Origin of the sequence: Hydrogenophaga taeniospiralis, from assembly GCF_020510445.1 — a bacterium.
Taxonomy (GTDB): Bacteria; Pseudomonadota; Gammaproteobacteria; order Burkholderiales; family Burkholderiaceae_C; genus Hydrogenophaga.
On the sequence record NZ_JAHBAG010000001.1, the window covers coordinates 2,679,297 to 2,734,333 of the forward strand.

The 55,037-nt window shown below is 67.3% G+C and carries 53 protein-coding genes, 1 pseudogene and 1 riboswitch (2 of these 55 cut by a window edge); of the genes and pseudogenes, 26 read left to right on the top strand and 28 right to left on the bottom strand.

From position 1 onward, the window contains the following. From KIH07_RS12935 to KIH07_RS12950, 4 genes are all read right to left on the bottom strand, one after another. Positions 1-1,237, bottom strand: the 5' portion of a protein-coding gene (locus KIH07_RS12935) for a hypothetical protein (RefSeq protein WP_226492358.1). Its footprint begins 788 nt before the window's first position; only the first 1,237 of its 2,025 coding nucleotides appear in the window; its start codon is at positions 1,235-1,237; the stop codon falls past the left edge of the window. A gap of 273 nt (positions 1,238-1,510) precedes the next feature. Further along, the gene (locus KIH07_RS12940; RefSeq protein ID WP_226492359.1) at positions 1,511-2,674 is read right to left on the bottom strand and encodes a carotenoid 1,2-hydratase; all 1,164 of its coding nucleotides are present in this window, start codon (positions 2,672-2,674) and stop codon (positions 1,511-1,513) included. Between the two features lie 5 nt (positions 2,675-2,679). Next, the gene (locus KIH07_RS12945) at positions 2,680-5,286 is read right to left on the bottom strand and encodes an ABC transporter permease (protein ID WP_226492360.1); all 2,607 of its coding nucleotides are present in this window, start codon (positions 5,284-5,286) and stop codon (positions 2,680-2,682) included. Between the two features lie 127 nt (positions 5,287-5,413). Further along, the gene (locus KIH07_RS12950) at positions 5,414-5,779 is read right to left on the bottom strand and encodes an SPW repeat protein (protein WP_226492361.1); all 366 of its coding nucleotides are present in this window, start codon (positions 5,777-5,779) and stop codon (positions 5,414-5,416) included. Positions 5,780-6,002: 223 nt separating this feature from the next. Here KIH07_RS12950 and KIH07_RS12955 point away from each other — a divergent pair, with 223 nt between their 5' ends. Further along, positions 6,003-6,899: a transglutaminase-like domain-containing protein gene (locus KIH07_RS12955; RefSeq protein WP_226492362.1), complete on the top strand. Its 897-nt coding sequence runs from the start codon at positions 6,003-6,005 to the stop codon at positions 6,897-6,899. Between the two features lie 109 nt (positions 6,900-7,008). Next, entirely contained in the window at positions 7,009-7,179 is a 171-nt protein-coding gene (locus tag KIH07_RS12960; protein WP_226492363.1) for a hypothetical protein, read from the top strand. 119 nt (positions 7,180-7,298) lie between these two features. Here KIH07_RS12960 and KIH07_RS12965 read toward each other — a convergent pair whose 3' ends face one another. Continuing rightward, positions 7,299-7,961, bottom strand: a complete 663-nt coding sequence (locus tag KIH07_RS12965) for a class I SAM-dependent methyltransferase (protein WP_226492364.1) — start codon at positions 7,959-7,961, stop codon at positions 7,299-7,301. A gap of 191 nt (positions 7,962-8,152) precedes the next feature. Beyond that, positions 8,153-8,261: riboswitch (TPP riboswitch) on the top strand. A gap of 66 nt (positions 8,262-8,327) precedes the next feature. Here KIH07_RS12965 and KIH07_RS12970 point away from each other — a divergent pair. From KIH07_RS12970 to KIH07_RS12995, 6 genes are all read left to right on the top strand, one after another. After that, positions 8,328-9,398 carry a thiamine ABC transporter substrate binding subunit gene (locus tag KIH07_RS12970; protein WP_226492365.1) on the top strand — a complete coding sequence of 357 codons (1,071 nt, stop codon included), beginning with the start codon at positions 8,328-8,330 and terminating at the stop codon, positions 9,396-9,398. Positions 9,399-9,474: 76 nt separating this feature from the next. Further along, on the top strand, positions 9,475-11,118 hold the full coding sequence (locus KIH07_RS12975; RefSeq protein ID WP_226492366.1) for an ABC transporter permease: 1,644 nt from the start codon (positions 9,475-9,477) through the stop codon (positions 11,116-11,118). Then, entirely contained in the window at positions 11,111-11,755 is a 645-nt protein-coding gene (locus KIH07_RS12980) for an ABC transporter ATP-binding protein (RefSeq protein WP_226492367.1), read from the top strand. The genes KIH07_RS12975 and KIH07_RS12980 overlap by 8 nt, the downstream gene beginning before the upstream one ends. 79 nt (positions 11,756-11,834) lie before the next feature. Next, the gene (locus tag KIH07_RS12985) at positions 11,835-12,182 is read left to right on the top strand and encodes a heavy metal-binding domain-containing protein (RefSeq protein ID WP_226492368.1); all 348 of its coding nucleotides are present in this window, start codon (positions 11,835-11,837) and stop codon (positions 12,180-12,182) included. A gap of 16 nt (positions 12,183-12,198) precedes the next feature. Beyond that, positions 12,199-12,645 carry a hypothetical protein gene (locus tag KIH07_RS12990; RefSeq protein WP_226492369.1) on the top strand — a complete coding sequence of 149 codons (447 nt, stop codon included), beginning with the start codon at positions 12,199-12,201 and terminating at the stop codon, positions 12,643-12,645. A gap of 5 nt (positions 12,646-12,650) precedes the next feature. Continuing rightward, positions 12,651-13,085, top strand: coding sequence for a DUF4124 domain-containing protein (locus KIH07_RS12995; protein WP_226492370.1), 435 nt, complete (start codon positions 12,651-12,653; stop codon positions 13,083-13,085). A gap of 6 nt (positions 13,086-13,091) precedes the next feature. Here KIH07_RS12995 and KIH07_RS13000 read toward each other — a convergent pair whose 3' ends face one another. Beyond that, positions 13,092-14,288 carry a lytic murein transglycosylase gene (locus tag KIH07_RS13000; protein WP_226492371.1) on the bottom strand — a complete coding sequence of 399 codons (1,197 nt, stop codon included), beginning with the start codon at positions 14,286-14,288 and terminating at the stop codon, positions 13,092-13,094. Positions 14,289-14,315: 27 nt separating this feature from the next. Next, on the bottom strand, positions 14,316-15,680 hold the full coding sequence (locus KIH07_RS13005) for an MBL fold metallo-hydrolase (RefSeq protein ID WP_226492372.1): 1,365 nt from the start codon (positions 15,678-15,680) through the stop codon (positions 14,316-14,318). A gap of 170 nt (positions 15,681-15,850) precedes the next feature. On the opposite strand from KIH07_RS13005, the gene KIH07_RS13010 reads away from it, so the two are divergent. Then, entirely contained in the window at positions 15,851-16,552 is a 702-nt protein-coding gene (locus KIH07_RS13010; protein ID WP_226492373.1) for a haloacid dehalogenase type II, read from the top strand. Between the two features lie 22 nt (positions 16,553-16,574). Here the strand turns inward: KIH07_RS13010 and KIH07_RS13015 are convergent, their stop codons facing one another. After that, positions 16,575-17,360 carry an IclR family transcriptional regulator C-terminal domain-containing protein gene (locus tag KIH07_RS13015; RefSeq protein WP_226492374.1) on the bottom strand — a complete coding sequence of 262 codons (786 nt, stop codon included), beginning with the start codon at positions 17,358-17,360 and terminating at the stop codon, positions 16,575-16,577. Positions 17,361-17,580: 220 nt separating this feature from the next. On the opposite strand from KIH07_RS13015, the gene KIH07_RS13020 reads away from it, so the two are divergent. The 3 genes from KIH07_RS13020 (at position 17,581) to KIH07_RS13030 (ending at position 20,255) form a co-directional block, all read left to right on the top strand. Then, the gene (locus tag KIH07_RS13020) at positions 17,581-18,504 is read left to right on the top strand and encodes a 4-hydroxyphenylpyruvate dioxygenase (RefSeq protein ID WP_226492375.1); all 924 of its coding nucleotides are present in this window, start codon (positions 17,581-17,583) and stop codon (positions 18,502-18,504) included. Between the two features lie 39 nt (positions 18,505-18,543). Then, the gene (locus tag KIH07_RS13025) at positions 18,544-19,458 is read left to right on the top strand and encodes a sugar phosphate isomerase/epimerase family protein (protein WP_226492376.1); all 915 of its coding nucleotides are present in this window, start codon (positions 18,544-18,546) and stop codon (positions 19,456-19,458) included. An 83-nt stretch (positions 19,459-19,541) separates the two neighbouring features. After that, positions 19,542-20,255, top strand: a complete 714-nt coding sequence (locus KIH07_RS13030) for a YebC/PmpR family DNA-binding transcriptional regulator (RefSeq protein WP_226492377.1) — start codon at positions 19,542-19,544, stop codon at positions 20,253-20,255. A gap of 23 nt (positions 20,256-20,278) precedes the next feature. Here KIH07_RS13030 and KIH07_RS13035 read toward each other — a convergent pair whose 3' ends face one another. From KIH07_RS13035 to KIH07_RS13045, 3 genes are all read right to left on the bottom strand, one after another. After that, positions 20,279-20,533, bottom strand: a complete 255-nt coding sequence (locus KIH07_RS13035) for a hypothetical protein (protein ID WP_226492378.1) — start codon at positions 20,531-20,533, stop codon at positions 20,279-20,281. A 67-nt stretch (positions 20,534-20,600) separates the two neighbouring features. Next, a complete protein-coding gene (locus KIH07_RS13040; protein ID WP_226492379.1) occupies positions 20,601-21,236 on the bottom strand; it encodes a DsbA family protein in 636 nt (211 codons plus the stop codon). Positions 21,237-21,248: 12 nt separating this feature from the next. Beyond that, entirely contained in the window at positions 21,249-22,115 is an 867-nt protein-coding gene (locus KIH07_RS13045; protein WP_226492380.1) for an MBL fold metallo-hydrolase, read from the bottom strand. A 124-nt stretch (positions 22,116-22,239) separates the two neighbouring features. On the opposite strand from KIH07_RS13045, the gene KIH07_RS13050 reads away from it, so the two are divergent. Further along, positions 22,240-23,130, top strand: coding sequence for a LysR family transcriptional regulator (locus KIH07_RS13050; RefSeq protein ID WP_226492381.1), 891 nt, complete (start codon positions 22,240-22,242; stop codon positions 23,128-23,130). A gap of 231 nt (positions 23,131-23,361) precedes the next feature. Here KIH07_RS13050 and KIH07_RS13055 read toward each other — a convergent pair whose 3' ends face one another. Beyond that, positions 23,362-24,414 (bottom strand): DMT family transporter, encoded by a 1,053-nt coding sequence (locus tag KIH07_RS13055; RefSeq protein WP_226492382.1) that lies wholly within the window; start codon positions 24,412-24,414, stop codon positions 23,362-23,364. Between the two features lie 211 nt (positions 24,415-24,625). Here KIH07_RS13055 and KIH07_RS13060 point away from each other — a divergent pair, with 211 nt between their 5' ends. After that, positions 24,626-25,483: a hypothetical protein gene (locus tag KIH07_RS13060; RefSeq protein ID WP_226492383.1), complete on the top strand. Its 858-nt coding sequence runs from the start codon at positions 24,626-24,628 to the stop codon at positions 25,481-25,483. Here KIH07_RS13060 and KIH07_RS13065 read toward each other — a convergent pair. The 6 genes from KIH07_RS13065 to KIH07_RS13090 form a co-directional block, all read right to left on the bottom strand. Beyond that, the gene (locus KIH07_RS13065; RefSeq protein WP_226494701.1) at positions 25,477-26,310 is read right to left on the bottom strand and encodes a shikimate dehydrogenase family protein; all 834 of its coding nucleotides are present in this window, start codon (positions 26,308-26,310) and stop codon (positions 25,477-25,479) included. The genes KIH07_RS13060 and KIH07_RS13065 overlap by 7 nt on opposite strands. Before the next feature lie 57 nt (positions 26,311-26,367). Beyond that, entirely contained in the window at positions 26,368-26,844 is a 477-nt protein-coding gene (gene aroQ / locus KIH07_RS13070; RefSeq protein WP_226492384.1) for a type II 3-dehydroquinate dehydratase, read from the bottom strand. Positions 26,845-26,984: 140 nt separating this feature from the next. Beyond that, positions 26,985-27,983, bottom strand: a complete 999-nt coding sequence (locus KIH07_RS13075) for a TRAP transporter substrate-binding protein (protein WP_226492385.1) — start codon at positions 27,981-27,983, stop codon at positions 26,985-26,987. Positions 27,984-28,079: 96 nt separating this feature from the next. Beyond that, positions 28,080-29,360, bottom strand: a complete 1,281-nt coding sequence (locus tag KIH07_RS13080; RefSeq protein WP_226492386.1) for a TRAP transporter large permease subunit — start codon at positions 29,358-29,360, stop codon at positions 28,080-28,082. Between the two features lie 22 nt (positions 29,361-29,382). Continuing rightward, positions 29,383-29,916, bottom strand: coding sequence for a TRAP transporter small permease (locus tag KIH07_RS13085; protein ID WP_226492387.1), 534 nt, complete (start codon positions 29,914-29,916; stop codon positions 29,383-29,385). 95 nt (positions 29,917-30,011) lie between these two features. Next, positions 30,012-30,695 (bottom strand): TetR/AcrR family transcriptional regulator, encoded by a 684-nt coding sequence (locus tag KIH07_RS13090; RefSeq protein WP_226492388.1) that lies wholly within the window; start codon positions 30,693-30,695, stop codon positions 30,012-30,014. Positions 30,696-30,846: 151 nt separating this feature from the next. On the opposite strand from KIH07_RS13090, the gene KIH07_RS13095 reads away from it, so the two are divergent. Further along, complete coding sequence (locus tag KIH07_RS13095; RefSeq protein WP_226492389.1) at positions 30,847-31,881, top strand: J domain-containing protein; 1,035 nt, start codon at positions 30,847-30,849, stop codon at positions 31,879-31,881. A 113-nt stretch (positions 31,882-31,994) separates the two neighbouring features. Here the strand turns inward: KIH07_RS13095 and KIH07_RS13100 are convergent, their stop codons facing one another. The 4 genes from KIH07_RS13100 to KIH07_RS13115 form a co-directional block, all read right to left on the bottom strand. Continuing rightward, positions 31,995-32,894 (bottom strand): DMT family transporter, encoded by a 900-nt coding sequence (locus KIH07_RS13100; protein ID WP_226492390.1) that lies wholly within the window; start codon positions 32,892-32,894, stop codon positions 31,995-31,997. Positions 32,895-32,981: 87 nt separating this feature from the next. Then, on the bottom strand, positions 32,982-34,934 hold the full coding sequence (locus tag KIH07_RS13105) for a potassium transporter Kup (protein WP_226492391.1): 1,953 nt from the start codon (positions 34,932-34,934) through the stop codon (positions 32,982-32,984). A 76-nt stretch (positions 34,935-35,010) separates the two neighbouring features. Further along, positions 35,011-35,721, bottom strand: coding sequence for a response regulator (locus tag KIH07_RS13110; RefSeq protein WP_226492392.1), 711 nt, complete (start codon positions 35,719-35,721; stop codon positions 35,011-35,013). Further along, complete coding sequence (locus tag KIH07_RS13115; RefSeq protein ID WP_226492393.1) at positions 35,718-37,292, bottom strand: sensor histidine kinase; 1,575 nt, start codon at positions 37,290-37,292, stop codon at positions 35,718-35,720. The genes KIH07_RS13110 and KIH07_RS13115 overlap by 4 nt, the downstream gene beginning before the upstream one ends. A gap of 183 nt (positions 37,293-37,475) precedes the next feature. Here KIH07_RS13115 and KIH07_RS13120 point away from each other — a divergent pair, with 183 nt between their 5' ends. The 3 genes and pseudogenes from KIH07_RS13120 (at position 37,476) to KIH07_RS13130 (ending at position 38,937) form a co-directional block, all read left to right on the top strand. Then, a complete protein-coding gene (locus KIH07_RS13120; protein ID WP_226492394.1) occupies positions 37,476-38,135 on the top strand; it encodes a glutathione S-transferase family protein in 660 nt (219 codons plus the stop codon). 36 nt (positions 38,136-38,171) lie between these two features. After that, a pseudogene (locus KIH07_RS13125) lies at positions 38,172-38,336 on the top strand (integrase core domain-containing protein); the annotation flags it as partial. 238 nt (positions 38,337-38,574) lie between these two features. Then, positions 38,575-38,937, top strand: a complete 363-nt coding sequence (locus tag KIH07_RS13130; RefSeq protein ID WP_226492395.1) for a bleomycin resistance protein — start codon at positions 38,575-38,577, stop codon at positions 38,935-38,937. A 796-nt stretch (positions 38,938-39,733) separates the two neighbouring features. Here KIH07_RS13130 and KIH07_RS13135 read toward each other — a convergent pair. The 3 genes from KIH07_RS13135 to KIH07_RS13145 all read right to left on the bottom strand — a co-directional run bounded on the left by KIH07_RS13135 (position 39,734) and on the right by KIH07_RS13145 (position 43,004). Next, complete coding sequence (locus tag KIH07_RS13135; protein WP_226492396.1) at positions 39,734-40,300, bottom strand: hypothetical protein; 567 nt, start codon at positions 40,298-40,300, stop codon at positions 39,734-39,736. After that, on the bottom strand, positions 40,297-41,058 hold the full coding sequence (locus KIH07_RS13140) for a hypothetical protein (RefSeq protein ID WP_226492397.1): 762 nt from the start codon (positions 41,056-41,058) through the stop codon (positions 40,297-40,299). The genes KIH07_RS13135 and KIH07_RS13140 overlap by 4 nt, the downstream gene beginning before the upstream one ends. Before the next feature lie 434 nt (positions 41,059-41,492). Beyond that, positions 41,493-43,004 (bottom strand): ComEC/Rec2 family competence protein, encoded by a 1,512-nt coding sequence (locus KIH07_RS13145; protein WP_226492398.1) that lies wholly within the window; start codon positions 43,002-43,004, stop codon positions 41,493-41,495. Between the two features lie 145 nt (positions 43,005-43,149). Here KIH07_RS13145 and KIH07_RS13150 point away from each other — a divergent pair, with 145 nt between their 5' ends. Beyond that, on the top strand, positions 43,150-45,132 hold the full coding sequence (locus tag KIH07_RS13150) for an acyltransferase family protein (protein WP_226492399.1): 1,983 nt from the start codon (positions 43,150-43,152) through the stop codon (positions 45,130-45,132). 81 nt (positions 45,133-45,213) lie between these two features. Here KIH07_RS13150 and KIH07_RS13155 read toward each other — a convergent pair whose 3' ends face one another. The 3 genes from KIH07_RS13155 to aroE all read right to left on the bottom strand — a co-directional run bounded on the left by KIH07_RS13155 (position 45,214) and on the right by aroE (position 47,779). Continuing rightward, a complete protein-coding gene (locus tag KIH07_RS13155) occupies positions 45,214-45,837 on the bottom strand; it encodes a DJ-1/PfpI family protein (protein ID WP_226492400.1) in 624 nt (207 codons plus the stop codon). Between the two features lie 141 nt (positions 45,838-45,978). Next, a complete protein-coding gene (locus tag KIH07_RS13160) occupies positions 45,979-46,866 on the bottom strand; it encodes an EamA family transporter (protein ID WP_226492401.1) in 888 nt (295 codons plus the stop codon). 91 nt (positions 46,867-46,957) lie between these two features. Beyond that, complete coding sequence (gene aroE / locus KIH07_RS13165) at positions 46,958-47,779, bottom strand: shikimate dehydrogenase (RefSeq protein ID WP_226492402.1); 822 nt, start codon at positions 47,777-47,779, stop codon at positions 46,958-46,960. A gap of 181 nt (positions 47,780-47,960) precedes the next feature. On the opposite strand from aroE, the gene KIH07_RS13170 reads away from it, so the two are divergent. The 7 genes from KIH07_RS13170 to KIH07_RS13200 all read left to right on the top strand — a co-directional run. Continuing rightward, the gene (locus KIH07_RS13170) at positions 47,961-48,620 is read left to right on the top strand and encodes a DsbA family oxidoreductase (RefSeq protein ID WP_226492403.1); all 660 of its coding nucleotides are present in this window, start codon (positions 47,961-47,963) and stop codon (positions 48,618-48,620) included. A 54-nt stretch (positions 48,621-48,674) separates the two neighbouring features. Beyond that, positions 48,675-50,762, top strand: a complete 2,088-nt coding sequence (locus KIH07_RS13175) for a sensor histidine kinase (protein ID WP_226492404.1) — start codon at positions 48,675-48,677, stop codon at positions 50,760-50,762. Positions 50,763-50,765: 3 nt separating this feature from the next. Next, complete coding sequence (locus KIH07_RS13180; protein ID WP_226492405.1) at positions 50,766-51,473, top strand: response regulator transcription factor; 708 nt, start codon at positions 50,766-50,768, stop codon at positions 51,471-51,473. Positions 51,474-51,697: 224 nt separating this feature from the next. Then, complete coding sequence (locus tag KIH07_RS13185) at positions 51,698-52,510, top strand: type II secretion system protein (RefSeq protein WP_226492406.1); 813 nt, start codon at positions 51,698-51,700, stop codon at positions 52,508-52,510. A gap of 38 nt (positions 52,511-52,548) precedes the next feature. Then, positions 52,549-53,445, top strand: coding sequence for a type II secretion system protein (locus KIH07_RS13190; RefSeq protein ID WP_226492407.1), 897 nt, complete (start codon positions 52,549-52,551; stop codon positions 53,443-53,445). Continuing rightward, positions 53,446-53,925, top strand: coding sequence for a hypothetical protein (locus KIH07_RS13195; RefSeq protein WP_226492408.1), 480 nt, complete (start codon positions 53,446-53,448; stop codon positions 53,923-53,925). It abuts the gene before it with no gap. Continuing rightward, positions 53,922-55,037, top strand: the 5' portion of a protein-coding gene (locus KIH07_RS13200) for a hypothetical protein (protein ID WP_226492409.1). The gene runs 174 nt beyond the window's last position; 1,116 of the gene's 1,290 nt are visible here — the first part of the coding sequence; it begins with the start codon at positions 53,922-53,924; the stop codon falls past the right edge of the window. Before KIH07_RS13195 ends, KIH07_RS13200 begins: the two co-directional genes overlap by 4 nt.

Sequence of the window (55,037 nt, forward strand, 5' to 3'; positions counted from 1 at the left end):
CTGGGTTGGAGGTGGTCTGGCGAAAAGTGTGGTATGCACTTGACGCAAAGACGATTGAAATTAGCGAGACGGATATCGCCCAAACGGGGGGGCGATGCCATGGCAGTTCAGACGTTAATAAAACGATGAAGCATAGCATCACACCGGGAACCATGTATCGCGAACTCTGGATGGGATCATTCATGTCCGGAATCGTTGTCATGATTTGAAGGCATAACGTGAGCAACATGGATGAGGCTGCAAACAAGGCGAAGAATTTCGATATATCGCGGGGATTGTTCATTGCTCTCGATATTGCTATTGGTACTAGCACGATGACCAAGCTTGCAATGCCAAAACGCATGCCAGCATAAAGACCGCTTATTGAAAATAGAGGTGCATCCGCTAGAGGGAGCCCTCCAAGTTGGGCATACACACCTTTCAAGCTTAGTGTGATATTTCTTGCAATGAGTTCGTACGATAGCCAGCGGGCATTGGATACGCCTGATATATTGTTGACTTCCGAGATGGTCATCATGTGCAACATGCTTCCAGCTGCCGCACCGATTAATCCAAGACCGGCAAGCTTGAGAAAACCACGCCGGTTGGAGGCATCGGTTGATAAAATCAACCAGGCCAGTGCGATGATAAGCGGAAGACTGTATGTGACAACTGCGCGTTTCGGATTGGCCCAGTAGACCAGCGAAAATAAGATGACCAACGGCAAGGACCATTTGAACTTTTGCGCATCATCGGAAGACAGATACTTCGAGGCAAAGTAAACCAGATAAGAGCAAAGAAGGAGGACCACGCCGTAGCTGACTTGACCATATAGATTTTCGGCAATGATGCTGGAGATGCCAGATGCAAATACCGCAACTACTGCTATTCTGCGTCGAGCTGATATTGGGGTGAGACCGGTTATCAGCCAGACACCATGCAGAATTAGGCAGGAAAATATCGCACCTGAAATCGCGTGGGCGGTAAATCCCGCGGGCATGAATGCCAGTAAGGGTATTATGAATAGATGTCCGAAGACGACAAACAGATCGCTGTTGACGTGGTTCCATTCTTTTGGAAAATAACTTTTCGTTTCGTATATTTCTCTGGCCAATAGTGCCTTCGCTGCGCTGTCTGAATGAAAGTTGGTCTGGTAACCAACAAAGACATACCAAAATAAAAAGGCTATATTTGCGAGCAACAAGGCAAACATCAATATGTCTGCGATTTTGAGCAGGTCTTGTTTTTTGAGTGCCAAGTGTTCATTCATAAAACGTTATATTTTTGATGCACAGTTAACAAGTTGATTTTTCTACTTTGGCTGCGTTGAAGCATGATGCTCGATTCTAGGGAGCAAAGGAAGGTCTGCACAATACCCTCTGGCACGTGAGTCGATGTGTGCAATTTCAGACGTCGGTGAATTCTGGTCCTCACCGGGCGTTTCAAGGTTGATGTCCCCCCTTATGTCGCGATCCTATTGCCATATCCGGGCGCACTCATGCACGGAGCTCCTGCAAGAGCGTTTGGCCATTCACAGCACCTGCCGCTGGGCGTAGCCCGTCATCTCCAGGTAGCCCCGGCCCACGCGCTGGCCGTCGCTGTCGAACAGGTCCGACAGGCCTTCCCAGTACACCGTTCCGGTGCCCTGGCGGCTGTCGAGTTCCTGTGGGTCGATCACGGCCTTGATGGTGTAGACCTCTGCCGGCGTGCGAAGGCGCCACTCCACCGGGTAGTGCGCGCGGGTGCGCGGGCTGCTCCAGAAGCGCTGCGGCGCCCAGTCGAGATCGTCGGGGTGAAAGCGCTGGATGTCGGTCGGGCTGTGTGCGCTGGCGGCGCTGCGCACCGAGCCGCCCGCCCAGAGCGGGCTGCCGTCCTGGCGGCGCAGCTGGAAGGCGGTGAGGCAGTCGCCGTTGAACAGGTTCATGCCGATCCAGTCCCAGCCCACGGCCTCGGGGTGCAGGATGGCTTCGCTCCACTCGTGGTCCAGCCAGGCGCGGCCCTGCACGATCTCGAACGCTTGCCCGCGCACGGCCAGTCTGCCGCGCACCGTGAGCTGTGGGTGGCTGACGTAGAAGCTGGCCTGTTCGGGCTGCGGGCCTTTGCGCGAAAAGCCCGCATCGCCCTGCAGCAGGATGGCCTGGGTGGGCGTGGCGGTGAGCTCGATGCGGATGTCGTCACCCGCGATCGCCGTGGCGTAGCCGCCGTCGGGCTGGCGCGCGATGAACCAATCGCGCAGCACCACCTGGGTGTCTTGCTCGCGGGCGAACACGCCACGCGCCGGGTCGGCAGGGGCATGGCCGTTCCAGCGCGCGATGCGCTGGTCGTGCCAGAGCCGGCCGCCCTGCACGTCGGTGATGGCGGCGTGGGCAAACAGCAGTTGGCGGGCCGCGAGCCGGCTCTGCAGCGGTTGCGCCGCATCGACCCGGCTGCGGAAGAACGTGACCTGGACGCCGAAGGGGCGCCCGGCGGCGTCCTGCGCGTGGCCGGTGAGGTACCACCACTCGGTGCGGGTGTCGTTGTGCGTGCCGTGGTCGCGTGGGAATCGGAGGGCGCGCGGGCTGAGCATCCGTGGCGCCGCCGGGGCCTGGGCCCACGCCGGGTCGCCCAGCCAGGGCGCGGCCAGCAGGCCGCTGCCGGCCAGGAGCAGGCTGCGGCGCGCCAGGCCATCGGCCGGTGAAAGGGTGGGGCGTTGCATGGGGTTCACCAGTCTTCCTTCACCGCCTGCACCGCGTCGCGGCTGGCGGCGGCGCGCCCGGCCAGCCAGGCCGTGGCCGTGCCGGCCAGCACCACGGCGGCGCACAGCGCGAGCAGCCGCGCCCAGGGCAGGGCGAGGTCCATGGTCCAGTGGAAGCTCTGCGGGTTGACCACGTGCACCAGCACCACGCTCACCGCCAGGCCCAGCGCGAGGCCGGCGAGCGCGCCCAGCACCGTCCAGGCCAGGCCTTCGAGGGCCACCACGCCCAGGATCTGCGCCCGTGTGAGGCCCAGGTGCGCGAGCAGGCCAAACTCGCGCCGCCGCGCCAGCACCTGCGCGCTGAAGCTGGCCGCCACGCCGAACAGGCCGATGGCGATGGCGACCGCCTGCAGCCAGTAGGTGACGGCGAAGCTGCGGTCGAAGATGCGCAGCGACACGGCGCGGATCTGGCCGGCCGAGGCGAATTCGATCAGGCCGCCGGCGCCCAGGGCTTCGGCGCGCTCGCGGATGCGTTCGCGCAGCGCTTCCTCGTCGGCACCGGGTGCCAGATGCACCGCCAGATCGTTCACGCTCGCATCGCCCGAGAGGCGCACGAAATGCACGCGGTCCATCACCACGCTGCCGTGCTGGCGCGCGTAGTCGCGCCAGACGCCGGCCACGAAGAAGCGCGTGTTCCGGGCGCGTTCCGCCGGAAAAGCCAGCGCCAGCGCGGGCAACCAGCCGCCCGGGCGCGCGCCGTGCAGATCGAGCATGGCCTCGCTCACGTACACCGGCACCACCGTCTCGCCCGCGGCCACCGCGGGCAGGGGCAGCGGGTTGCCCACCAGCGGCAGTGTCTGCCCCGCGCCGGGCGCACCGCCCACGGACAGGGGGCGCGCCAGCAGCGTCACCGGGGGCCGCGCGGCGTCCATCTGGAGCAGGGTGGCGCGCAGGGGATCGACCCGCGCCACGCCGGGCAGCGCGCCCACCGCCTGCACGAAATCGGGCGGCAGGGTGTTGCCCTCGCCCACGCTGCTGCTGCCCGCGCGCACGTAGAGCTGCGCGGGCAGCACGCCGTCGAGCCACTGCGTGACCGAATCGCGAAAGCTCGCCACCATCACCGTGAGCGCCACCGACAGCGCCAGGCTCGCGACCACGCCGCTGGTGGCCACGGCCGCGGTTTCGCGCAGGCGCCGCGAGCGCTCCACCGCCAGCAGCGGCAGGGCGTGGCGCGCCACCAGCGGCGCCAGCCGGTGCAGCAGCGCGCCCACGGCCAGCGGCAGCGCGGCGATGCCGCCCACCAGCAGCAGGCCCACCGACACATAGGCCGCCAGCGGCACGCCCCCCACCGGCGGCGCCCAGGCCAGCACCGCGGCCAGCACCATCAGGGCCAGCGCCCCGCCGTGGTGTCTGGCGCCGCTCGTGCCGGCACCGCCCAGCCCCTTGAGCGCGAGCGCCGGGGCCATGCGCGCCATGGCGCGCGCCGGCCACCAGCCGCCCGCCAGCGCGGCCGCCACACCCAGGGCGCCGTAGAGCAGGGCGGCCGGCGCGCTCCATTGCAGGGGCGGCGCCACGCCGGAAAAATAACCACCGCCCAGATCACCGCCGAGCACGCGCAGCGCCAGCGCGGCCAGGGCCGTGCCCAGTGCCACGCCAAGCATGCTGCCCAGCAGACCGAGCAGGGCCGATTCGGTCAGCACCAGGCGCAGCCGCTCGTTGGCCGACAGGCCCAGCACACCGAGCAGGGCGAACTGCTGCTGGCGCCGCGCGACCGACAGCGAGAGCACGGAGAACACCAGGAACGCGCCGGTGAACAGCGCCACCAGCGCCAGCACCGTGAGGTTGACCCGGTAGGCGCGCGAGAGGTTGCTGGCGCGCTCGCCGGTCTGCTCGGGGCGCTGCGCGATCACCGTGGCCGGCAGTGCCAGCGCGTCCAGCAGGGCCTCGGGCCGGGTGCCGGCCTTCAGCCGCAGGTCGATGCGGCTGAGCGCGCCCAGCCGGCCCATCAGCGCCTGCGCGGCGGCCACGTCCATCACCAGCAGGGGCGCGCCGGGCGCGTTCACGCCGCCGGCCACCCGCACGGTGGTCAGGCTCAGCCCGCTCTGGATTCGAAGCTGTGTGGGCGCCGCGCCCGCGGCCACCAGGGCCTGGCGCGCGGCCGGGTTGAGGAACACCGCGTCGGGCGCGAAGATGTCCAGCCGGCGGGGTGGGGCGCTGCCCTCGCCGTCGGCGGACTCGGTGGGGTTCCGGGGCATGGGCAGCAGCGCGGGCGACACCCCGGCCACCGTGAGCGCGTCCACGCCCACCAGCTTCACCGCCACCGGCCCGCCGCCCGGGGCCTGCGCGGTCGTCGGTAACTCCAGCACCGGGCTGGCCAGCGCCACGCCGGGCTGTGCGGCCACACGCTCCAGCAGCTCGTCGGGCAGCATGCCCTGGCGCGCGCGCAGGCTCAGGTCGGGCTGGCCGTTGACCGAACTCACCGCACCGGCGAACTCGGCCAGCGCCGAGGCGTTGATGAGCTGCACCGCGAAGGCCAGCGCCACGCCCAGCGTCACGGCCAGCACCGCCAGCGCATTGCGCCAGGGGTGGTGGCGCAGTTCCTGCCAGGAGTAGGTGGTGAGCAGTTCGCGCATCGGGCCTTGAGCTTACGGCAAGGCGCACTGGCGCATGCGCGAATCCATCCCATCCGCCCTCCCTCGGCGGGTGTTTGCTTTGCACGCTGGGGCGGCTGGCTTGGGACCGGTCGCCCCGTTCAGGTGCTCAGTGCCCGGTGGCCTTGTGCCACCAGTCGTTGTATTCGCTGTCGGTCGTCAGGGTCCAGAGCGCCAGCGCGAAGATCACCACGCCCGTGACCACCGCCGTGAGCATGGCGGCTTCCATGGCGGCGAACCCCAGCAGCCAGGGCGATGCGACCAGCCACACCGCCAGACCACCCTCGGTCCATTCTTCCCAGGCCCGTGGCACGAAGATCGCGCCCAGCGCAGCGGCGACGAGAGCCATCCCGACGATGACCGCGTTCCACATGGCCGCGGAGCTGTCCTGGTAGCCCATCAGCCAGGGCGATACCACCAGCCAGACGCCGAGGACGGCGTTGACCGCGTCGGTCCAGTGTTTCAGGGGTTTCATGGCATGTACCTCCTGCAGCAGGAAAACAACCCGGCTGCACGGGTTTTGAGACTGCGCCGGGGTGGTTTGTTCCGTGCCCGGCGTGTGCTGGCGCACATGGCCCGAAGCTTGCGTGCGCGTAAGATGGTCCTTTGGTTTTTCTGACGACATTCACCGTTTTGCGGCGCGTGCGCGCCAGTGGCCCGTCCCGGGCCCACAGCCTCTTTTTTTCACGGTGATCCCCATGGTCCGCATCCACCTCGCCATCGATCTGCAGTACGCGATCCACCCGCCGTCCGCCGACTTCATCTTCAACGTCCAGGCCGCCCATTCGCCCCAGCAGAAGGTGGTGTGGGAAGAGCTCCAGGTGAGCCAGCCCGTGCCCTTGGTCATGCACACCGACCCGGCCACCCGCAGCCGCACGCTGCGCCTGAGCGCCGGGCCGGGCCCGCTGCAGCTGCGCTACCGCGCCACGCTCGACATCACGCACCACGTGGCACAGCCCGACTCGGTGTTCGAAACCCCGGTGGCCCAGCTGCCCCCCGAGGCGCTGATCTACCTCTACCCCAGCCGCTACTGCCAGTCGGACTGCGTGACCGCCATGGCGAACAACCTGTTTGGCCAGCTGCCGCAGGGCTACCGCCGCGTGGAGGCCATCAAGCAGTGGGTGCAGAGCCAGGTCAGATTCGAGTCGAACAGCAGCAACTCCATGACCTCGGCGCTGGACACGCTCAACGACCACAAGGGCGTGTGCCGCGATTTCGCGCACCTCATGATCACCCTGTGCCGCGCGCTCAACATCCCCGCGCGTTTCACCACCGCGATCGACTTTGGCGCCGACCCGGCGCTGGGCCCGACCGACTTCCACGCCTACGTTGAGGTCTACCTCGGCCACCGCTGGTACCTGTTCGACCCCTCGGGCACCGCCATCCCCATGGGCTTCGTGCGCATCGGCACCGGGCGCGACGCCGCCGACGCCTCGTTCGCCACCATCTTCGGCGGCGTGGTGGCGCAGGCGCCGCGCATCGACATCTCGGCCCAGGTGAACCCGCAAAACGGCTGGCTGATGCCGGTGCACCGCGCCGAGGCCCTGTCCACCGACTCGGCGTTCACCTGGAACATGGTGGACGTGGCGGGCTGAGGGCCGCCAGGGCGTTGGCCCCCTGGCGCGGGCGGGGCGCCGCTGGCCTCGCCCGCGCGGCCTGTGGCCTAATAGAGGGGTTTTCAACCAATTTCTGTCTGGATCCGACATGGGCAACAAAATCGTCACCGAAGCCGACCGCAAAGCCACCCCCCGTCCCAAGCCCATTGCTGGCGTCTCCCTGGCCACCCCTGGCCGTGGCCAACGTGTCAGCCTGGAACGTGGCGTGGCCACGCGCAGCAAGAAAAACCCGGGCAAGCGCTCGAAGAAGGGCGGCTGACCCGTACCGATCGCCCCCGCGGCGGTCCCACAAAAAAGGCCCTTGCAGGGCCTTTTTTGTGGGCGGGCGCCAGTGGGCCGGTGGCTCAGCCTCCCGGCGCTCGGCACCTGTCCGCGGTTTCAGCGCGCGAACGTGAGGAAGCGCCCTTTGTAGGTTTCGCCGGTTTCCAGCGTTCGGTCGGCGGCCTGCATGTTCAGCCCGTAACCCAGCGCCGCCATCTCGCGGCAGAAGGCGCTGCGGTTGCCGCGGTCCGGGTCCACGATGATGACTTCAGCGCCCGCGCTGGCGTGCTGGTCGATGAAGCGCGCGAGCTGGGCCGGTTGCTGGCGTTCGTAGAGCACGTCGCTGCCGATGATGAGGTCGAAGCGGCCCAGGCCGCTGGCGCCGTTGGCATCGTCCAGCGCCCAGTTACCCGGCTGGTAGGGCAGCGGGCCCAGGCCGTTGGCCAGCAGGTTTTCGTGCAGGAAGGCCTCGGTCAGCGGGTGCCAGTCGGTCACGGTCACGTCGCCCGCGCGGCGGTGGATCACCAGGCTGGCCAGGGCCAGGCCGGCACCGATCTCCAGGATACGTTTGCCCTCGATGGCGTGGCTGTGCATGGCCAGCGCCAGCACACGTGCCGAGGGCCAGACCTGGCCAAACAGCGGCCATCCCGAAGCGCCCATGCCCGCGTCTTCGGCACTGCCGTGCGGGTCAGCGTATTGCTGGTTGTCGAGCAGGGAGCGCACGGCGTAGTCCAGGCCGCCGATGGTGACCGTCTGGTGTCGGACTTCGTAGCCGGGCATGCGGTGTTCTTTTCATGGTGGGTGGGCGGTGTGAAACGGTTCTGATCGAACGGGCACAGCGCTTCCATGGGAACCATGGGCAGGGGCATGCGGGGCCGAGGAGGCAATCTCGCGGGTGGGCCGCCGTGGTTGCGGGCCCAGGCCACGGTAACACAGGGCTGCGCGAAGCACAGGGCGGGGTCTACAATTTGCAGCTTCACCGGGGGTGCCGGGCCCACCGCACAGCGGGCCACGGCTGAGAAATACCCCTCTCACCTGATCTGGATCGTGCCAGCGTAGGGAGCGTGAGCAGCCGGCCGCCGATGTGTGCGTTGCCGTCCCTGTCAGACGCTTTCCCTGGCGTTCTTTTTGACAAGGCGGCTTCCCATGCAACGGCGTTTTTTTTCGGCAGCACTGGTTTCGGTTTCCCTCGCGGCGCTGGGCGCTTCGCCCTCGGTCTGGGCACAGGCGGTGCCGCTGCGTGTGCTCACCCACAGCTCGTTCGACCTGCCCAAGGAGCTGCTGGCGCAGTTCGAGAAAGACGCGGGCGTGAAGCTGCAGATCGTCAAGGCCGGTGACGCCGGCGAGATGGTCAACAAGCTGATCCTCACCAAGGCCCGGCCCATCGCCGACGTGGTCTACGGCATCGACAACACCTTGCTGCCGCGCGCCGTGGCCGCGAAGGTGCTCGACGCCTACACCGGCCCCGCCGCCCAGCGCGCCTCGGCCGCGGCCATGGCCGAGGGCGCCGACCAGACCGGCGTGGTCTCGGGTGTGGTGCCGGTGGACTACGGTTTCGTGAACCTCAACATCGACAAGGCCTGGTTCGCTCAAAAGGGCCTGGCGCTGCCGACCTCGCTCGACGATCTGGCCAAGCCCGCCTACGCCAAACTGCTCGTGGTGCAGAACCCGGCCACCTCCAGCCCCGGCCAGGCCTTCGTGTTCGCCACCATCGCCGGCCTGGGCGAAGAGGCGGCGTTCACCTGGTGGGGCCAGATGCGCGCCAACGGCGTGAAGGTGGTCAAGGGCTGGACCGAGGCCTACTACACCGAGTTCACGCGCAACGGCGGCACGCGGCCCATCGTCGTCAGCTACGCCAGCAGCCCGGCGGCCGAGGTGTTCTACGCCAAGGAAAAACTCAGCGTTTCGCCCACCACCAACCTGTTCTTCAAGGGCGGCGTGTTCCGCCAGGTCGAGGGGGTGGCGCTGGTCAAGGGTGGCAACCCGGCCGCGCGCGACGCCGCCGGCAAGTTCATCGAGTTCCTGCGCTCGGCCCCGGCCCAGCAGGCGCTGCAGACCACGATGTGGATGTTCCCGGCCGAAGCTGGGGCCGCGCGCGTGGAGGTGATGAAGCAACACGCGAGCGAACCCACCGCGTTTGACAACCCGGGTGTCACCGACATGAACAGCAAAGGCAAGGCCTGGCTGCAGCGCTGGACCAAGGTGGTGTTGAAGTGACCCCCCTGCGCCGCTGTGCGGCTTCCCCCCTGGTGGGGGCCCGTGCTCCGGCCGAGCGCCTGGGTTCAGTGCATTCATGCATGGATTGAGATCCCGCCACCTGCTGCCCGCGCTGCCGCTGGTCTTTCTGGCGCTGCTGCTGGTGGCGCCGGTGGTGCGGCTGCTGGTCGAAGGGCTGGGCGGGGGCGAATGGTCGGGTGACGAGCCGCTGCGCTGGCTCGACGTCTGGCAGGACGACTTCCTGCGCTGGCGGGTGTTGTGGTCCCTGGCCCAGGCGGCGATCACCTGCGCACTGGCTCTGGCGCTGGGCCTGCCGGTGGCCTGGGTGCTGGCGCGGCTGGCGTTCCGGGGCCGCTCGCTGGTGCTGCGCCTGTTGATGCTGCCCTTCGTGGTGCCCACGCTGGTGGCCGCGCTGGGCGTGCTGGCGCTCTGGGGGCCGCGTGGCCTGCTTGGCGCGCCGCTGGCCGGGGCCGGCATCGAACTGGTGGACACGCCCTGGCTGCTGCTCTACGGCAACCTGTTTTTCAACCTCTGCGTGGTGGTGCGTGCCGGCGTGGACGCGCTGGAGCAGGTGAGCGCGCCGCGCGTGGCTGCCGCGCGCACGCTGGGCGCCACGCCCTGGCGCGCCTTCTGGCGCGTGGAGTGGCCGGCGATCGCGCCCTGGCTGGCCTCGGCGCTGTGTCTGGTGTTCCTCTATTGCTTCGCCGGCTTCGGCCTCGCGCTGATCCTGGGCGGGCAGCGCTACGCCACGGTCGAGGTCGAGATCTACACCCTGGTGGCGCACGAGCTGGCGCTGGGCCAGGCCAGCGTGCTCGCGGTCTGGATGCTGCTGCTGACCGGCGCCGTGGCGCTGGCCTACGCCTGGATCGAAAAGCGGCTCGCGGCGCCCGGCCGCGTATCGCCCATCGCACGCCAGCGTCCGCGTGGTCTGGGCCAATGGGCGGCGGTGGGCGCCGCGCTGCTGGTGTTGTTCGTCGTGTGCGCGGCGCCGTTGCTGGCCATCGTGTGGCGCGCGGCGCAGGCGTTGCTGGGTGGGCAGGGCATGGTCGTGCTGCTCGAAGCCGACACGCGGGCGGCCCTGTGGAACACGCTGCGTTTCACCGCCATGGCGCTGACCCTGGCCACGGCGCTCGGCCTCACCCACGCGCTCGCGGTGCGTGCGCTGGACGTGGCGAGCCTGCAGCGCCACGCCAGAGAAGCGCGCGGTGCGCTGGCGCTGGCCTGGCGCGCCGCCGCCTTCCTGCCGTTCGTGGTGTCGCCGGTCACGGTCGCCTTCGGCCTGCTGCTGCTCTACCCGGACTGGACCGCCAGCCTGGCCCTGCTGGTTTCGGCCTACGCCTTGCTGGCCTATCCCTTCGTGGCCAAGTCGCTCACCGCCGCGCTCGACAGCCTGCCCGCGAGCTACGCGCAGGCCGCGGCCACGCTGGGCGCGCGGCCGTGGCGCGTGTTCCTGCGGGTCACGCTGCCGCTGGTGGCGCCCGCACTGCGCCGTGGCATGGCCTTCGCCGCCGCCACCGCGCTGGGCGAGTTCGCCGTCACGCTGTTTCTCTCGCGGCCCGAATGGACCACGCTCACGACGCTGATCTACCAGCACCTGGGCCGCCCCGGCGCCGCCAACCTGGACGCCGCGCTGGTGCTCGCCTGCGTGCTGATGGGGCTGGCGCTGGCCGCGTTCACGCTGCTCGAAGGTCGACCCAGAGACAATGCCCCCCATGCTTGAACTGCGCGACATCCACAAACAATGGGACCACCGTCCGCTGCTGGACGGCGTGGGCCTGCGCGTGGCTGCGGGTGAAACCGTGGCCCTGCTGGGCGCCTCGGGCAGCGGCAAGAGCACGCTGCTGAAGATCGTCGCCGGGCTGGAGGCGCCGGAGGCGGGCAGCGTGTGGTTCGACGGCGTGGAGATCACGGCCCTGCCGCCCGAGCGGCGCGGCTTCGCGCTCATGTTCCAGGACTTCGCGCTGTTCCCGCACCTCAACGTGCAGGACAACGTGGCCTTCGGGCTGGTGGAGCAGGGCGTGCGCCGCGGCGAGGCGCGGGAGCGGGCCCGCGCCATGCTCGCGCGCTTCGGCCTCGCAGAACACGCGACGGGCAAGGTCTGGACGCTCTCGGGCGGCGAACAGCAGCGCGTGGCGCTGGCGCGTGCGCTCATCACGCAACCGCGCGCTCTGTTGCTCGACGAGCCCTTCAGCGCGCTCGACGCCACGCTGCGCGAGCAACTGCGCACCGAGTTCCGCGAGCGCATCACCGAGGCCGGCATGACCGCCATCCTCGTCACCCACGACGAGCAGGAAGCGCGCGCCATGGCGCAACACGCCTGGGGGCTGCGGGGCGGGAAGCTGGTTGCCCTCTGGTGAGGGCGCCCGTGGCCACTGGCACAATGAATCCGCAGGCACCTGCGGGTGCGTCCCACTCACACATCCACCGGGAGTTCACATGGGCTGGTTTTCGAAATCCACCGACGGCTTTTTCCTCAGCACCACCACGCCACCGGGCATCGAACTGAAGCAGTACCTCGGCGTGGTCAATGGCGAAGCCATCATCGGCGCCAACATCTTCCGCGACATGTTCTCTTCGGTCCGCGACGTGGTGGGTGGACGCGCGGGTGGCTACGAGCGCGCGTTGGCCGGCGCGCGCGATGCCGCGGTGGAAGAACTGATCGAGGCCGCGAAAGAGCTGGGCGCCAACGGCGTGATCGGCATCGATTTCGACTACGAAGTCATGGGCGAGACCAACGGCATGATGATGGTCGCTGTCAGCGGCACGGCGGTGAAGCTGGGCTGAGGCCCGGTGCATTCCCATGGACGCCTATATCGTCATCGGCAACCCCAACACCCGCAAAGCCTCCCTGGTGCGCAGCCTCACCGGCTGCTTCAACCGCAGTGTGCGCGACATCCTGATCCAGGGTGGCCGGCGGCCCCTGCGCTTCTATGCCCGCGTGGGCACCCTGCAGGACACGCGAACCACGGTCGAGCAGTTCGTGGTGGAGGTGACGCGCTCGCGCTGCGACGCGGTGCTGTTCTGCCTCTCGCCCAACGCCAACAAGACCGACACCGTGGAGTATCCGGACGCGCTGACCTATGTGGCCGCGCTCAGGGAACTCGGCTGGCGCGTCAAGGGCGTGGCCGTGCTCGGGCAGGACGGTGGTGGCGTGCGCGCACCCAACCTGCGGCAATACACCCAGGCCCCCACCGCGCCGGTGAACGTGACGGCGCGCGAGGTGCGGGCGCAGTTTGGGTGGGTGTGAGGACCATGAAATCCATCATTCGCAGCGCAAAGCTGTTGCCATGGCTGTTGGGGCTCGTGTGTGCCGCGTCACAGGCCGAGATCTACCAATGGGTGGATGCGCAAGGGCGTACCCACTTCGACGACAACCGGCCAGATGCGGGTCGGGAGAAGGTCGAGGAGGTGAAGGTGCGCAAGCCCAACCTGATGAACCGGTTCGTGGCGCCTCCACCAGCAGCGAAACCGGCGCCCAAGCAGGAGGTGAACAAAACACCGCCGGAGTCCGCTTTGCCGCCGAAAGAGCCCGTCGGTGTGGCCGCGAGTCAGGCCACATGTGCAAAACAGAAGCAGGCGTACGAAGCCTCACAGGCTTGTTATGCCGCTTGCGGCAAACCGGTTTGGGGAGGCCGTAACAATGCAGAGTGTGGGCACTGTACCGATTTGCCCGATCCGCACTGCTGATTTGGCCTATCCGCCGCGCAGCGCCTGCAACAGCTTCTGCCCACCCCGCCCGTTCACCTCGTGGCCCAGCCGCTCCTGTTCGGCGCGGATTGCCACGCGGCTCTTCTCGCCCAGCATGCCGTCCACCTCGCCGATCTCGTGGCCGCGCAGGATCAGCAGGCCTTGCAGCTCGCGGCGTTCGGCGCGCGAGAGACCTGGGTCGTCGGTGGGCCAGGGGGTGGTGAACGGACCGCCGCCGCGCAGCCGGTCGGCCAGGTGGGCGATGGCCAGGCCGTAGCTCTCGGCGGCGTTGTAGCTGTAGATCGCATCGAAGTTCCTGAACACCAGAAACGCCGGGCCAGCGGGGCCGGCGGGTGTCATCAGGCCGGCGCTGCCGAGGTTGGCGGGCAAGGGTGAGCCGTCCACGCGGGTCACGCCGCGCGCGCTCCACTCGCTGATGGCTCGCTTGCTGCGCCGGCCTTCGCCGCCGGTGTTGAAGCCCTCGGGGAGCTTCACCTCAAAGCCCCAGGGCTGGCCGGTCTGCCAGCCGGCCTTCTGCAAAAAGTTCGCGGTGGAGGCCAGTGCGTCGGGGGTGCTGTCCATCAGGTCGGCCCGGCCGTCGCCGTCGAAGTCCACCGCCAGCCGCTCGAAGGTGCTGGGCATGAACTGGGTATGGCCAAAGGCGCCGGCCCAGGAGCCGACCAGGCGCTCGGGCGCGATGTGGCCGGCCTGCAGGATGCGCAGCGTGGCGTACAGCTCGGTGCGGAAATAGGTCTGGCGCCGCCCGTAACACGACAGCGTGCCCAGCGCCTGCACCAGCGGGTATTTGCCGAAGCTCTGGCCGAAGTTGCTCTCGACCCCCCACACCGCCACCACCGTGGCCGGGTCCACGCCGTAGCGCTGCTGCGCGCGCTCCAGCGTTTCGGCGTGCTGGGCCAGCAGCGCACGCCCTTCGGCCACGCGCTCGTCGTCCACCAGGCCGGCGAGGTAGTCCCAGATCGGGGTGCGGAACTCGGGCTGGAAGTCGAGCTTTTCGATCACGCTCATGTCGGGCTGCAGGCCTTGGGTGAAACGGTGGTAGGCCGTTTCGGAGACCCCGGCGGTGCGGGCAGCGCCTTGCAGGCCGTCGATGCACTGGGTGAATTCGGGTGGGGCGGTCTGGGCGAAGGCGGGCAGGGCCAGCGCGAGAACAGCGAGTGGAAGCAGGGGTTTGAAAGGAGTCATGCGCAGGGGGGCTTCAGCAGGGGGGCTTCATACAGCCCAGGTCGAGCCATGTTCAGGCACCAGGGCCTGCCAACGCAGCTCGGTTTCGATGCGGTGGCGCAGCGCGTCGGAGGCGCCCATGTCGCCGTGTGTCACGAACACGCGGCGCGGTGCGGCGGGCAGGGCGCGCAGCCAGTCCATGAGCTGGCTGGCGTCGGCGTGGGCCGAGGCCGACTTCATCTGCACCACCTCGGCGCGCACGGGCACGTCCTGGCCGTGGATGCGCAGCTGGGTCGCGCCGTCCGACAGGCTGGCGCCGCGCGTGCCGGGTGCCTGGTAACCGGTGAGAACGACCATGTTGCGGTGGTGGCCGAGGTACTGCACCAGGTGGTGCAGCACGCGCCCACCGGTGGCCATGCCGGCAGCGGCGAGCACGATCTTGGGGCCATGTTGTTGCGCAATCGCCTTGGACTCGTCGGCCGAGCGCGTCATCTTGGCCACGTGTTCCATGTCGCGGCATTGCGCGGCGTTCAAGCGGTGTTCGCCCAGGTGTCGGTCGTAGAGGTCGGTGGTGTGGATGGCCATCGGGCTGTCGAGGTACACCGGCAGGCTGTGCGGCAGCACGCCGTTGGCCTTGAGCAGGGCGATGGCGTGCAGGATCTCCTGCGCACGGCCCACGGCGAACACCGGCACCACGGCCGTGCCACCGCGCGCGGCCACGCGTTGCAGGGCAGGGCCGAGCTCGGCGAGCACGTCTTCGTCCGGGTGCTCGCGGTCGCCGTAGGTGGACTCGATCACCACCACGTCGGCCGCCGGGGGCTTGTCGGGCGGGTTCATCAGCGAATCGTCGGGCCGGCCCAGGTCGCCCGAGAACAGGATGCGCCTACCACCCACCTCCAGCAGCAGGCTGGCCGCGCCGAGGATGTGGCCCGCGCTGGTGAAGCTGGCCTTCCAGCCGTGCAGCGGCTCAAAGGGCTGGTGCATGGGCACGGTGCGCAGCAGCTTGAGGCTGTCCAGCGCGTCGCTTTCGGTGTAGAGCGGCAGCGCGGGCGCGTGTTTGCTGAAGCCCTTGCGGTTGGCGAAGTTGGCGTCCTCTTCCTGGATGTGGCCACTGTCGGGCAGCAGGATCTGCGCGAGGTCGCGTGTGGCGGGCGTGGTCCAGACCTTGCCGCGAAAGCCCTCCTTGGCCAACAGAGGCAGGTAGCCGCTGTGGTCCAGGTGGGCGTGCGTCAGGATCACGGCGCCGATGTGGTTGGGCATCACCGGCAGCGGGTCGCGGTTGCGCAGGCGCAGCTGCTTGTAGCCCTGGAACAGGCCGCAGTCCACCAGCAAGCTGTGGCCGTCGTGTTCGACGAGGTATTTGGAGCCGGTCACGGTGCCGGCCGCGCCGAGGAATCGGATGTGGACGTTCATGCGGGCCATCTTATCCCCATGCCCACAACGGCTTCCCGAATGGCGCCGGTGCCGGTGAGGCCTTGCGCCCGGGGCGCCGCGCGCAGGCACCGGCGGCGCAAAATGCAACACCGCAGCCCCGACCCGGTGGCGCTGCGCGTTGTGCAACCCGATCCGGCGGAGGCCGTCCCATGGCGATTCAAGCGGTGGTTTTTGATGCCTATGGCACCTTGTTCGACGTGTATTCCATCGGCGCGCTGGCCGAGCGCCTGTACCCCGGCCAGGGGGCCGCGCTGTCGGCGCTGTGGCGCGACAAACAGATCGAATACACGCGCCTGATTTCCCTCAGCGACCCCGATGCCGAACAGGGCAGCAGCCACTACCGGCCGTTCTGGGACCTGACCCGCCAGTCCCTGCGCTACGCCCTGCAGCGCCTGGGCCTGCCCCTCTCGGAGGCCAACGAAGAGGCGCTGATGGCGCAGTACGCGCAACTCACCGCTTTCCCGGAAAACCGCGGCGTGCTGGAGGTCCTGCGCCGGCAGGGCATGACGACGGCGATCCTCTCCAACGGCAACCCCGAGATGCTGGCGTCGGCCGTGGACAGCGCCGGCATGCGCGACCTGCTGGACCACGTGATCTCGGTCGACGGCGTGCGCCAGTTCAAGACCATGCCGGTGGCGTATGGCGAGGTGGCCCGCCACATTCCGGCCGAGAAGACGGACGTGCTGTTCGTCTCCAGCAACGCCTGGGATGTGCTGGGTGCCGCTTGGTTCGGCTTCACCACCCTGTGGATCAACCGCCAGGGCCTGCCGTTCGAGACCATCGGGCCTCGGCCCGACCACGTGGGCGCCGATCTCACGGCGGTGCTCGGCGTGTTGGGTCGGGGCGGCTGAACAAGCTGCTGAGACACCACACCTAGATCAGGTTCCTGAGCGTTCGCGCCGCTTCCTGCAGCACCGGCAGCACGCGCTTGATCGCGTCCTCGCTGCTTTCCTGGTTGATCGGCATGGTGATGCTGATCGCGCCTTGCACCGCGTTGTTGCGGTCCAGCAGCGGCACCGCGATGCCCCGTGCGTTCAGCTCCAGTTGCTGCTCCAGCAGTGCCCAGCCCTGCCGGCGAAAGCGCTGCAACTCGCTGCGCAGTTGCTCCTTGCTGGACATGGTGAACGGCGTGAAAGCATGCAGCTCGCGGGGTTCGAGCCAGGCATCGGCCGCTGCTTCGCCCATGGCCGCCAGGATGGCCACACCCGCGGTCGACAGTTGCGCCTGGATGCGCGAACCCAGCATGTAGCCGGTGTTCATGTGGCGGTGCGCGCCGCTGCGCGCGATGTAGACCACGTCGTCGCCGTCGAGCACGCCGAGGTAGGCGATTTCCTGCGTGCCGCCCGCGATGCGCTGCAGAAAGGGCTGCACCACCCGCGGCAGCCGCGCCGACTCCAGGTAGGCGTGGCCCAGGCGCAGGATGCGCGGCGTGAGCCAGAACAGCTTGCCGTCGCTGCCCACATAGCCCAGGTGCGCCAGGGTCAACAGGTAGCGCCGCGCGGCGGTCCGGGTGAGGCCGCAGCGGGCGCCCGCCTGGCTCGCGGTCAGGCGCGGGTGCTGGTCGTCGAAAGCTTCGATGACCGACAGGCCTTTTTCCAGACCGGCGATCCAGTCGCGCGGCTCCAGCCGGGGTGGTGTCGAAACGGGTGGGTTGGGCATGGGTGTGACGCTCGCAGGGCGGGTACGGATGGGTGAAAACCCTGATATCGATCGATGATCGAACGAAGATGATCGATTATCGATCATCGCCATCCGGTGCATGCAGGTCAAAACCGATGTGCCCACCTACAGTGAGAGCTGTAGCGGGTGACCTCACCCGATGCCGCGCCCGCTGGCCCTTTGACGCCCGGCCCGGCGCTCACCCGATGGAGACACAAGCATGAGTGACCTGCTGCTCAACACCCCCGACGGCCGCGAGCCGCTACAGGCTTCTTTCAGCGACGCCGCCAACCCGCTGGGCCTGGACGGCATCGAGTTCATCGAATACGCCACGTCGAAGCCCCAGGCGCTGGGCCAGGTGCTGGAGATGATGGGCTTTCGCCCGGTGGCACGCCACCGCTCGCGCGAGGTGCTGCTGTACCGCCAGGGCGATCTCAACATCGTCGTCAACGCCCACCCCACCGATGCCCAGGGCGCCACCCACGGCAGCGAGGTGCCGTCGATCTCGGCCATGGCGCTGCGCGTGCGCGACGCCCGCGCCGCCTACCACTACGTGCTGGAGCGCGGCGCCTGGGCCGTGCCCACGCACGCGGAGGTGATGGAGCTGAACATCCCCGCCATCCACGGCGCGGGCGGCAGCCGCATCTATTTCGTGGACCGCTACAAGGAGTTCTCGATCTACGACGTGGACTTCGTGCCCATCCCCACGGTGGACCAGCGCCCGCCGGCCACCGCCGGCATCCACTTCTTCGGTGTCGTGCAATACATCGGCCCCGAGCGCAGCAACGACTGGATCGCGTTCTACAACGAGCTCTTCGGCACCGAGCTGATCCCCGACGAACAGCGCTTCGGCATCATGCCCAAGGGCACCTTGCTGCGCACCCCCTCGCTGGACGCCACCCGCCGCTTCATGCTGCAGCTGATCGAACCCGAGATCAACGTGGTCGATGCCGACGAGCGGCTGCAGCGCATCGGCCTGGGCGTGCCCGACGTGCTGGCCGCCGTGAAGGCGCTGCGTGCGCTGGGCGTGGAGTTCGTCGAAACCCAGGCCGCGCACACCGAGCAGCGCGGCGCCATCACCAAGACCTACCTGGGCTCGGTGGTGTTCGAGCTGGTGCACAGCGAACTGCGCACCGGAGCCTGATCGCATGAGCAGCGCAGCGCGCCGCACGGAGGACCAGCCATGAAACCGAAACACAGCGCCATCGTCGAAGCCATCAGCGGCTTCGGCATGGACACCATCACCCTGGCCGGCCCGCTCGAAGCCAAGCTCGCGGCCATGAAGGCGGCCGGCTTCTCGCAGGTCATGCTCAAGGCCAACGACATCAACGGCCACCCCGATGGCATGCAGGCCGCGGTGCAGGCCGTGAAAGACAGCGGCCTGCGTGGCACCGGCTTTCAGGTGCTGCGCGACTTCGAGGGCCTCAGCGGCCACCTGCACCACTACAAGATCGACATCGCCAAGGCCATGCTGGAGATGTGTGCCGCGCTGGACTGCCAAGTGCTGCTGGCCTGCTCGTCCACCTCCACCCATGCCAGTCAGGACCTGGACCACCTCGCGCGCGACCTGCGCAAGCTCGCCATGCTGGCGCTGCCCCTGGGGATCAAGATCGCTTACGAAGGCCTGTCCTGGGGCCGCACCGTCAACGAATTCACCACCGCCTGGGACGTGGTCTGTCGCGCCGATTGCCCCAACCTGGGCCTGGGCCTGGACTCGTTCCACATCTTCGCGGCCAAGACTCCCCTGGAGGAAATCGACTACCTCGACCCGAGCAAGATCTTCCTGGTGCAGCTGGCCGACTTCATGTGGCAGGAGATCAAGACCTTCGAGGAGCGCATGAGCACCGCGCGCACCTTCCGCGTGTTCCCCGGCGAGGGCGTGCACAGCGAACAGCTCGTGGACATGGTGCAGAAGCTCGACCGCCTGGGCTACGCGGGCGACTACAGCTTCGAAGTCTTCAACGACGACTACCAGCAGATGCCGCTGCCCATGGTGGCCGAACGCGGCCGCCGCTCGGCCCTGTGGCTGGCCGAAGACGTGCTGCGCCGCTCGGTGCCGCTGCCCAACCAGATGCGGCTGAAGTCGGTGGCGGGTTGAGCGTTCGTCGCGCCAGTGGTGTCGTGTCAGGGGTCGTCCACTAAACTCGTGGACCCCCGTCAGCCACAACACAAGGAACTCCCATGGGCGCGCAGTGGAAAGCGAAACACAAGGACCTGGCGGCCAACGCCAAGGGCCGCCTTTTCGGCAAACTCGCCAAAGACATCATGATCGCGGCGCGCCACGGCGCCGACCCGGCGGCCAACGCTCGGTTGCGCCTGGTGGTGGAGCAGGCGCGCAAGGTCTCCATGCCCAAGGACACGCTGGACCGCGCCATCAAGAAGGGCGCGGGCCTCACCGGTGAAGCGGTGCATTTCGATCATGTGATCTACGAAGGCTTTGCGCCGCACCGCGTGCCGGTGATGGTGGAGTGCCTGACCGACAACGTGAACCGCGCCGCGTCGGACATGCGGGTGCTGTTTCGCAAGGGCCAACTGGGCACCAGCGGCTCGGTGTCGTGGGACTTTGACCACGTCGGCATCATCGAAGCCGAACCCGCCGTCGCGGGCGCCGATGCCGAGGTGGCGGCCATTGAGGCCGGTGCGCAGGACTTCGAGCTCGCCGACGAAGAGGGCGTGACCGTCTTCCTGACCGACCCGACCGATCTCGACCTCGTGAGCCGCGCGCTGCCCGCGCAAGGCTTCACCGTGCTGTCGAGCAAGCTGGGCTACAGGCCCAAGAACCCCATCGACCCGGCCAGCCTGAGCGCCGAGGCGCTGGAAGAGGTGGAGGCCTTCCTGGCCGCGCTGGACGACAACGAAGACGTGCAGAACGTCTTTGCCGGCCTGGGGGGCTGAGCGCGAGGCGCCGGGGCCCCGTTTCAGGACGGACCCGCGGTTTTCAGCAGCTCGGCCTCGAATTGCCCGAGCTCTTCCTCCAGGGTCCCGCGGCTGTGAAAATGCCGATGGGCCTGGCCGTACCAGTACTCGGCGTCTTCCAGATCACCCTCCTGCATGTGCAGAATGCCGTGCAGCCAGGCGCCCAGCGGAGAATCCTCGTTCTGCACGAGGTTGTGGGCCTCGTCCCAGCGCCCCGAACGCGTCAGAACCAGGACTTCATGAAGAGGGGAGGACATCGAAGGCTCCTTCTGGTTGGCCGTGCCTGAAACCGTTCCATGGCACGGCCCCCTTTTACCGCGACGCTCAAGCGTCCGCAATATCGCTCAGCAGTTGCTCAAGGTCGCCGTACAGGGCATTGCCGCGCAACAGCCGGCGACCGTTGTCGTCCGTGACCACCAGGGCGGGCACGCCCTGCACGCCAAAGCTCTGCATCAGCCCCTGCGCCTGGCGCATGCGCGCCGCGTTGGCGGCCAGCAGCTCGGCGTCGGCCGCCGCCAGGCGGTGGGCCGCATCGGCCAGGCCCTGGTCGCGCAGCAGTTGGCCCACCACGGTCGCATCGCAGGTGTCCAGGCCCTGCACGTAGCGGGCCTCCTGCAAAACCTTCAGCGTTGCCAGCTCGCGTGAGGGCTCGGTCAGCGCCACGGCCGTGAGTGCCAGCGTCGTCGCGGCCGAGTCGAAGGGGCTGCCGTGGCGGCCCAGCACCTTCTGGCGGTAGGCCTCGGTGAAACGCTGGCCGGTGAGCTTGGCGATGCGCAGGTCGTTCGACCAGGCGTAGGCGGCAAAGTCCGCGTCCATGGCGCGCCCGTTGCCTGCAAAGAGGCCCGTGGGCGCCAGCGCCAGCGTGATGGCGCTGTGTTGCCCCAGCTTCTGAACCACGGGCGAAGCGCCATAGCACCAGCCGCACAGGGGATCGAACAGGTAGGTGATGGCGGTGCTCATGACTTTATCTCCTTACCACTTCATCTCGCCCTTGTTGACCTTGGCGCCGATGTCCAGCGACAGGGCGCCGTCGGTCACCTGCGGGTAGGACTTCTTCATGGCGTCGATCAGCTCGGCGCTGCTCTTGCTCGCGGCCAGGTTCTTCTCGAAGGTCTGCAGGTAGTCCTTGGTGAAGGTGATGGTGCTGGCGTCCACGGCGGTGCCGGCTTTCATGTGGCCGGGCACCACCAGCTCGGGCTTGAGCGCGGCCATTTCGTCCAGCTGGGCCACCCAGGCGGCGCGCTCGGCGGCGCTTTGCGTGTCGGCTGTCCACACGTGCATGTGGCCGAAGACGCCGATGGTGCCCACCACGGCCTTGATCGACGGGATCCAGGCGTAGGGGCGGTGGGCCAGCAGGCCCTGGGTGCCACGGATTTCGATGGTCTGGCCTTCCAACGTCAGGCTGTTGCCGGCGAGTGCGCGCGGCGCCACGGGTTTGCGCGGTGCGTTGGCGCCCATCTTGGGACCCCAGAACGCCACTTTGCCGGCCATCTTGGCGTTCAGTTTTTCCAGCACGGCGGGCGTGCTCACCACGTCGGCCTGGGGGAAGATTTCCTTCAGCGTTTCGACGCCGAAGTAGTAGTCCGGGTCGGCCTGGCTCACGTAGATGGTCGTAAGTTGTTTGCCGCTGTCGAGCACGTTGGCGGCGATGCGCAGCGCGTCGGCGCGGGTGAAACCGGCGTCGATCACCATGGCTTCTTTTTCCCCGTAGACCAGGGTCGAGTTGACGTTGAAGCTGTTGCCGGCGGCGTTGTAGACCTTGACGGTCAGCGGCTGGGCGGCCTGGGCGCTGGTGAAGGCGATGGCCAGCGAGGCGGCGACGACGGTGGTGCGGATCATGGAAGGCTCCTGTTGAATGTGATTGAGGGATGCACTTTTCAGCGCTGGGATGCACTGTAGTTTCAATATCCGAACAGATAAACCGCATAATTCGGCCATATATGTTTCAAAAACAGATCGAATCGTGGACCGATTGACCGCCATGCGCGTGTTCGTGGCGGTGGCCGAGAGCGGCAGCTTCAGCGCTACGGCCGACCAGCTGGAGATGTCGCGCGCCATGGTCACGCGCTACGTGGGCACGCTGGAACATTGGCTGGGCGCGCGCCTGCTGCAGCGCACCACGCGCAGCGTCACGCTCACCGACGCGGGCGAGAACTGCCTGCGCCGCAGCCAGCAGATGCTGGCGCTGATGGACGACGTGGAGCAGGAAACCAGCCGCCACGACACGGCGCTGCGTGGGCAACTGCGCGTGACCTGCAGCGTTTCCCTCGCTCACGCGCAGATGGCGGCCGCGCTGGCCGATTTCCTGAAACTGCACCCAGCGCTCAAGATCGACCTGAACGCCAGCGAGGGCGCGCTCAACCTGGTGGAGGCGCGCATCGACCTGGCCATCCGCATCAGCGCGGAGCCCGACCCCACGCTGATCGGCCGGGTGCTGGCGCCTTGCGCCTCGGTGCTGGTGGCGTCTCCCGCGTACCTGGCCGAGCACGGCGTGCCCCAGGCGCCGGCCGATCTGGAAACCCACCGCTGCCTGAGTTTTGCCAATTTCGGCAAGAGCACCTGGACCCTCCGACGGGGCGAAGAACGCTGCCAGGTCGGCGTGCGCAGCCAGCTCAGCGCCAACGAGGCCACCGCCCTGCTTCAGGCGGCCCTGGCGGGCGGCGGCGTGGCCCTGCAGCCGACCTACCTGGCCAACCCCTACCTGGCCGACGGGCGCCTGCGGGCGGTGCTGCCGGACTGGCAGCCGCCCGACATGGCCATCCACGCGCTGTACCCCTCACGAAAACACCTGTCGCCCGCGGTGCGGGCCCTGCTGGACTTCCTGGTGGCGCGGTTCGCCAGCGTGCCCTGGTAACGCCACAGTAGCAGGGGAAGCACCCCAGGCGGAGCACGACCCGCAACGCACGAAGCGGCCCAGCCAAGGACACCGCCGGGCCGGCTTTGCCGGACGGCTGGTGTGCCTTGCAGGCCGCAGCCTCGCCAGAGGCGAGGCTTCTTCGGGCCGTCCAAGCCTGCGCAGGCAGGCTCGGAGCCGCGGCCCTCAGCCCCCTAGGGGGTAGCGCGAAGCGCTGCGGGGGGGGGGGAGTTAATGCCTGTGTAAATGGTGTGCATCCGGCACATGCGGATGCGCGTGGCCCATCGGGCTGTGGTGGTGCCAGTGGCTGTGGGGGCCGTCGGGCATCACCTCGTGGCGGTGGGTGTGGTGCCCATCGTCGTGGGTGTGGGCGTGTTCGTGTTCCAGCTCGCCGTGCTCGTGCCCGTGTTCGTGGCGCTCGGCCAGGTGCAGGACCACGCCGCAGACCATCAGGAAACCACCCAGCGCCATCAGCCACGAAGCGGAGCGGTCGCCCAGCGCAAACGCGCCCAGGGCCCCGATGAAGGGCGCAAACGCAAAGACCGAACCGGTGCGGGCCGCGCCGAACGCGCGCTGGGCCAGCAGGTAAAAGCGCAGGCTCAGGCCGTAGCCGGTGGCGCCCACGGCCAGCAGGGCCGCGGCCGCGAGCCCGCCGGGCCGGGGCTCGCCCCAGAGCATGGCAATGATCGCCGTGGCCACGCTGCCCAGCACCGCCTTGACGAGGACCACCTGGCCGGGGTCGCGCTCGGCCACCCCGCGCGAGAGCGTGTTGTCAACGCCCCAGGCCACCGTGGCGGCCGTCACGGCCAGCAGGCCCAGCAGCTGGACCTGGCCGATCAGCCCCTGTTCGAACACCAGGGCCACCCCGCCCGCCAGCAGCAGCGCCACCGCGGCCGCCACCCGCCGGTCCAGCGTTTCGCCGTACCAGCGCCAGGCCAGGATGGCCGTGAACACGGCTTCCAGCGTGAGCATCAGGGACGCGCTGGAGCCGCTGGTGCGCTGCAGGCCCCAGGCCAGGGCCACGGGCCCGATCACGGCGCCCATGCCCGCCATGGCCAGCAGCCGGGGCCAGTCGCCGCGCTGGAGCTGCGCCTCCCGCGCCGCCGGCCGGCGCAGCAGCCCCGCCACCAGCGCCGCGCCGGCGTAGAGCAGCGCCGCGGTGGTGAACGGACCCATGCCGGCGCCGAAGCGTTGCACCAGCGGGGTGCTCAGCCCGAACAGCGCCGCCGCCAGCAGCGCGAGCAGGCCACCTCGGAGCGCGGGTGAGGGCGGCGCGAGGGTCATGGGCGGGTTCTCCTGTGAAGTGGGTGGTGGGGGTGTGCTTGAGCATATCGCCGGCGCCCGGGGCCGGTGCGGGGTCTCGCGCAAAGAGGGCTTGTCCGTGAATTCTGCGGCTGGGAGCGGTCCCCGATCCGCACTATGCTTGCACGTGGCCGTCGCCTCGGGTGTGTTTCGCAGGGGCGCACGTGGCGTTTATTTCATCAACGGAGAACACATGGCGAGCGATTTGGACACGGTGCGGGTGCTGCGGGCATTGTTCAACGACATGCCCCGGGCGCCGCAGGGCCTCACGCACCTGGAAACCATGGCCTGGATCAAGCAGTCGATGGCCGACTTCGAAGGCGGGGACATGGCCTACACCATCGAACACATCACCCGCAACGCCATGCTCGACATCGTGCTGCGCATGCGCGAAGACGGTCCCCTGGCGGACGACGCGGCCTTTGACGAGATCGTGAACCTGATCTCGACCAAGGAAGGCCGCAGTGCCTTCATGGACCGGTGCATCCAGGCCCAGAAGAGCGGCGCCGCCACCGAACGCCTGCTTTCCCGTGTGCAGCGGCCCTGGACGGAGCCCGAGCCGCTGTTCGTGCCCGACCCGCAAGAGGTGCAGCGCTTCGTGGCCGCGCAGGCCAGCGGGCCGGGGCCGATGTTCGCCGAGTACGGTGCGCGCGAAGACGTGCGGCAGATCGGTGTGTTCGAGCAGCCACCCGAGCAGGTGCACGAGTTCGCCTGGGGCTTCGTGACCGAAGACCAGGGCGACTGGAATTTCTACCTTGCCGAGGTCTGGCGCCAGGGCACGGTGGGCTACTTCGAGCGTTTCCTGAGCGCGGTGCAGCTCGAAACCACGGGCCTGCCCGAAGGCCCGGCCGCCGCCTCGCCCATGCCGGCCAGCCTGGCGCTGGACGTGGGCATCGCCGCGTTCAGCAGCCTCACGCTGCACGGCGGCGACAGCCTGACCGATCCGGCCGTGCGGCGCTGGGTCGGCGAGGTTTTCATCGCCGGGTTGCTGCCGCGCATGGCCGCGCGCGTGCTCGACGAGCGCTGCGAGTTTCCCGAACGCGTTCAGTAGCTCAGGCGCGCCAACGAGCGCAGCAGATCGGCGCTGGCGGTGGGCAGGCCGAAGAATTCCAGGTAGGCGGGGATCTGTTCGAACAGCATGTCGGTCCCGACCTGCACGCGGCAGCCGCGCGCCTGGGCCGCGGTGAGAAAGGCGGTCATCTCGGTTTTCATAACCACCTCGCCCACGAAGGTGCGCGCGTCCAGGCGCGACACGTCCAGCGGCAGCGGGTCGCCTTCTTTCATGCCCATGGGCGTGGCGTTGACCACCAGATCGAAGCCGGCCGGGTCGTTGTGGCCGGTGGTCACGTCGATGGCCGGGTAGGCGGCCTTGAGGCGCTGGCCCAGGGCTTCGGCCGAGGCGGTGTTCACGTCGAACAGGGTGATGGCGCCGATGCCCGCGCCCGCCAGCGAGGCGGCGATGGCGCAGCCCACGCCACCACTGCCCACCACCAGCACACGAGCGCCGGCCAGCGCCAGGCCCTTGCGCACCACGCCGCGCACGAAGCCCGCGCCGTCGAACATGTCGCCCAGCAGGCGGCCGTCTTCCAGGCGTTTGACCGCGTTGCAGGCGCCGGCCACGGTCACGTTGGGCGTGACTTCGTCGAGCAGGCCCACCGTCACCACCTTGTGCGGCATGGTGATGAGCGCGCCGCGGATGTTGGTGAGCGTGAACACCGACTTCAGGAACGCCGGGTAGTCCGCCGACCGGCAGCCCATGGGCACGACCACGGCGTTCACGCCCGCGTGCTCGAAGTACGGGTTGTAGATCATCGGCGACTTGAAGGTGTGGGTCGGGTAGCCGATGTGGGCGATGAGTTCGGTGTGGCCGTTGATCATGGTGAGGACGAGAGTCACCCCCGCCGCGCGGGCGGTGGGGTGGGGGAATGAAGGGGGTCAGGGCCTTCGGGTGGCCGCCGAGTTGACGAACTTGCGCACCAGGCCGTCCATGGCGATCAGGTAGCCGTCCACCCCGAAACCGACCACGATGCCGGCCGCCGCGGGCGACACCCAGGAGTGGTGTCGGAACGCCTCGCGGGCGTGCACGTTGGAGATGTGGCACTCGATCACGGGCAGCGGCTCCACGCCCTTGATGGCGTCGTGCAGCGCAACGGAGGTGTGGGTCAGCGCACCGGGGTTGATCACCACGCCCAGGGCCTTGCCCTCTTTGTAGAGCCGGCCGTACTCGTGGATCTTGTCCAGCAGCGCGCCCTCCCAGTTGCTCTGGAAGCACTCGACCTCGTAGCCGATCTGGGTGCCGTGGGCCTTGCAGAAGGCCTCCACATCGGCCAGCGTGGTGTGGCCGTACTGCGCGGGCTCGCGCGTGCCCAGCAGGTTGAGGTTGGGGCCGTTGAGGATGAGGATTTTTTTCATGGCATTTCAAGGTTGGCAACAAGAAGATTCGACCACACGAAGTGTCTCCTCCAGCAATCACGGTGGAACCGGCTTTGCCGGGCCACACGTGATGCCCCTTGATGGGGTGACGCGCCCGAGGGCGCGGCGCGGGGTTGGGCTTACTTCCGTGCCTTGGCCAGTTCGGCCAGCAGTTCGTTGACCGTTGCCTCGCCCACGCTGGCGGCGTGTTTGGTGATCACCGGTTTCATCTTCTCGACCAGCTTGGCCTGCTCGGCGGCGGGCAGCTCGGAGACGGTCATGCCCGCTTTCTTCAGGTTGTCCAGCGTGCTGGCGACCGACGCGCGGGCCTGGCTGCGCTGGAACTTGGCGGACTCCAGCACGGCCTCACCCACGATCTTCTTCTCGTCGGCCGACAGCGTGTCCCAGAACTTCTTGCTGATCACCACCGACTGCGGGTTGTACTGGTGGTTGGTCAGGGTCATGAACTTCTGCACTTCGTGCAGCTTGGCGCCCCAGATCGTGGCGACCGGGTTCTCCTGGCCGTCCACGGCTTTCTGCTCCAGCGCGGCGTACAGCTCGGGGAAGGGCAGGGGCGTGGGGTTGGCGTCCAGGGCCTTGACCCAGTCCACGTTGATCGGGTTGGGGATCACGCGCAGCTTCAGGCCGGCGATGTCCTCCACCTTGGTGATGGCGCGCTTGCTGTTGGTGATGTTGCGAAAGCCCAGCTCGTAGTAGCCCAGGCCGACCAGGCCCTTCTCTTCCAGCTTGGCGTGCAGCTTCTTGCCGAAGGGGCCGTCGACGACCGCGTCGGCTTCCTTGCCGTTGGCGAACATGAAGGGCAGGTCGAACACCGCGAAGTCCTTGACCTGGCTGGCGAAGATGCCCGAGTTCATCGACGCCATCTCCAGCGTGCCGCCCTGCAGGGCCGAGACGTTGGCTTGGTCGCTGCCCAGCTGGCCGCTGGGGAACACGTTGACCTTGATCTTGCCGCCCGACTTGGCCGCCACGATCTCGGCGAATTTCTCCATGCCCTGGACGATGGGGTGGCCCGCGGCGTTCTGGTTGGCGAACTTGATGACCTTGTCCTGGGCGGCGGCGATGCCGACGGCAGCCAGCGCTGCCGTGGCCACCAGGGTCTTGATGAACAGTCGTTTCATGGGATGTCTCCAGCTCTTCGGTTTGGGACGCGGTGGAAGAAAGCCCTTGCCGTGGCGTGCCCGTTCCGGGCAAGGGTGTGGAAATCGGATGTGGACTCAGCCGTAGAACCAGCCCAGCGGCACCAGCACGATCTGCGGGAACAGCACCATCAGGAACATGAGGGCGAACTGGGCGATCATGAACGGCCACACGCCTCGGGTCACCTCGTCCATGCTCACCTTGCCGACGCCGGCCACGGTGTTGAGCACCGTGCCCACCGGGGGCGTGATCAGGCCGATGGCGTTGTTCATCACGAACAGCACGCCGAAATACACCGGGTCGATGCCCGCGGCCTTGACGATGGGCATCAGCACCGGGGTGAGGATCAGGATGGTGGGTGTCATGTCCATCGCGGTGCCGACGATGATCACCAGCACCATGATCGCGAACATCAGCAGGGTCGGGCTGTCCAGCAGCGGCTGCAGCAGCGCCACCAGTTGCATTGGCAGCTGGGCCACGGTGATCAGCCAGGCCGAGACCATGGCGCCGGCCACCAGGAACATGATCACCGAGGTGGTCTTGGCGGCGGCCAGGAACAGGCCGTAGAGCTGCGAGAGCCTGAGTTCGCGGTAGATCACCAGCGAGATGAACAGCGCGTAGACGGCGGCGACCACGGCGGCCTCGGTCGGCGTGAACACGCCGAACTTCAGGCCCACCACCACGATGATCGGCAGGCCCAGGGCCCAGACCGCGTCGCGCAGCGCGTGCATCACTTCGGCGCGGGTCTTGCGGGCCGGCGGCGTCACGTTCTCCTTGCGCGCCACCCACCACCAGGTGAAGCACAGCGCCACGCCCAGCAGCATGCCGGGCACGATGCCCGCCATGAACAGCTTGGAGATGGACACGTTGGCGGCGACGCCGAAGATCACGAAGCCGATCGAGGGCGGGATGATGGGGGCGATGATGGAGGCGGCGGACAGCAGGCCGGCCGAGCGCGCCTTGTCGTGACCGGCGGTGTGCATCATGGGCAGCAGCAGGGCGGCCAGGGCGGCGGCGTCGGCCACGGCCGAACCCGAGAGCGAGGCCATGATGACGGCGGCCATGATGGCCACGTAACCCAGGCCGCCGCGCACATGGCCGACCAGGGACATGGCGAAGGCCACGATGCGCTTGGACAGGCCGCCAGCGTTCATGATCTCGCCGGCCAGCATGAAGAAGGGCACGGCCAGCAGCGGGAAGCTGTTGGAGCCTTCGATCAGGTTCTGCGCCAGGATCTGCGCGTCGAACATGTTCAGGTGCCACATCAGGGCGGCGCCGCACAGCAGCAGCGAGAAAGAGATGGGCACGCCGATCATCATCGCGGCGATGAGCGAGCCCAGGAAGATGGCAATGGTCATGGGAGTTCTCTGGGGGCTCGGGTCAGGGGTGGGGGTCGCCGTGCGGCATGTCGTCCGATTCGCGGATGCCGATCAGCTCGCTCTCGGCCATCTGGCCGCTGAGCAGGCGCCACAGGTTGAGCAGCAGCACGGGGGCTCCCAGCACCGCGAACACCACGCCGCTGGCGTAGAAGTAGCCCATGGAGGTTTCCATCACGGCACTGGTCGAGCCCCAGTTGATCTTGGTCTGCTCCAGCGAGCCCTGGAAGATCAGCCAGCAGATGAACAGCATCAGCAGCAGCGACAGGCCGAGGCAGGCCTTCTGGCCGGCCACCGGCAGGCGCGAGATCAGCGAATCGGTGCCCAGGTGGGCGCGTTCGTTGAGCGCGACCACAGCGCCCATGAAGGTCATCCACACGAACAGCCAGCGCGAGAGTTCTTCGGAGAGGGTGATGCCGGAGTTGAAGCCGTAGCGCATGACGACGTTGCCGAACACCATGAGCACCATCGCGGCGAGCGAAAGCACCATGAGAGCGCCCAGCAGGCGGCAATAGCCGTTGATGTATTTCTGGACCAAGGAACTGTCTCCTGAATCGTTGGAATCAATAATGTACGAACTGGTTAGTTTTTAGTGATCGGTGGAAACCCTAATCTGGAGGCCGCGCAGGGGGCTCAGTTTTTGACGAAGCGGACCACCATGTCGACGATCGAGGCGCGGCGCAGCGTGGCCACGGTGGGCGAGGCGAAGTCCCGCTTGAAGATCAGGCCGAAGGTGTGGCGGTTGGAGACGTTGAAGAACGACAGCGCCGAGATCGAGGCGTGGATGTCGATCGGGTCCAGGCCGGCGCGGAAGATGCCTTGTTCGACGCCGCGCGCGTAGAGCTTTTCGATCGCCGAGATGGCCTTGAGGTTGAGCGCCTGGATACTTTTGCTCTGGGCCAGGAACTGGCCGCGGTTGATGTTTTCAGAGACCACCATGCGGATGTAGGGCTCGTTGCCCGCGTGGTGGTCGAAAGTGAATTCAACCAGCCGGCGCAGCGCGGCCTCGGGCTCCAGGTCGTCGAGGTTCAGTTCGGCCTCGGTCGCCCGGACCCGGCGGTAAGCCTCTTCCAGGGCGGCCAGGTACAGACCTTCCTTGCTCTGGAAGTAGTAGTAGATCATGCGCTTGGAGGTGTGCGTCTCGTCGGCGATTTCGTCGATCCGCGCGCCCGCCAGACCCTTCTCGGCGAACTCATTCATCGCCACCTCGAGGATGTTGGCCATGGTGCGTTCGGGGTCGTTGGTGCGCGTGGGCGCCTTGGCCGCGAGCGGCTTCGCACGAACGGTTTGCCCGCGAGAATGTACTGGTTCGTTCATTTTTCCAGTATAGGGTCAACGGCTGCGGATGGCGCGCGTGCAAAGCCGGTGATGGGCTCAAAAACCAGGGAGTTGCCGTGGTTTATACGGGTTTGCCCTTACGATCCGCCCTTGTCTTTGCCCCGCTGTCCTGCCCGGACGGCCCCATGCCATGCCCTCAGCCACCGCTCACGCTTTTGCGTCGGCATTCTCAAAACGGCCCGTCGAGTCGCCACCCGAACGATGGAGCGGGCGGCTCGACCCGGACGGCTTCAAGCGCCCCGGTGGCCTGCTGATCGCGGCCCTGATGCAGGCCGCGGCGGAGCAGGACCTGTCGCTGGGCGAACTGGCCACCACCATGGGCGTGAGCTACTGGAGCCTGAGCCAGTTGCGCATCGGCTTTCGGCCCATCGAATCGCTGGACGACGACGTGGCGCAGGCCTGTTCCTCGTTTCTGGACCTGCCGCCCTTGACCATCGAGATGCTGGCGGGGCTGGCCGATCCTACCGAGGCCCTGGCGTCGATGCCGCTGACGGGGGAGGACATCTGGCATGCGCGCCAGTTGCTCGACACCGAGCCGGCCGAGCTGGTGCTGCTGCCCCCGCCCAACCGCATGCGACCCCTGCAATCTCTGAGCGTGGACGAGCTGGCCGCGCTGCACCAGACGCACGGCGTCAACCCGTCGGTGTGCGAGGCGGTGCGCATGGAGCTGGGGTGCCGACCGTTGTCGAAGACCGAGCGCCTGCGGGCCACGCTCGGCGGACAGGCCGCCGCCAGCGCCACGCCGCAGGCCACTGCACCGCAACCGCCCATCCTGCGCTGCGTGTGTTGCCACAAGCGCCTGCGCATCCCCCTGCTGGACGCCCCTGGCGAAGTGAGCTGCCCGACCTGTCAGACCGAGTACGCGGTGCACTGGCAGGCTTCGGTGTGCCTGGTGCAACGCATCGAGGCGCCACAGGCCGAGAGCGCCAGCGACGATGGCGACGAGGCGGCGGAGCCGGGCAGCGAGGCCGAAACATCGCCCTGGGCCGTGCTGGGCCTGGACGAGAACAGCCCCTGGGACGCCGTGGAGCGCGCCCGGCGCACGATGCTGCAGCAATACCACCCAGACCGCCTCGGCCATGTGCCGCCGCTGGTGCACAAGCTCGCTGAAAACGCATTCAAGCGCGTGAACGAGGCCTACGACACGCTCCGTTCGCGGCGCTAGCGCGCAAGGAGGCGGAGAACCACCGCCTCGACATCGTCGCCGCCCGACCCCTGACCCGCAACCCATCACACCGTCGGTGGCCACGGCGGCCCCCTGGCGATCGGAACACCTGCTCAGGGCGCAGGTGTCTCCGGCGCGGGCACGACCTTGCCGCGCAACGGGTTGAACCCCGTCACCAACGCGGTCGCCAGCAGCACCAGCGCACCGCCCGCGAAGATGCCGGGCGAGACCGCTTCGCCCAGGAACAGGTGGCCCCAGGTGACGCCGAACACCGGGATCAGGAAGGCCGGGCTCATGGCCGCCACCGGCGACACGTGGCGGATGATGCGCAGGTGCACCCAATACGCCAGGCCCGAGGTGATCACACCCAGCACCAGCATCGCGCCCAGCGCCGTGGGCGTGAACCGCGCCTGCGGCAGCGCCCACAGCGCGCCGGGCAACACCAGCACCAGCGAAGCCAGGTGGATGCCCGCAGCGATCGCCAGCGGCTGCATGCGCGTGGTGGCGCGTTTCATGAGCGGCGTGGAGAAGCCATAGCAGGCCGCTGCCGTGATGCAGGCCAGCGCCGCGGCCAGGGTCGCCGCGTCGGGCCGCACCGGCCCGAGCCGCACGATCAGCGCCACGCCCGCGAAACCACACAGGCAGCCCAGCAGCTTGCGCGCGGTGAGCGTGTCTTCCTTGAACCAGGCCGAGGCCAGCGTGCCGAACAGCACGGCGGTGGTGTTGAGCAGGGCGCTGTAGCCGGCTGGCAGGCGCAGCGCCGCCCAGGCGTAGAGCAGAAAGGGCACCGCCACCGACAGCACGCCGAGCAGCAGCAGTTCGCGCGCGTGCTGCCAGGGCCAGTGCTGGTTGCGCCACCGCATGATCAGCGCCAGCGTGAGCGTCGCAAGCCCCACGCGCCCGCCCGCGAGCACCAGCGGCCCCAGCAGCGGGCTGGCGATGCGCAGGAACAGGAAGGAAGCGCCCCAGAGGGCGGACAGGGCGACGAGTTGGGCGAAGTGGCGGGTTTGCACCGGGGGGATTGTGCGGGGCTTCGCGCTGCGGCGCTGTCCGCTGCGGCGCAGTGGAGACAGGCGCCGCCGGGCCTGTCTCGGTGGGCGTCAGATCTGCACCCGCGTGCCCAGCTCCACCACGGCATTGCCCGGCAGGCGGAAGAAGCCGGCCACCCCGCCGGCGTTCTGGCTCATGGTGGCGAACAGGTGTTCGCGCCAGCCGGCCATGCCCGCGCCGGGTGTGGGCACCACCGTTTCCCGGCTGAGGAAATAGGTGGTCTCGAACAGCGGGATCGGCAGGCCCTGGGCCTGGGCGAGTTCCAGCGCCTTGGGCACGTCGGGCGTGTTCATGAAGCCGAAATTGACCGTGATGCGCCAGAAACCGTGGCCCAGCGGCTCGATGTCCAGCCGGCGTTCCATCGGCACCCAGGGCACGTCGTGGAACACCACCGTCAGGATCACGTTGCGCTCGTGCAGCACCTGGTTGTGCTTGAGGTTGTGCAGCAGGGCCTGCGGCACGGTGCTCGGGTCGGCCACGGCGTAGACCGCGGTGCGCTCGGCGCGGTGGACCGAGCGTGGGTCCAGCCCCTCGATGAAGGGCTGCAGCTCCAGGCCGTCGCGCCGCAGGCTCTGCATGAGCAGGGCCCGGCCGCGCAGCCAGGTGCTCATCAACACGAAGATCAGCAGGCCCAGCGCCAGCGGGAACCAGCCGCCGTCCAGGAACTTGATGGCGCAACCTGCCACCAGCAGCGCGTCAACCGCCAGAAAGAAGGCGGTGGCCCCGATGGCCAGCGGCGCGGGCAGGCGCCAGCCGTCGCGCACCACGAAGAAGGTGAGCACGGTGGTGATCATCATGGTCAGCGTCACGGCGATGCCGTAGGCACTGGCCAGCGCCGACGAGCTGCCGAAGAACAGCACCACGGCCACCACACCGACCAGCAGCACCCAGTTGACCGCCGGCATGTAGATCTGGCCGACCTCGCGCGCCGAGGTGTAGCGCACTGTCATGCGCGGCAGAAAGCCCAGCAGGATGGCCTGCTTGGTCATGGAGTAGGCGCCCGAGATCACGGCCTGCGAGGCGATGATGGCCGCCAGCGTGGCCAGCACCAGCGCGGGCAGCACCCAGGCCTCGGGAAACATGCGGTAGAACGGGTTCTGGATGGCCGTGGGGTCGCTCATGAGCAGCGCGCCCTGGCCCAGGTAGTTCAGCATCAGGCTGGGGAACACCACGAAAGTCCAGGCCAGCTGGATCGGCCGCCGGCCGAAGTGCCCCATGTCGGCGTACAGCGCTTCGGCGCCGGTGATGGCCAGCACGATGGCGCCCACGGCGGCGAACAGGTGCCAGCCGCGGCTGGCCAGGAACTCATAAGCGTGCAACGGGTTGAGCGCGGTCAAGATGGCCGGCTGCTGCGCAATCTGCAGCAAGCCGGTGAAACCCAGCACCACGAACCACAGCACGATGATGGGGCCGAAGAACCGGCCCACGAAGGCCGTGCCCCGGCGCTGGATCAGGAACAGGCCCACCAGAATGGCCAGCGTGAAGGGAACCACGTAGGACTTGAGCGCGGGCGTGACCAGCTCCAGCCCCTCCATGGCGCCCAGCACCGAAATGGCCGGGGTGATCACGCTGTCGCCATAGAACAGCGTGGCGCCAAACATGCCCAGCAGCAACAGGCCGCCGCGCAGGGCGGGGCGGCTCTGCACGGCCTTGGCGGCCAGCGCGGTGAGCGCCAGGCCACCGCCTTCGCCGTGGTTGTCGGCGCGCAGGATCAGGATCACGTACTTGAGCGTGACCACCAGCATCAGCGCCCAGAAGATCACCGAGACGGCGCCAATCAGGTGCTGCGCGTCCAGTGGCACGCCGGTGTGCGGCGCGAAGATTTCCTTGATGGTGTAGAGCGGGCTGGTGCCGATGTCGCCGTACACCACGCCGATGGCGCCCAGGGTGAGCGCGGCCAGGCCTTGTTTGCGTGTGGCGGCGGAACCGCGGGGGCCGCTGGTTTCGGCGGGTTCGTCGATCCGCTGCGGGGAGTCGATGGGGGAGGCGGGGGAGGTCGTCATGAAGGCTTCCATGGTTCAGAAGCCTGGACGATGGCGCAGCGCGCATCAGGATCGCATAAGTGCCGCGCGTTTCGGGTCAGTCGTCGGCCTGCGTGTCCGCCATGCGGTAGCCCACGCCGGGCTCGGTCAGCAGGTGCCTGGGTTCGGCGCTGTCGTCTTCGAGCTTGGCACGCAGCTGCCCCATGTACAGGCGCAGGTAGTGCGTCTGCTCGGTGTGTTCGGCGCCCCACACGTCGGCCAGCAACTGCCGGTGCGTGACCACCTGGCCGGCCTGGCGCACCAGGCGCGCCAGCAGCTTGAATTCGGTGGGCGTGAGGTGCACCTCGTGCCCGTCGCGGCGCACGCGCCGGCTCGCCAGGTCGATGTCCAGCCCGCCCTGACGGTAGCTCAACACCGCCGGCTGGCTGTGGCGCCCGCGGTGGCGCAGGGCCACGCGCATGCGCGCCAGCAGCTCGCCGATGCCGAAGGGCTTCACCAGGTAGTCGTCGGCGCCGCCGTCGAGCAGGCGGATTTTCTGGCCCTCGGCCTCGCGCGCCGAGATCACGATCACCGGCGCCGTGGACTGGCGCCGCAGCTCGTTCAGGAAGGGCTCGCCGTCGCCGTCGGGCAGGCCCAGGTCGAGCAGCACCAGGTCGGGCGCGGCGCCCCGTTCGGCGTGCTGGAGCAGGGCGCGCGCGTCGGCCAGGCTGGCGGCGGCCTGCACCGCGTAGCCCTCCACCGAGAGCGCTTCGCGCAGGATGCTGCGCAGTTCGCGGTCGTCTTCCACCAGCAGGATGCGCTCACTCATGTCGGGTGGTCTCCGTCTCCGGGCGGTGGGTCTTGCAGCTCGCGCAGGGGCAGCAGGCAGTCGAAGCGGCAGCCGCCGTGCTGGCGCGGGCTCAGCCGCAGTTCACCGCCGTGCGCCCGGGCAATGGCGCGGCAGACCGCCAGCCCCACGCCCGCGCCCTGGCGGCTGGCCTCCACCGAGGCGGCGCGGCTGGCCTCGTCGCCGCGCTGAAACACCTCGAACACCCGCTCGCGCCAGGCCGGCGCGATGCCCGGCCCGCGGTCGCACACGCTCAGGCAGGCCTGGGCTTCGCGGCGCTGCACCCGCAGTTCCACCGCCGAGCCTTCGGGGCTGTACTTGAGCGCGTTGTCCAGCAGGTTGTCCAGCAACTGCGACACCAGCATCGCGTCGCACCACAGCAGCGGCATCTCGGGCTCGATCCAGGCTTTCACGCGCGCGCCCTCGGGGCGGCGGCGCGCGCGGCGCAGCACCGCGCCCACGATCTCCTCGGCCGACTCCCAGTCGCAGCGCAGCTGCACCGAAGGCATGTCCAGCCGCGCGAGCTGCAGGGTGTTGTCGGTCAGGCGGCTCAGGCGCTCGGCCTCTTCCACGATGCCGCCCGCCAGCCGGCGGCGCTGTTCCAGGTCGAGCCGCTCGGCCTGGTCGTGCAGGGCCGAGGCGGCGCCCATGATGGTGGCCAGCGGGGTGCGGTAGTCGTGCGAAATGGCGGCCAGCAACGCGTTGCGCGTGGCCTGCAGCTGGGCCTGTTCGCGAGCGCGCTGCTCCTGCTGGCCCATCAGCGAGCGGTGCAGGGCGCCCCCCATCTGGTCGCACAGCGCCTGCAGGTGGGGCCGCAGCTCGGGGCCGGCGCCGCGCGCCTCCATGCCGCCCAGCACGGCCGCGCCCAGCGTCACGCCGCGCCCGCGCAGGGGCAGGTACCAGTCGCTCAGTTCGTCGTAGCGGCCGGTGCCCGCGCCCATGGGCCGGCCGTCGCGGATGCACAAGGCCAGGCCGGCGCGCTGGTCGTCCGTCACCGCGCCCACCTGCAAGGTGGACTGGTCTTCCGGCTGGGCGCCCAGGCCGCGCAGCACCGCCACCGCCACCGGCACCCGCGCGGCCTCTTGCAGCGCCGCGTGCAGCGCGCTGGCGTGGGCGGCCGGGTCCACCGCGTCGCGCAGCGTGTCGCCCCAGGTGCGCAGCCGGGCCTCGCGCTGGGCCACCAGGCTGGCGGCCTCGGCCAGGTGCCGCTGGCGCACCACCAGGCCCGAGATGATCCAGTTGACCGCCAGCATCGCCAGCAAGAGCAGGGCGTGTTGGTGCAGGTCCACCGTGAAGGTGTAGCGCGGTGGCACGAAGCTCCAGTTGAAGCCGACCACCGCCAGCGCGCTGGCCAAGGCACTGGCCCAGCCGGGCCACCACAGCGAGGCGATGGCCGAGGTGAGCATCAACACCATGGCCAGGTTGGCCAGGTCCAGGTGCTGGTCGAGCACCAGCATGAGCGCCCAGCCCGTCAGCCAGGTCAGCCAGGGCCACAGGGCCGCCCGGCGCGGCGCGGGTGGGTGGCCTTCTTCAAAGGGGTTGGTGGGGTTCATGGTGGGCAAGCCTAGCGGCGGGGCCATCAGGAAAGCATAAGGCCGCGGGGCCGCCCTCCGTCAGCCGCGGCGCCACGGCCCGCGCACGCAGGCGCCCGGCGCCCGGTCTGGCCGGGCGCCGGGAGGCCCGGTAAAGTGCCATCGCTGGCAGACTCCCAGCGATGGCAATCGAGAGGTCCCACCATGTCGCTCGCGCTCTACGGTCACCCCTTTTCCTCGTACACGCAAAAAGCGCTCATCGCGCTGTACGAAAACGGCACACCCTTCGAATTCCGCTGCATCGGGCCCGACACGCCCGAACACGCCGCCGAGTGGCTGCGGCGCTGGCCCATGGCCCGGTTCCCGCTGCTGCTGGACGGCGAACGCCAGATCGTGGAGACCAGCCTCGCCATCGAATACCTGCAGCTCGCCCACCCCGGGCCGGTGCGCCTGCTGCCCGCCGACCCGATGGCCGCGCTGGACGTGCGCTTTCTCGACCGCTTCTTCGACCTGTATGTGATGAGCCCCATGCAACTGGCCGTGGACTGCGCGCTCAAGCGCTACCCGATGACCGTCGAAGAAGGGCGGGCCATTGCCAGCGAACGGCTGGAGCGCGCCTACGCCTGGCTCGAAGGGCATCTGGCCGGCAAGACCTGGGCCGCGGGTGAAGCCTTCACCCTGGCCGACTGCGCCGCCGCGCCCTCGCTGTTCTACGCGGACTGGGTGCACCCGATCCCCGAAACCACCCCCGTGCTGCGCGCCTACCGCACACGCCTGCTGGCCCGCCCATCGTTCGCCCGCGCGGTGGAAGAAGCGCGGCCGTTCCGACCGCTTTTTCCGCTGGGCGCGCCGGATCGGGATTGATGGGCTGGGCGGGCGGTTTCTGAGGGTGTGGCTGGGTGGGTTTATGGCTGGACATATCAGAACTCCGCTCAGCGCACCGCTGCCTTGGCTCACTGGGAACATCACTACAACTGCCATCGACCTCACAGCGCCATTGACGGATTGCCACCCATCTCCAGGCTCAGTTCTTCAAGAAACAACCTCTTGACGCTTCACACCTAGCCGGGCCACCACAGCGAGGCGATGGCCGAGGTGAGCATCATCACCACGGCAACGTCAGCCAGGGCCACCCGGCGCGGGCGGGCGGTCTTCTTCAAGGGGGTTTGTGGGGTTGATGGTGGGCAAGCCTAGCGGCGGAGCCGACAGGAAGGCACAAGGTCGGAGGGTACCCGATTGAAAACAGACGCTTGATCCGTGCATTGCCGCACAATTTGCATCATTCAGAAAATAGGACTTCGCGATGAAGCAGGCAAACTTTGGCAAGGCGATCCCGGTGCTCGCGTCTCTCGATATGGCGCGCACTTTGGATTTCTACAAGACCGTGCTGGGGTTTCAGACGCGGCAATTCGAGAAATTCAACTACGGCATCGCGGTGCGCGGTGATACAGAGCTGCACTTCTGGGCCTGCGACGACAAGCACATCGCAGAGAACACCTCGTGCTACATCCGCGTAGACGACGTCGCGGCCGTGCATCGGGAACTCAGCCCAAAGCTGCCCTCGCTACAGAATGTGGTTCGCACCGCTTGGGGGATGGACGAGATCTATGTTTTCGACCCGGACGGCAACCTGATCAAGTTCGGACAAGAGTCGTCTGGACAGTAGTACCCCATGTGGCCGAGGGGCGTTGGACTTCAAATTGGATATTAGGCAAGAACGTTGGTCGCTGGCCGACACTTTCCGGCCGCTACGGCTCCATGCCGACTCAATGCAGTCTTTGGCATTTACGAAATGCTGACATTCAACGAGCGCGCTGCCGTTTGGTCACAAGCACGCTCTTCAACTTTCTCTGTCAGGGCGCGCGCAGGCATCCGAAACGATAACAGGCGTTTCGCTCCAAAAGGCCGAACTGCTCACAGTTGAGTCGCTTTATTGCTCACCACCTGCTTTCGTCGCTCGGTGTGATCACTTTTGTTGAGGTCCTGTATTCTCCGAATTACCCCAGCCCAAGACGGCACATTTGATGACTTAACTGGGTGGGGAAGTTTGCCGAAGGGTCATCACCACTGGTGGGTTGCGCTTCTGAATTTCAGGGCTTTGCAAATGCTCTCGCGGGCTAATCTCTACGCTTGCGAAGCATCCTCCGGAAATTGACAATTGACTTTCGTTATGAGTGCCGCTTCCCATTGTTACGTTAGGCTTTCCTAATGGTTTCTTTGCCCAGCCTGTAATTGATTGCCCTGCTATGGAATCACCGACGCAAAGCATTGAGCTCGAATATTCGCAAGTCTCTGCTGCAGTTGCATATGCTTCTGTAATCGTGGCGGTCCCACGAATCCCCAGTTTGAATAAATACAGCGAAGTCTTTGTGCCAGGGCGACGCTTAGGTGGGTAGTGGAAAAATTGACGTGTGTGGAGGTCGACCTTTTCACCCTCTACCGACGCACCGATACCGGTTGCTTCAGCCATGTTGGCGCGAATGAAGGAGTTGCGATGCAACTTCAGATGTGAGCGATTCATTCTCGCTAAACGAAAGAGCATTGGAAATCACATGTTGCTCTATCCCGAGATAATCTGAAAAATCGCTGGGGGACATTTCAAAATCAAGCAACATTTGAATTTCTTTTATTTCATCAAGCACCGCAGAAATAGGTTTTTCTTGGTACTCAGTGGCATAATTGTCGGCTTCCTTCATGAACTCTTCTTCATTCATGGCGCCCAATAAATATGCACTGTAGACCGCCTGATAGTCAAGTCGGTGTTTTTGCCATTTAGTTATTGATTTTAGGCGAGAGATGGCTTGATCACTTTGCTCAAGCGTTTTGAGAAAAGTCTCTGCGAAAGTTGCTGTATCCCAAATGCCCGCCACCGTTGTAGTTGTGGTTGTTGTGAGAATTCGACAGAGTACATCCTCCCTATTAAATTCACTGAGTCCAAACAGCGACGAATCATTGGCGGTAGAATTGAGCCATGACACCGTATTCGGCGAGGTAGTACTCAGTGTTGTCAAGGGTTCATGAATAATCATTGCAACTCCAGTCCGGAAATCTCGAGGAAATTGTTGTTCAAAAATCTTTTGAGTGATGAAAAAATTTCGCTTGGATCTTCATTTAAGATAAAGCCCGGTGAAGCTGCCTCAATGCGATTGTTGATGTCAACGGTAAAACCCAAGCCTCTTCCTAAAAGAGGCATATCTTCAAACCTTATTTGTTTCCCGGGTGTAATCCCTTGTTGAGAGAGCTCCAGTCTCCGGGATTCGTAGACATTTGCGGTAAAGTTGACGAAATATTTCTCAAATTCAAACCCAATCATTACCTGTGTGCTTGCAATAGGGAGATTTCCATTAATTTTGTAGAATTTTTCAAATATTAATTTTTGTAAATCAATATTAGAATTTTCGGAGGCAAATTGAATATTCGCCACGAGGCCAACCAAGCCTAGTTCGCTCAAGGCGAATTTAGTCGTCACTAAAGAATAAAATTCATGGATGTTTCTTTCGATTGCATCCAGTTGCTTCCAAAATCCAAGCTCGGTGTTGGGAAATTTTAAATCAAGCTGACATCTGTTTTTCGAAAGGCTGATGGTCTTTTTCTCAGTTGTAAACACAATTCTAGGCATCGAAGGATCCGCGCTATCGGGGATATTTGTCTGCCGAGACTGAGCTTTGATGAAAGAGCCAAACGCCTCCTCGGCGCGACGCTGCTCGAAGCGCATTTGCTCTACAGGGCGCAAAAATTCAAGGACAAAGCTTGCCCCTGCGATTGTTGGTTTGCTTAAAACTGGCATAAATCAGATGAGGCTTGACGCGTGCGCATGATAGCTGCGGGAGCTCTTCACGGAGCTTTGTGCCCTCAATGCTCTCATAAAACCCGGGGAAGACCTGTGCTTTTTAAGGCATGCTCGGGCCGAGATGGCAATCCAAGCCGCGTCGGAGGGCGGCTGGGACGGCGCGATGACCACACGTGGCATGCGGACTTGCTCAGAAGCGGCCCGGATGTCGGTTCGGCACTTGTTCAAGTCGCTGCTGTTGTACTTCCTCTTTTCGTGCGACCTTGCGAGTTCACTTTCGGTCTCGGCCAGTAGTTCTTGGTCGGTCTTGTTCTTCATTGCCCACAGTGAAAAAGGCACTTGTCTTATGCGGCAGCTAGAGGGATGGGGCATCAAAAGTCCGTCCCTAGCCGATCCTCGACTTTCTTCCTCCGCTCGCATTGACCTCTCGCTCAGCTCAACTCCAGCTCCCCCGCCGCGTTGAAGGCGTAAAGAAAGTAGAACCACTTCTTGGTGTCCGAGCCGCTTTCGATGCGGAACGCGGTCATCAGGCGCTCGCCGTCGGTCTTGAGGTAGATCGCGCCGTACACCTCCACGTTGCTGCTGCCCAGCTGGCGGATGTCTTGTTTGATGCGCTCCAGTTGCGCCGGGGTGATGCCGGCGCCCAGGGCGTCCACGCGGGCCAGCAGCGCGTCCACCGTTTGGCGGTTTTCCTGCGCGCGCGTGGAGCGCTGCAGCTCGGTGGACAGGATCACCGGCGCCGCGCCGCGGCCGGCGGCGCCCAGGCGGCCCAGCAGGTCGGGCCGGGGGTGCACGTGGCCTTCCGCGTCGCCTGAAGAGATCACGAAAGCCGCGGGGTGTACCGCCTGCAGGAAGGCGTCGGTCACCTGGCTTGAACCGTGGTGGCACGACTTCATCACCTCGGCGCTCAGGGTGGCGCGCGCGGTGTCGATCATCTGCTGGTAGGCCGCGCTGCCTTCGCGGGGCCAGGCGTCCAGGCCGGCGTAGTGCGTCAGCAGAAACTTTTCGGCCGGCAGGTTGAGGTCGCCGCCGAAGAGCACGCTGAACCGGCCGAGCGTGAGCTTGAGCAGCACCGAGTGCCCGTTCTTGGTTTCACCGTACGAGTTGAAGCGGCGCAGCCGCGGCGCCTGCTGCGCATCGGGCTCCACCACCGGGCCCAGCACCTGGATGGTGTAGCCCCGCTGGTCCGAGGGGCCGAAGCCGGGCATCCACGCGAGGCCCTGCTCTTGCTGGGCGTGGGTGGTGGAGAGCATGCGGATGTCGCCGATCTTGGGGTTGTCCAGCGCGGCTTTCATGACGCGTGGGAACAGGTAGCGTGTGTCGTCGGTGACGCTGCCAAACGCCGCCTCGATGGCTGGGCGGTCCACCGCCAGGTCGTGGATGTAGGCGCGGCCGGTGGCGCTGTCGACCACGGGCTGGCCGATCTTGTCCCAGGTGCCGGGCACGGGGCGCTCCACCAGGCCGTTGTGGTAGACGGTCTTGAAGCCGACCTGCGGGTTCTGGAACAGCTGCAGGAAGCCCTGGTAGTGGTCCTGGTCGGGGTGGGTGAGCACGGCGGCGTGGAAGTTGAAGCCGGCATAGGTCTGGAAGCGCGCTTTGAGAAAGGCGTTCATGTTGCCGGCCTCGCCCGCGTCGATCACCATGATGCGTTCGTGCGCGCCGCGTTCGGGCGAAACGACGACGGCGCCGTCGCCCTGGCCGACGTCGACAAAGATGATCTCCAGCGGGCGCTGGGTCACCACGTCCTGTTCGGGGATGTAGAGCGTGCGGCGGGCGGTGGGCGAGCGTGGCGCCCAGTCCACCTCCAGCCAGCCGTCGCCCAGTTCCTGGCGGATGTTGAGGTAGTCGCCCCAGAGGACTTGCCGGGCCTTGGTCTTGCGGTTGCTCTCGTACAGGTACGAGGGTTTGCCGTCTGCGCGCAGCGCCACGAATCGATGGGCCATGGTCAGTCCCTCCTTGTGCTGAGCGGGAGCGTAGGCGCAAGTGGTGCCGCCGTCCAGTGGGGCAGGGCCCGCGACCCGCCGGCCACGGCGTTTCAAGGCCTTTGTTAGGATGCGAAGTTGCCTTTTTGCCCCTCACCCCAGCCTCATGTCGCACCCGCCACACACCGACAACTACCGCCCTGACATCGACGGCCTGCGGGCCGTTGCCGTCTCTGCGGTCGTCATCCACCACGCCTTTCCCCAGTTTTTCCCGGGCGGCTTCATCGGGGTGGACATCTTCTTCGTGATCTCGGGCTACCTGATCAGTTCGATCATCCTGGACAACCTGGCGCGCAACCGGCTCAGCTTCGCGGACTTCTATGCCCGCCGCGTCAAGCGGATCTTTCCGGCGCTGTTTCTGGTGCTGGCGTTCACGCTGGTCTATGGCTGGTTCGTGCTGTCGCCGCTGGAATACAAGGCGGTGGGCAAACACGCGCTCGCGGGCAGTTTCTTTCTGTCCAACTTTGCTTTTTGGCAGGAGGCGGGTTACTTCGATGCGTCGGCGGTTGAAAAGCCGCTGCTGCACCTGTGGTCGCTGGCGATCGAGGAGCAGTTCTACATCTTCTGGCCGCTGACCCTGTTGGCGCTGCACCGCGGCCACCAGCCCAAGAAGGTCTGGATCCTGGCCCTGCTGCTGCTCTCGCTGGGGGTCAACCTCTGGCTGGTGCGGCGGGACCTGACGGCGGCGTTCTACAACCCGATGGGCCGCTTCTGGGAAATGATGATGGGGGCCTATCTGGCCGCCAGCCGCCCGGCCCCGGGGGCCGCGGCGCAGGGCTCCGGCGCCAGGGCGCAGTGGCTGTCGACCCTGGGCATCCTGTTGCTGGCCTTGGTCATGTTCAAGCTCCACCCGGAGCGGCGGTTCCCCGGGGGCTGGGCTTTCGTGGGCACCCTGGCCACCTGCCTGCTGATCGCCGCCGGCCCGCGCGGGTGGTTCAACCGGTACGTGCTGTCGAGCAAACCCGTGGTCTGGATCGGGCTGATCAGCTACCCCCTGTATCTGTGGCACTGGCCGCTGCTGGCCTATCCACACATTGAATTGGGCGAGGCGCCGCGCGCGCTGCATCAGATCGGCTGGGTGTTGCTGGCCGTGCTGCTGGCCTGGCTGACCTACCGGCTGGTCGAGCGCCCGATCCGCTTTGGCCATTGGCGCCAGTGGCGCTTCACCACGGTGGCCCTGGGCGCCGGGGTGGCACTCTCTGGCCTGACCGGCTTCACCATCTACCAGCAGGAAGGGCAGCCCGAGCGCCTGCAGATGCTGGCGGCCAACCGGGCGTCCAGCGACGGCACGCCCGAGCAGACCCAGGCGCTGCTGGCCACGCTCTCGTCCAAAGGGGGGCGGTCCGCCGTCACCGAGGGCTGGCGCGACGGCGACTGCATGCTGGATTTCAAGGCGCTGCCCAGCCAATACAAGCCGTTCTGCGTCGAGAAGAAGCGCCCGCTGGTCTTCCTCTGGGGCGACTCGCATGCCGGCTCGCTGTACCCCGGGTTCAAGGCGCTGCAGGACAGCGGCCAGTACAGCTTTGGCCTGGGTGAGCGCACGGCCGCGATCTGCCCGCCCATCCTGGGCATCGAGCCGCGCCCGCGTTGCAGGAGCCTGAACGACGACACCATCCGGGTCATTCGTGAGACCAAACCCGACGTTGTCGTGCTCTACGCCTGGTGGCACGAGGGCAAGGTCAAGGGCCGCTACAAAGACACCTCCGGCCTGGAGCCGACCGTGGCCGAGCTCAAAAAGGCCGGCGTCAAGCGCATCGTCCTGCTCGGGGCCGTGCCGTACTGGCGCGAAGACCTGCCCAAGCTGCTGCTGAAGGAGTGGAAAGCCAGGCAGCGCCTGCCGCTGCGGCTGGGTGACGAGTTCCTGGACCCGCACGTGAAGGCCGCGACCGCCGAAATGCGCCAACGCGCCGCCGCCATGGGCATCGAGTTCATCTCGGGGATGGACTCTTTCTGCAACCGCGACGGCTGCCTGTCGCGCATGGAATCCGGCTCCACCGAGCCCCTGAGCTACGACTACGGGCACCTGTCGTTGCCCGCGGTGAAGTACTACGTGCAGCAGATCGCGCCGCGGATTCTGGGGAAGAGCTGAACGCGGTATCGGCCTGACCTCCGCAGGCTGCCAGGCCGCGTGCTCAGCGCAGCAACGGCGTGGGGACCTTCGCCGCGCGCATCAGCGGCCGCTGTTCGGCTGTGGCGACGGCAGAAAAGGCATCACGTTGCGCATCGCGCGCTCCACGTAGTCGTCCTTTTCGCCCACGGGCGCCACGTAATGCATGGCGCTTTGGGCCGCCTCGACGCCCTCCAGGCGGGCGATCACCCAGGTGGCCAGGTACTGCGATGCGAGGCATCCACCCGCCGTGGCCACGTTGCCCCGGGCCACAAAGGGCTGGTTCAGCACGTCCACGCCAGCCTCCTGCACCCAGGGCTTGGTGGTCAGGTCGGTGCAGGCGGGCAGGCCGTCGAGCAGGCCCAGCTTGGCCAGCACCAGCGTGCCCGAACACTGCGCGCCCAGCAGTTGCCGGGCGGGGTCGAGCCGCAATTGCGCCATCAGGGCCGCGTCGGCCACCACCTCGCGGGTCTGCATGCCGCTGCCGACGATGACCGCATCGGCCGCACAGGCCTCGCCCAAGGTGGTCTGCGCCTCGATCACCACGCCGTTCATGGACTTCACCCGCGCGGCCGGGCAGGCGATGGACACCCGCCAGCCCGGCTTTTTGACGCGGTTGAGGATGCCCAGGGCAATGAGCGAGTCGAGTTCGTTGAAGCCGTTAAAGGTGAGGATGGCGATGTGCATGGGAATGGCGGCCGTGTGCGCGGTGTGGGGGATGGGGTGACGTTGGACTCTATCCGCGCGGCACGGCTTGGACCGGTCCATTGGCGGCCCTTTTTCGGCGCCATAAGAAGGGCCATTCCTGTGCCGTCAGAGCCCAAGGGTTCACATCACCAGTTCGTCGGCCGCGTGGCGAGCCGGCTCGGGCTTGGCGGTCGCCGCGCTGCCCGCCGCCGCGCCCATCACCAGCATGACCGCCAGCCATTGCACGCCGGTGAGCTGTTCGCCCAGCACCAGCAGGCCCAGCAGGGCGGCCACGGCGGGCTCCATGCTGGTCATCACGCCGAAGGCGGCGGGGGTCAGGCGCTTGAGCGCGACCATTTCCAGCGAGATCGGGATGGCGCTGGACACGGCCGCCACGCCCAGGCCGTAGAGCAGGATATGGGGTTGCAGCAGCGCGCTGCCCGCGTGCCAGATGCCGAAGGGCACGACGGTGATGGCGGCCATGGTCAGGCCCAGGGCGACCGAGTGGCCCGCGTGCAGGTGGCCGACTTTCTTGCCAAACAGGATGTAGGTCGCCCAGCAGACGGCGGCGCCCAGCGCAAAGCCCACACCCACCGGGTCCAGCGAGGTGACGTCGTGCCCCAGCGGCAGCAGCAGGCCCAGGCCGGCCGCGGCCAGCGCGATCCAGAGGGTGTCGATGCGCTGGCGCGAGGTGAAGAAGGCCACGGCCAGCGGGCCGCTGAACTCGATGGCCACGGCGACACCGAACGGAATGCTCTGCAGCGACTGGTAGAACATCAGGTTCATGCAGCCCAGCGCCACGCCGTAGCGCAGCAGGCTCTTGGCGTCGGCCTTCGACAGTGGCCAGCGCCAGGGCCGCCAGATCAGCAGCAGCAACAGCGCGGAAAAGCCCACGCGCAGGGCCGTGGTGCCCAGCGAGCCGACCTGCGGAAACAGCTGCTTGGCGAACGAGGTGCCGATGCCCAGCGCGACGACCGAGCCAAGCACGGCAAGCAGGGGCAGGGCTTGCGCCCAGCGGGGTGAGGTCAAAGCAGGCTCAGACGACTCGTCGCCGGGCCGCCCCAAGGCGGGGCAGCCCCCACGGGGGGCAGCGACCCGCGCAGCGGCGGAGCGTGGGGGCTCATACCAGCGGCACGGTGAGCTGGTCGATCACCGGCCGGGTGGCGGGGCGCACGCCGCGCCACCACTCGAAGGCTTCGGCCGCCTGCTCGACCAGCATGCCCACGCCGTCGGCGACGTGCGCAACGCCCGCGGCCTGGGCCTGGCGCAGGAAGGGCGTGAGGCCTTTGCCGTAGACCAGTTCGTAGGCCAGCGCGCCGGGCGCGAACACGCCCGCGGGCAGCGGCAGCTCGGCCTGTGACAGGCCGGTGGAGGTGGCGTTGAGCACCACGTCAAACGATTCGCCGGCCAGGTCTTCGTAGCCGCTGGTCTGCAGCGCGGCATGGGTGGCGAAGTCGGCCTTCAGACCGTGGGCCTTGTCGGCGCTGCGGTTGGCGATGGCGATGAGGGTGGGCTTCTGCGAGGCGATGGGCAGGATGGCGCCGCGCGTGGCGCCGCCCGCGCCGCAGATCAGCACGCGTTTGCCCGCGAGCGACACGCCCAGGTTGCGCTGGATGTCGTTCACCAGGCCCAGGCCGTCGAAGTTCTGCGCAAAAATGCGCTCGCCTTCGAACTTCAGCGCGTTGACCGCGCCGGCCAGGCGGGCCGACTCCATCGGGTCGGTGGTGATCTCGAAGGCCTGCAGCTTGAAGGGCAGGGTCACGTTCAGGCCGCGCCCGCCGCTGGCGCGAAAGGCCTCCACCGTGGCCCGGAAGCCGTCGAGCGGGGCTTCGATGGCGGTGTATTCGATGTCCTGGCCGGTCGCCCGGGCGAACAGGCCGTGGATCAGCGGCGACTTGCTGTGCGAAATGGGGTGGCCGATGACGGCGTAACGGTCGGTCATGGTGCTCGGGGGCGCGGTGGGTGGGAGGCGAGATTGTCGCGCAAGCCCATGTGTGGCGCCGGGGCGGGTCGGGCCGGGGACTGCGGGCACGGGCGGCTGTCGCTACCATCGCCGCATGAACGCAGCGCCGGGCCGTTCCCCAGCAAGCCCGCACCGCAGCCCGCAGGGCGAAAGCAAACCCATGACCACGAACCTCAAGATCGACTTTGTGTCCGACGTCTCCTGCCCCTGGTGCGCCATTGGCCTGTCCGCGCTGGAGCAGGCCCTGGCCGCCGTGCAGGGCGACATCACCGCCGAGATGCACTTCCAGCCCTTCGAGCTCAACCCGCAGATGGGCCCCGAAGGCCAGGACGTCACCGAACACCTGACCCAGAAATACGGCAGCACGGCCGAGCAGCAGGCGCAGATCCGCGCCACCATCCGCCAGCGCGGGGCCGAGGCCGGCTTCGCCTTCAAGCCCGAAGGCCGGGGCCGCATCTGGAACACCTTTGACGCGCACCGCCTGCTCGCCTGGGCCGACAAGGAAGGCACGCCCGGCCAGCAGCACGCGCTGAAGAAAGCGCTGCTGACCGCTTACCACGGCCGCGCCGAGAGCCCGGCCGATCACGCCGTGCTGCTGGCCGCGGTGGTCGAAGTGGATCTGGACGAAGCCCGCGCCCGCGAGGTGCTGGCCAGCGACGCTTTTGCGCAGGACGTGCGCGAGCGCGAACGGTTCTACAGCAGCCAGGGCATCCACTCGGTGCCCGCGGTCATCGTCAACGACCGGCACCTGATCTCGGGTGGCCAGCCGGCGGCGGTGTTCGAGCAGGCGCTGCGTCAGATCGCCGCGGGCGTGGCCTGACATGGGCCGCACCGGGGTTGCCGTGAAGCCTGGCTCGGCCGCCGTGTTCCGCGGATGCTGAACGCCGACGCCACGCCCAAGCCCAGCGGCGGGTGGTGGCGCCAGGCCTGGGCGTCGCTGCTGGAGCGGGTGTCCTTCTCCGGTGCCCATGGCCATCTGGTGAGTGTGCTGGTGGCCTTGTGCACGGTGTGGGCCTACATCGGGCTGACCAGCCTGATCGAGGGCGACCCGGGCTCGGCGGTGGTGGCGCTGGCCACCGACCCGCAGGGGCTGATGGACATCGAGGCGGTCTCGGCGCTGCCGCCCACCGCGTTCGAACCGGTGCCCCCGGTGGTGGCGCTCGGTTACTCCGGCGCGGCGCGCTGGTTTCAGGTGCAGGCCTCGGCGGCGACGCCGGGGAACGCCGCCGTGGTGGTGGTGCAGCCCAGCTACCTGGACGACGTGCGCATCTACGTCCCGGACCCTGGCGCGGCGTCGGGCTGGCAGGTCCACCAGCAGGGCGATCGGGTCGCCTTTGACCAGCGCGTGCGCAAAGACCTGGCGTTCACCGCCGAGATGCGGCTGGACCAGGGGCCGCGGGCGTTCGTGCGGGTGGCCACCCGCAACGCGCACAACATCCGCGTGCGCCTGCTCAGCCCGCAGGCGGCGGACCGGGAGAACGCCTTCACGCTCGCGGGCGTGGGCCTGTACTGCGGCACGGTGCTGATCCTGGCCCTGGCCTCGGCGCTGTCTTCGGTGCTGTACCGCGACCGCTTCTGGGCCGCCAATGCCCTGTTTCAGCTGGCCACGCTGGCCACCCTGTTTTTCTACTTCGGGCTGGGCAACCAGTTCCTGTTTTCTGACCACCCCCAGGTCGCCGACCAGGCGTCGGTGCTCAGTGGTTTCCTGCATTTTTTCTGCGGCGCGCTGCTGTACCGGCTGCTGTACCGGCAGTACGGGGCGCCCGACTGGCTGGTGCGCCTGTGGTCGCCCATGCTGCTGGTGTTTCCGGTGCAACTGGTGCTGATCGTGCTGGGTCGGGTCGATCTGGCCCTGCAGCTGAGCAATGTCATCCTGCCGGTGGCCATCGTGCTGGGCGTGAGCATGGTACTGGCGCTGAGGTACCACGACGTGTTCCTGCTCAACCTCCTGCGGGTCAACATGGTGATCACCCTGGTGTTTCTGGGGCTGCTGTACGCCACCCACCTGGGCTGGCTGAGCTCCGGGTTCATGCAGCTCTACCCGGGCGTCTTCATCAACCTGCTGAGCGCCGTGATCCTCCATCTGGTGCTGCTGCGCCGCAACTTCCTGCTGAGCCGCCAGCAGCAGCTGGACCAGCGCGAGTTCGCGCTGATGCAGCAGCAGATGCACATCGAGCGCCGGCAGCGCGAGGAAGACGGGCGCTTTCTGAGCATGCTGCTGCACGAGATCCGCTCTCCCTTGTCCGTGGTGGCGCTGGCCCGCGCGGCGCTGGAGCGCAAACTGCCCCAGATCGGCCACGCCACGCGCGGCTCGGCGGCGCGCGATCTGCAGCGCATCGAGGCGTCGGTGCAGCAGATGCGCGAGGTGTTGCAGCAGGTGCAGGCCACGAGCGAGCTGGAGCACCGCATGAACGCCGACGAGGGGCTCTCGGCCAAGGCGGCGCTGGGGACCTGCGGGATGGCCGCGCTGCTCCACCGCCTGTTGGCCGAGCACGTGCGGCATGCGTCCGTCGATACCCTGCAACTGGCGTCCTTCGAGCAGGGCGAGCGCTGGGTGGTGGCCGGGGGGCTGGAGCGGGTGCTGATGATGATCCGCAACCTGGTGGACAACGCGATCAAGTACTCCGTGCCCGGTTCGATGGTGGTGCTGGACCTGGCGGTGCGTCCCATGAGCGGGGACTGGAACTCGCAGTGCGCCCTGGCGGTGCGCAACCAGGTGGGCGCGGTGGGCATGCCCGACCCGCAGCGGCTGTTCGAGAAGTACTACCGGGGTCCCAATGCCCACCAGTACTCCGGCTCGGGGTTGGGGCTGTACTGGGTCCGGGGCCTGGCGCAGATGCTGGGGGGCGACGTGAGCTGCCATGTGCAGGGCAGCGAGGTGACGTTCACGCTGGTGCTGCCCATCCTGGCGGTCGGCGACCGGGGTTCGAATTTTCCGCCACCCGGCGGGGACAAGGTGTGACGGATGTGGGATGTGCTGGTTTGCGAAGACTTCACCAATTTGCGCGAGGCCCTGGTGGACTACCTCATCGACAGCGGCGTCTGGCGGGTGCGCGCCGTGAGCGATGGCCAGGGTGTGCGCCAGGCGCTGGCCGAGCGCGTGCCCGACGTGCTGCTGCTCGACGTGGGGTTGCCCCAAGAAAGCGGTATCGAGGTGGCGCGCTGGGTCAAGGCGGCGCACCCGGGGCTGGGCATCGCCATGTTGTCCGGGCGCACTTCGCCGGCCGATCGCCTGGCCGGCTGGCGCTGCGGGGCCGACGTGTACCTGCTCAAGCCCGCTGAAATGGAAGAGGTGGAGCTGGCGCTCACCGCCCTGGTGAAACGCGGCCAGCCCGCCGCCGTGGGGCCCGAGACCACCGAGTCCGTGCCGGTGCTGCAGGTCGCCAAGGCCCAACTGGTGTGCCCCAGTGGCGAAGCCTGCCAGCTCACCGCCCGCGAAGGCATGCTGCTGCACGCGCTGGCGCTGTCGCACGGCAGCGTGGTGGAGAGCGAAACCCTGAGGCGTCTGCTGTGGTCCGGGCAGGAAGAGGGTGAGGTCGACTTCAACAACGCCCTGTTCTCCCTGGTCCGTCGCTTGCGCCGAAAGCTCGATGGCATGGGCTTTCCCGCGGACGCGCTCAACGTCGTGCGGGGCCGGGGCTACCGGCTGGGCTGCCCGCTGCGGATCGAATAAGCGCGGTCCCGCCACCGCTGGCGCCGGACCGCCGGACGGGTCGCCCGAACGGCACGCCCAGCGCTGCCGTGATGCGTGCAATAAATCACGCCTAGAACAGCTTTGACCGTGGCGCAAGGCCTTTTATCAAGGTTTCTGTCGACTTGTGACAGGTTGTGACAGATTCGGAAAAAATGCAGTCCATAGACTCACCGTGGTTACAAAAATATCACTGGAGAGTCTTAATGAAGCGTGAATTTGAGCGATTTGGTGGTGTTGCTAGAAAGCAACGTCAAGGCGGTTTCACCTTGGTGGAGCTGTCGGTGGTGCTGGCCGTCATCGGCCTGATCATCGGCGCCATGGCCATTGGCAAGGACGTCCAGCGCAATGCGGAGTTCACCAAGGTCAAGAACAAGTTCATCGACCAGTGGGAGCAGTCCTACAACCAGTATTACCAGCGCACCGGCGTGGTCGTGGGCGACAACCAGGTGGCACCGCGCCTGATGGTCAACGGCGCGGCCTACGACGCAGCGGATGGTAGCCCGATCTCGGGAGGCAACATGACCACGGTGACGCCACCGGGGCGCGTGTGCGACAAGGCCGAGAACGCGGCCATGGCCGCGCGCGCCGCCGCGGCCACCACCCTGCGCACACAGATGACGCAGGCCGGCATCCGCATGCCGCCCGGCCGGGCCGAGGGTTTTGAAGACCGCTACGTCTACCTCGACAGCAACGGCAACCCGCAGGAGGTGCAGGTCTGTTTCCAGTGGAACAACCCCAGCGCCCCCGAGGGCGCGGGCAACGTGATGATCGTCTCGGGCCTCACGCCCGAGCTGGCGCGCATGCTGGACCAGATGGTCGACGGCAAGCCCGATGCCCAGGAAGGCCGTTTCCGCCTGCAGGCGGTGGCCAACGGCACACCCAACGCGCCCGGCGTGCAGTGGAACCGCACCAACGACGACACGGTGGCCAGCGGCGCCGGTGCCGCGGGCGACAACCTCCAGCGCGACGAGAGCCAGGTGGTGACCGTGGTCGCTGTCTACAAGATGAACCAGTGACCCCCAGCCCTCACTCCTCACTCTTCGGGAACCACGCCATGACCCCTTCTTCCAAAGCCCGCCGTGGCGCCCAGTCGGGCTTCACGCTGATCGAGTTGACCCTTGTGCTGGCGGTGATCGGTCTGATCATCGGCGCCATCGCCATCGGCAAGGACGTGCAGCGCAACGCCGAATACACCAAGGTCTCCAACAAATTCCTGGAGCAGTGGAAGATGGCGTACGACCAGTACTACCAGCGCACCGGGACCGTGGTCGGTGACTGCCAGCAGGCACCCACCTACATGATCAACGGTTCGGAGACCACCATCGGTGGCACGGGCGCCTGCCAGCGCACCGGCGGCCAGGCCGTGGCCGGCATTCCCGAGAACTTCGGCGGCACCGGCGCCAAGGTCTGCGAGGGCCAGGGCTACGCCAACAACCAGGCCGGTGCGGGCGATACCGCGCTGGCGGTGCAGACGCTGCGAACGCTCATGACCCGCCACGGTGTGCGTCTGCCGCCGGGCCGCGGTGAAGGGCACGAAGACCGCTACGTCTACCAGGACACCAATGGCAACTCCGCCGAGGTGCAGGTGTGCTTCCAGTGGAACCCGGCGGGCACCGCCAGCGGTGCCGGCAACGTCATGGTGGTGCGCGGGCTCACGCCCGACCTGGCCCGCTACATGGACCAGCTGGTCGACGGCAAACCCGACTCGCGCGAAGGCCGCTTCCGCATCCAGGACCGTGCGGCCCACACCCAGACCACCGACGCCAATGCCCCGGGCACGTCCTGGGAAGCCAACAACACCATCGCCAGCGGCATCGGCGGCAACAACCAGACCGGCAACGACCCCGTCGCGGTGGGGCCGGACAACCCGGGCGCCGCGACCGCCACCGGCCGGCAGTACGACGAAGACCGTGTCACGCTGCTGACCGCCCACTGGATGATGGATCAGTAAATGGCCATGTCCCGCCATGGACGTCTGGTCGTCCTTGCTGCCGTGACCGTCGCCCTGGCGGTGGCGGCCTGGCTGGCCATGAGCCAGGTCTCGCAGCTGAACCAGGCCCGCGTGCAGGTGGCCGCCACCCGCGCCGAGCTGGCCCAACTGCGTGGCCTGATGCCCGTGGTGGAGCAGCGCGAGCGCTACGCGCGCCAGGACGCCGAGATCCGCGCGCTGGCCGAGCGTGATGGCATCGATCCGGCCCGCTGGAGCAGCCGCCGTGTCCAGCGTGCGCCTTCGGCGGTGTCGCGCCTGGAGGCCGAGCGCCTGCTGAGCCAGCAGCTCGGTGGCGGCGCCCTCCAGTGGTTCGCCGCCGACCGTTTCGACGTGGCGGTGGTCAGCCCCACGGCGGGCCTGTTCACGCCGGCGCAGCCCGATGACCGGGGCTTCAGCCTGGAGCTCTCCGGGGTGGTCTACTTTCCCTTGGGTGCCCCATGAAACCTGACCAGATCATTCTTGTCTGCGCGCAGGGCTGGTTCCAGCTCGCCGAGGGGCGCTGCCGGGAACTGCAGCCCTGGGCCGACGTCAAGGGCTCCGCGCTCGTGGTGGTGGAGTTCGCCCAGTCGCAGGTCGGCGTGCAGTCCTGCAAGGGCAAGGCCGAGTACGCCGCGGCCATCATCGAAAAAGCGGTGCGCGCCGAGGGCGCGGTGGACGGCCCGCTGCAGGTGTTCGTGCACCGGCAGATCCGCCACAACGACAGCAGCACAGTGCTCTACACCGCCATTCCGCTGGACGTGTGGCAGCAGTTCCAGACCTGGTCGCGGCGCCAGCCCGACCATTGCCTGATCGTGCCGCTGGCGGGCCTGTTCCTGGGCAAGGCCGCGGACGACCAGTTGCAGGTGCTGCGCATCGGCTCGCAGCTGCATGCCTTCAGCGCGGCGGGCGGCAAGATGCACTACGCCGGCGCGACCGCCATCGGCAGCGACCCCGCCGACCTGCACGCTCCCTTGCGCACCGTGGTGATGCAGCTCAAGGCCGGCGGCTGGACCGGCGCGCCCAAGGGCGTGCGCTGGGGCGGCGTGCTGGCCGACGATCTGGACGTGGAGCGCGGCCTGCTCGGCAAGCTGGCCGAAGCCGGCCTGAACGACGTGCGCCTGATGCCGCATGAGTCCTTTCGCATCGGCGACGCCGCCAGCGCCAGCGCGCTGCCGCAGCTGCTCGACGCCATGGATACCCAGGCGATCCAGGCGCCCTGGCTGGGCCGCATGGCCTGGCTCAGCGAAAGCTATGTGGTGCCGCTGGCCGCGTTGATCGCGGTGATGACGGTGGGGCTGGGCGCTTTCGCCTTCTTCTCCAACCACCTGATCGCGCAGGAGCGGACCGCCCTGCAGGCGCTGCAGAGCGAAACCGAACAGTTGCGCCAGCGCGTGAGCCAGGTCGGCCAGGCCAACGCCGCGGCCCTCGATCCCGAGGCGGCCACCTTCGTGCGCCAGCTCGGCTTCGCCGCGGTCCACGACCCCATCCGGATGCTGGCCACGGTGCGCCAGGCGGCGCGCCCCGGCGTGCGGGTGCAGCGTGTGCAGCTGGTCAAGACCGACAGCCAGGCCAAG

Bases quoted from the DNA above. Each gene is read 5' to 3' on its own strand.
- KIH07_RS13170 (WP_226492403.1), top strand. From the start codon at position 47,961: ATGACCACGAACCTCAAGATCGACTTTGTGTCCGACGTCTCCTGCCCC.
- KIH07_RS12940 (WP_226492359.1), bottom strand. From the start codon at position 2,674: ATGCAACGCCCCACCCTTTCACCGGCCGATGGCCTGGCGCGCCGCAGC.
- aroQ (WP_226492384.1), bottom strand. From the start codon at position 26,844: ATGAAAAAAATCCTCATCCTCAACGGCCCCAACCTCAACCTGCTGGGC.
- KIH07_RS13005 (WP_226492372.1), bottom strand. From the start codon at position 15,680: ATGAACGTCCACATCCGATTCCTCGGCGCGGCCGGCACCGTGACCGGC.
- KIH07_RS13090 (WP_226492388.1), bottom strand. From the start codon at position 30,695: ATGAACGAACCAGTACATTCTCGCGGGCAAACCGTTCGTGCGAAGCCG.
- KIH07_RS12995 (WP_226492370.1), top strand. From the start codon at position 12,651: ATGAAATCCATCATTCGCAGCGCAAAGCTGTTGCCATGGCTGTTGGGG.
- KIH07_RS13045 (WP_226492380.1), bottom strand. From the start codon at position 22,115: ATGATCCGCACCACCGTCGTCGCCGCCTCGCTGGCCATCGCCTTCACC.
- KIH07_RS13145 (WP_226492398.1), bottom strand. From the start codon at position 43,004: ATGGCCCATCGATTCGTGGCGCTGCGCGCAGACGGCAAACCCTCGTAC.
- KIH07_RS12980 (WP_226492367.1), top strand. From the start codon at position 11,111: ATGCTTGAACTGCGCGACATCCACAAACAATGGGACCACCGTCCGCTG.
- KIH07_RS13150 (WP_226492399.1), top strand. From the start codon at position 43,150: ATGTCGCACCCGCCACACACCGACAACTACCGCCCTGACATCGACGGC.
- KIH07_RS13025 (WP_226492376.1), top strand. From the start codon at position 18,544: ATGAAACCGAAACACAGCGCCATCGTCGAAGCCATCAGCGGCTTCGGC.
- KIH07_RS12960 (WP_226492363.1), top strand. From the start codon at position 7,009: ATGGGCAACAAAATCGTCACCGAAGCCGACCGCAAAGCCACCCCCCGT.
- KIH07_RS12950 (WP_226492361.1), bottom strand. From the start codon at position 5,779: ATGAAACCCCTGAAACACTGGACCGACGCGGTCAACGCCGTCCTCGGC.
- KIH07_RS13035 (WP_226492378.1), bottom strand. From the start codon at position 20,533: ATGTCCTCCCCTCTTCATGAAGTCCTGGTTCTGACGCGTTCGGGGCGC.
- KIH07_RS13065 (WP_226494701.1), bottom strand. From the start codon at position 26,310: ATGATCAACGGCCACACCGAACTCATCGCCCACATCGGCTACCCGACC.
- KIH07_RS13105 (WP_226492391.1), bottom strand. From the start codon at position 34,934: ATGACGACCTCCCCCGCCTCCCCCATCGACTCCCCGCAGCGGATCGAC.
- KIH07_RS13040 (WP_226492379.1), bottom strand. From the start codon at position 21,236: ATGAGCACCGCCATCACCTACCTGTTCGATCCCCTGTGCGGCTGGTGC.
- KIH07_RS13155 (WP_226492400.1), bottom strand. From the start codon at position 45,837: ATGCACATCGCCATCCTCACCTTTAACGGCTTCAACGAACTCGACTCG.
- KIH07_RS13140 (WP_226492397.1), bottom strand. From the start codon at position 41,058: ATGCCAGTTTTAAGCAAACCAACAATCGCAGGGGCAAGCTTTGTCCTT.
- KIH07_RS13080 (WP_226492386.1), bottom strand. From the start codon at position 29,360: ATGACCATTGCCATCTTCCTGGGCTCGCTCATCGCCGCGATGATGATC.
- KIH07_RS13195 (WP_226492408.1), top strand. From the start codon at position 53,446: ATGGCCATGTCCCGCCATGGACGTCTGGTCGTCCTTGCTGCCGTGACC.
- KIH07_RS12945 (WP_226492360.1), bottom strand. From the start codon at position 5,286: ATGCGCGAACTGCTCACCACCTACTCCTGGCAGGAACTGCGCCACCAC.
- KIH07_RS13130 (WP_226492395.1), top strand. From the start codon at position 38,575: ATGAAGCAGGCAAACTTTGGCAAGGCGATCCCGGTGCTCGCGTCTCTC.
- aroE (WP_226492402.1), bottom strand. From the start codon at position 47,779: ATGACCGACCGTTACGCCGTCATCGGCCACCCCATTTCGCACAGCAAG.
- KIH07_RS13095 (WP_226492389.1), top strand. From the start codon at position 30,847: ATGCCCTCAGCCACCGCTCACGCTTTTGCGTCGGCATTCTCAAAACGG.
- KIH07_RS13020 (WP_226492375.1), top strand. From the start codon at position 17,581: ATGAGTGACCTGCTGCTCAACACCCCCGACGGCCGCGAGCCGCTACAG.
- KIH07_RS12990 (WP_226492369.1), top strand. From the start codon at position 12,199: ATGGACGCCTATATCGTCATCGGCAACCCCAACACCCGCAAAGCCTCC.
- KIH07_RS12965 (WP_226492364.1), bottom strand. From the start codon at position 7,961: ATGCCCGGCTACGAAGTCCGACACCAGACGGTCACCATCGGCGGCCTG.
- KIH07_RS13190 (WP_226492407.1), top strand. From the start codon at position 52,549: ATGACCCCTTCTTCCAAAGCCCGCCGTGGCGCCCAGTCGGGCTTCACG.
- KIH07_RS13175 (WP_226492404.1), top strand. From the start codon at position 48,675: ATGCTGAACGCCGACGCCACGCCCAAGCCCAGCGGCGGGTGGTGGCGC.
- KIH07_RS13180 (WP_226492405.1), top strand. From the start codon at position 50,766: ATGTGGGATGTGCTGGTTTGCGAAGACTTCACCAATTTGCGCGAGGCC.
- KIH07_RS13135 (WP_226492396.1), bottom strand. From the start codon at position 40,300: ATGATTATTCATGAACCCTTGACAACACTGAGTACTACCTCGCCGAAT.
- KIH07_RS13185 (WP_226492406.1), top strand. From the start codon at position 51,698: ATGAAGCGTGAATTTGAGCGATTTGGTGGTGTTGCTAGAAAGCAACGT.
- KIH07_RS13120 (WP_226492394.1), top strand. From the start codon at position 37,476: ATGTCGCTCGCGCTCTACGGTCACCCCTTTTCCTCGTACACGCAAAAA.
- KIH07_RS12955 (WP_226492362.1), top strand. From the start codon at position 6,003: ATGGTCCGCATCCACCTCGCCATCGATCTGCAGTACGCGATCCACCCG.
- KIH07_RS13055 (WP_226492382.1), bottom strand. From the start codon at position 24,414: ATGACCCTCGCGCCGCCCTCACCCGCGCTCCGAGGTGGCCTGCTCGCG.
- KIH07_RS13010 (WP_226492373.1), top strand. From the start codon at position 15,851: ATGGCGATTCAAGCGGTGGTTTTTGATGCCTATGGCACCTTGTTCGAC.
- KIH07_RS13075 (WP_226492385.1), bottom strand. From the start codon at position 27,983: ATGAAACGACTGTTCATCAAGACCCTGGTGGCCACGGCAGCGCTGGCT.
- KIH07_RS13015 (WP_226492374.1), bottom strand. From the start codon at position 17,360: ATGCCCAACCCACCCGTTTCGACACCACCCCGGCTGGAGCCGCGCGAC.
- KIH07_RS13030 (WP_226492377.1), top strand. From the start codon at position 19,542: ATGGGCGCGCAGTGGAAAGCGAAACACAAGGACCTGGCGGCCAACGCC.
- KIH07_RS13115 (WP_226492393.1), bottom strand. From the start codon at position 37,292: ATGAACCCCACCAACCCCTTTGAAGAAGGCCACCCACCCGCGCCGCGC.
- KIH07_RS13110 (WP_226492392.1), bottom strand. From the start codon at position 35,721: ATGAGTGAGCGCATCCTGCTGGTGGAAGACGACCGCGAACTGCGCAGC.
- KIH07_RS12975 (WP_226492366.1), top strand. From the start codon at position 9,475: ATGCATGGATTGAGATCCCGCCACCTGCTGCCCGCGCTGCCGCTGGTC.
- KIH07_RS13000 (WP_226492371.1), bottom strand. From the start codon at position 14,288: ATGACTCCTTTCAAACCCCTGCTTCCACTCGCTGTTCTCGCGCTGGCC.
- KIH07_RS13060 (WP_226492383.1), top strand. From the start codon at position 24,626: ATGGCGAGCGATTTGGACACGGTGCGGGTGCTGCGGGCATTGTTCAAC.
- KIH07_RS12985 (WP_226492368.1), top strand. From the start codon at position 11,835: ATGGGCTGGTTTTCGAAATCCACCGACGGCTTTTTCCTCAGCACCACC.
- KIH07_RS12970 (WP_226492365.1), top strand. From the start codon at position 8,328: ATGCAACGGCGTTTTTTTTCGGCAGCACTGGTTTCGGTTTCCCTCGCG.